At 62.9% G+C, this 41,966-nt stretch carries 43 protein-coding genes, 1 other RNA gene and 10 pseudogenes; 20 read left to right on the top strand and 34 right to left on the bottom strand.

What is annotated here, in order from left to right:
* Window positions 1–1,350, top strand: a 1,350-nt coding sequence (locus QNJ43_RS25845) for an ABC transporter ATP-binding protein (protein WP_300474736.1), incomplete at its 5' end; no start/stop codon positions are given.
* Window positions 1,351–1,359: 9 nt separating this feature from the next.
* Here the strand turns inward: QNJ43_RS25845 and QNJ43_RS25840 are convergent.
* The 9 genes from QNJ43_RS25840 to ffs form a co-directional block, all read right to left on the bottom strand.
* Window positions 1,360–2,160 (bottom strand): response regulator, encoded by an 801-nt coding sequence (locus tag QNJ43_RS25840; protein WP_300474733.1) that lies wholly within the window; start codon window positions 2,158–2,160, stop codon window positions 1,360–1,362.
* Window positions 2,161–2,348: 188 nt separating this feature from the next.
* On the bottom strand, window positions 2,349–2,495 hold the full coding sequence (locus QNJ43_RS25835; RefSeq protein WP_300474731.1) for a hypothetical protein: 147 nt from the start codon (window positions 2,493–2,495) through the stop codon (window positions 2,349–2,351).
* 31 nt (window positions 2,496–2,526) lie between these two features.
* Window positions 2,527–3,189, bottom strand: a complete 663-nt coding sequence (locus tag QNJ43_RS25830) for a methyl-accepting chemotaxis protein (protein WP_300474728.1) — start codon at window positions 3,187–3,189, stop codon at window positions 2,527–2,529.
* Window positions 3,190–3,192: 3 nt separating this feature from the next.
* Complete coding sequence (locus QNJ43_RS25825) at window positions 3,193–3,561, bottom strand: FIST C-terminal domain-containing protein (RefSeq protein WP_300474725.1); 369 nt, start codon at window positions 3,559–3,561, stop codon at window positions 3,193–3,195.
* Between the two features lie 76 nt (window positions 3,562–3,637).
* Window positions 3,638–4,375 carry an FIST N-terminal domain-containing protein gene (locus QNJ43_RS25820; RefSeq protein WP_300474722.1) on the bottom strand — a complete coding sequence of 246 codons (738 nt, stop codon included), beginning with the start codon at window positions 4,373–4,375 and terminating at the stop codon, window positions 3,638–3,640.
* Window positions 4,376–4,588: 213 nt separating this feature from the next.
* Complete coding sequence (recR, locus tag QNJ43_RS25815; RefSeq protein ID WP_300474719.1) at window positions 4,589–5,197, bottom strand: recombination mediator RecR; 609 nt, start codon at window positions 5,195–5,197, stop codon at window positions 4,589–4,591.
* Window positions 5,198–5,246: 49 nt separating this feature from the next.
* Window positions 5,247–5,567, bottom strand: a complete 321-nt coding sequence (locus tag QNJ43_RS25810) for a YbaB/EbfC family nucleoid-associated protein (protein ID WP_300474717.1) — start codon at window positions 5,565–5,567, stop codon at window positions 5,247–5,249.
* A 48-nt stretch (window positions 5,568–5,615) separates the two neighbouring features.
* Window positions 5,616–7,475, bottom strand: a complete 1,860-nt coding sequence (locus QNJ43_RS25805; RefSeq protein WP_300474714.1) for a DNA polymerase III subunit gamma/tau — start codon at window positions 7,473–7,475, stop codon at window positions 5,616–5,618.
* A gap of 230 nt (window positions 7,476–7,705) precedes the next feature.
* Window positions 7,706–7,804: signal recognition particle sRNA small type (gene ffs / locus QNJ43_RS25800), an RNA gene on the bottom strand.
* Window positions 7,805–7,934: 130 nt separating this feature from the next.
* Here ffs and QNJ43_RS25795 point away from each other — a divergent pair.
* The 3 genes from QNJ43_RS25795 to QNJ43_RS25785 all read left to right on the top strand — a co-directional run bounded on the left by QNJ43_RS25795 (window position 7,935) and on the right by QNJ43_RS25785 (window position 10,307).
* Window positions 7,935–8,267, top strand: a complete 333-nt coding sequence (locus QNJ43_RS25795; protein WP_300474712.1) for an HIT family protein — start codon at window positions 7,935–7,937, stop codon at window positions 8,265–8,267.
* Window positions 8,268–8,753: 486 nt separating this feature from the next.
* Window positions 8,754–9,908, top strand: coding sequence for a peroxidase family protein (locus tag QNJ43_RS25790; RefSeq protein WP_300474710.1), 1,155 nt, complete (start codon window positions 8,754–8,756; stop codon window positions 9,906–9,908).
* 36 nt (window positions 9,909–9,944) lie between these two features.
* Window positions 9,945–10,307, top strand: a complete 363-nt coding sequence (locus QNJ43_RS25785) for a hypothetical protein (RefSeq protein ID WP_300474708.1) — start codon at window positions 9,945–9,947, stop codon at window positions 10,305–10,307.
* A 67-nt stretch (window positions 10,308–10,374) separates the two neighbouring features.
* Here the strand turns inward: QNJ43_RS25785 and QNJ43_RS25780 are convergent, their stop codons facing one another.
* Window positions 10,375–10,995: a 2,3-bisphosphoglycerate-dependent phosphoglycerate mutase gene (locus QNJ43_RS25780; RefSeq protein ID WP_300474705.1), complete on the bottom strand. Its 621-nt coding sequence runs from the start codon at window positions 10,993–10,995 to the stop codon at window positions 10,375–10,377.
* Between the two features lie 32 nt (window positions 10,996–11,027).
* Window positions 11,028–11,834, bottom strand: a complete 807-nt coding sequence (gene dapB / locus QNJ43_RS25775) for a 4-hydroxy-tetrahydrodipicolinate reductase (RefSeq protein WP_300474702.1) — start codon at window positions 11,832–11,834, stop codon at window positions 11,028–11,030.
* A gap of 213 nt (window positions 11,835–12,047) precedes the next feature.
* Between dapB and recF the strand changes: the two genes are divergently transcribed.
* Window positions 12,048–13,193, top strand: coding sequence for a DNA replication/repair protein RecF (recF, locus tag QNJ43_RS25770; protein WP_300474700.1), 1,146 nt, complete (start codon window positions 12,048–12,050; stop codon window positions 13,191–13,193).
* 180 nt (window positions 13,194–13,373) lie between these two features.
* Here recF and QNJ43_RS25765 read toward each other — a convergent pair.
* From QNJ43_RS25765 to QNJ43_RS25720, 10 genes and pseudogenes are all read right to left on the bottom strand, one after another.
* Window positions 13,374–14,378, bottom strand: a pseudogene (locus QNJ43_RS25765) (oligopeptide/dipeptide ABC transporter ATP-binding protein).
* A 139-nt stretch (window positions 14,379–14,517) separates the two neighbouring features.
* Window positions 14,518–15,417: pseudogene (locus tag QNJ43_RS25760) on the bottom strand (ABC transporter ATP-binding protein); the annotation flags it as partial.
* A 5-nt stretch (window positions 15,418–15,422) separates the two neighbouring features.
* A pseudogene (locus tag QNJ43_RS25755) lies at window positions 15,423–16,364 on the bottom strand (ABC transporter permease).
* Window positions 16,365–16,375: 11 nt separating this feature from the next.
* Window positions 16,376–16,864 (bottom strand): GNAT family N-acetyltransferase, encoded by a 489-nt coding sequence (locus QNJ43_RS25750; protein ID WP_300474698.1) that lies wholly within the window; start codon window positions 16,862–16,864, stop codon window positions 16,376–16,378.
* 2 nt (window positions 16,865–16,866) lie between these two features.
* Window positions 16,867–17,852: pseudogene (locus tag QNJ43_RS25745) on the bottom strand (ABC transporter permease).
* 239 nt (window positions 17,853–18,091) lie between these two features.
* A pseudogene (locus QNJ43_RS25740) lies at window positions 18,092–19,677 on the bottom strand (ABC transporter substrate-binding protein).
* Between the two features lie 284 nt (window positions 19,678–19,961).
* Window positions 19,962–20,117, bottom strand: a complete 156-nt coding sequence (locus QNJ43_RS25735) for a hypothetical protein (protein WP_300474695.1) — start codon at window positions 20,115–20,117, stop codon at window positions 19,962–19,964.
* A 36-nt stretch (window positions 20,118–20,153) separates the two neighbouring features.
* Window positions 20,154–20,618, bottom strand: a complete 465-nt coding sequence (locus QNJ43_RS25730) for an adenylate/guanylate cyclase domain-containing protein (protein WP_300474693.1) — start codon at window positions 20,616–20,618, stop codon at window positions 20,154–20,156.
* Complete coding sequence (locus QNJ43_RS25725) at window positions 20,596–21,228, bottom strand: 2Fe-2S iron-sulfur cluster-binding protein (RefSeq protein WP_300474691.1); 633 nt, start codon at window positions 21,226–21,228, stop codon at window positions 20,596–20,598. The genes QNJ43_RS25730 and QNJ43_RS25725 overlap by 23 nt, the downstream gene beginning before the upstream one ends.
* Window positions 21,229–21,318: 90 nt before the next feature.
* On the bottom strand, window positions 21,319–21,870 hold the full coding sequence (locus QNJ43_RS25720; RefSeq protein WP_300474688.1) for a hypothetical protein: 552 nt from the start codon (window positions 21,868–21,870) through the stop codon (window positions 21,319–21,321).
* 226 nt (window positions 21,871–22,096) lie between these two features.
* Between QNJ43_RS25720 and QNJ43_RS25715 the strand changes: the two genes are divergently transcribed.
* From QNJ43_RS25715 to QNJ43_RS25695, 5 genes are all read left to right on the top strand, one after another.
* Window positions 22,097–22,480, top strand: a complete 384-nt coding sequence (locus tag QNJ43_RS25715) for an FAD-binding protein (RefSeq protein WP_300474685.1) — start codon at window positions 22,097–22,099, stop codon at window positions 22,478–22,480.
* Window positions 22,481–22,600: 120 nt separating this feature from the next.
* Entirely contained in the window at window positions 22,601–23,179 is a 579-nt protein-coding gene (locus tag QNJ43_RS25710) for a hypothetical protein (protein WP_300474682.1), read from the top strand.
* 3 nt (window positions 23,180–23,182) lie between these two features.
* Entirely contained in the window at window positions 23,183–23,482 is a 300-nt protein-coding gene (locus QNJ43_RS25705) for a hypothetical protein (protein WP_300474679.1), read from the top strand.
* Between the two features lie 115 nt (window positions 23,483–23,597).
* The gene (locus tag QNJ43_RS25700) at window positions 23,598–24,143 is read left to right on the top strand and encodes a hypothetical protein (protein WP_300474677.1); all 546 of its coding nucleotides are present in this window, start codon (window positions 23,598–23,600) and stop codon (window positions 24,141–24,143) included.
* Entirely contained in the window at window positions 24,144–24,440 is a 297-nt protein-coding gene (locus QNJ43_RS25695) for an ion channel (protein WP_300474674.1), read from the top strand. It begins immediately after the preceding gene.
* 98 nt (window positions 24,441–24,538) lie between these two features.
* On the opposite strand, the pseudogene QNJ43_RS25690 reads toward QNJ43_RS25695, so the two are convergent.
* Window positions 24,539–25,769 (bottom strand): annotated as a pseudogene (locus QNJ43_RS25690) (TIGR03862 family flavoprotein).
* 139 nt (window positions 25,770–25,908) lie between these two features.
* A complete protein-coding gene (locus QNJ43_RS25685; protein WP_300474672.1) occupies window positions 25,909–26,268 on the bottom strand; it encodes an ArsC family reductase in 360 nt (119 codons plus the stop codon).
* A 304-nt stretch (window positions 26,269–26,572) separates the two neighbouring features.
* Between QNJ43_RS25685 and QNJ43_RS25680 the strand changes: the two are divergent.
* Window positions 26,573–27,058: pseudogene (locus tag QNJ43_RS25680) on the top strand (glyoxalase superfamily protein).
* 66 nt (window positions 27,059–27,124) lie between these two features.
* On the opposite strand, the gene QNJ43_RS25675 reads toward QNJ43_RS25680, so the two are convergent.
* The 6 genes and pseudogenes from QNJ43_RS25675 to QNJ43_RS25650 all read right to left on the bottom strand — a co-directional run.
* Complete coding sequence (locus tag QNJ43_RS25675) at window positions 27,125–27,253, bottom strand: hypothetical protein (protein ID WP_300474670.1); 129 nt, start codon at window positions 27,251–27,253, stop codon at window positions 27,125–27,127.
* A gap of 42 nt (window positions 27,254–27,295) precedes the next feature.
* Entirely contained in the window at window positions 27,296–27,505 is a 210-nt protein-coding gene (locus QNJ43_RS25670; protein ID WP_300474667.1) for a substrate-binding domain-containing protein, read from the bottom strand.
* Window positions 27,502–28,140, bottom strand: a complete 639-nt coding sequence (locus QNJ43_RS25665) for a LacI family DNA-binding transcriptional regulator (RefSeq protein WP_300474665.1) — start codon at window positions 28,138–28,140, stop codon at window positions 27,502–27,504. The genes QNJ43_RS25670 and QNJ43_RS25665 overlap by 4 nt, the downstream gene beginning before the upstream one ends.
* A gap of 170 nt (window positions 28,141–28,310) precedes the next feature.
* Entirely contained in the window at window positions 28,311–28,565 is a 255-nt protein-coding gene (locus QNJ43_RS25660; RefSeq protein ID WP_300474741.1) for a hypothetical protein, read from the bottom strand.
* Window positions 28,566–28,589: 24 nt separating this feature from the next.
* The gene (locus QNJ43_RS25655) at window positions 28,590–28,784 is read right to left on the bottom strand and encodes a hypothetical protein (RefSeq protein ID WP_300474739.1); all 195 of its coding nucleotides are present in this window, start codon (window positions 28,782–28,784) and stop codon (window positions 28,590–28,592) included.
* 115 nt (window positions 28,785–28,899) lie between these two features.
* A pseudogene (locus QNJ43_RS25650) lies at window positions 28,900–29,148 on the bottom strand (EamA/RhaT family transporter); the annotation flags it as partial.
* 497 nt (window positions 29,149–29,645) lie between these two features.
* Here QNJ43_RS25650 and QNJ43_RS25645 point away from each other — a divergent pair.
* From QNJ43_RS25645 to QNJ43_RS25625, 5 genes are all read left to right on the top strand, one after another.
* Complete coding sequence (locus tag QNJ43_RS25645; RefSeq protein WP_300474663.1) at window positions 29,646–30,323, top strand: inorganic diphosphatase; 678 nt, start codon at window positions 29,646–29,648, stop codon at window positions 30,321–30,323.
* Complete coding sequence (locus QNJ43_RS25640) at window positions 30,289–30,528, top strand: hypothetical protein (RefSeq protein ID WP_300474661.1); 240 nt, start codon at window positions 30,289–30,291, stop codon at window positions 30,526–30,528. The genes QNJ43_RS25645 and QNJ43_RS25640 overlap by 35 nt, the downstream gene beginning before the upstream one ends.
* 27 nt (window positions 30,529–30,555) lie before the next feature.
* A complete protein-coding gene (locus tag QNJ43_RS25635; protein WP_300474659.1) occupies window positions 30,556–30,702 on the top strand; it encodes a hypothetical protein in 147 nt (48 codons plus the stop codon).
* Window positions 30,703–31,123: 421 nt separating this feature from the next.
* The gene (locus QNJ43_RS25630) at window positions 31,124–31,357 is read left to right on the top strand and encodes a hypothetical protein (protein WP_300474657.1); all 234 of its coding nucleotides are present in this window, start codon (window positions 31,124–31,126) and stop codon (window positions 31,355–31,357) included.
* Window positions 31,358–31,386: 29 nt separating this feature from the next.
* Window positions 31,387–31,980, top strand: a complete 594-nt coding sequence (locus QNJ43_RS25625; protein ID WP_300474655.1) for an HAD hydrolase-like protein — start codon at window positions 31,387–31,389, stop codon at window positions 31,978–31,980.
* A 337-nt stretch (window positions 31,981–32,317) separates the two neighbouring features.
* Here the strand turns inward: QNJ43_RS25625 and QNJ43_RS25620 are convergent, their stop codons facing one another.
* The 4 genes from QNJ43_RS25620 to QNJ43_RS25605 all read right to left on the bottom strand — a co-directional run bounded on the left by QNJ43_RS25620 (window position 32,318) and on the right by QNJ43_RS25605 (window position 35,486).
* On the bottom strand, window positions 32,318–32,689 hold the full coding sequence (locus QNJ43_RS25620; protein ID WP_300474653.1) for a helix-turn-helix transcriptional regulator: 372 nt from the start codon (window positions 32,687–32,689) through the stop codon (window positions 32,318–32,320).
* Window positions 32,690–32,711: 22 nt separating this feature from the next.
* Complete coding sequence (locus tag QNJ43_RS25615) at window positions 32,712–33,317, bottom strand: Smr/MutS family protein (RefSeq protein WP_300474651.1); 606 nt, start codon at window positions 33,315–33,317, stop codon at window positions 32,712–32,714.
* Window positions 33,314–34,615 carry an MltA domain-containing protein gene (locus tag QNJ43_RS25610; RefSeq protein ID WP_300474649.1) on the bottom strand — a complete coding sequence of 434 codons (1,302 nt, stop codon included), beginning with the start codon at window positions 34,613–34,615 and terminating at the stop codon, window positions 33,314–33,316. Before QNJ43_RS25610 ends, QNJ43_RS25615 begins: the two co-directional genes overlap by 4 nt.
* A 133-nt stretch (window positions 34,616–34,748) precedes the next feature.
* Complete coding sequence (locus QNJ43_RS25605) at window positions 34,749–35,486, bottom strand: Tim44/TimA family putative adaptor protein (protein ID WP_300474647.1); 738 nt, start codon at window positions 35,484–35,486, stop codon at window positions 34,749–34,751.
* Between the two features lie 284 nt (window positions 35,487–35,770).
* Here QNJ43_RS25605 and QNJ43_RS25600 point away from each other — a divergent pair, with 284 nt between their 5' ends.
* The gene (locus QNJ43_RS25600) at window positions 35,771–36,271 is read left to right on the top strand and encodes an FxsA family protein (RefSeq protein ID WP_300474644.1); all 501 of its coding nucleotides are present in this window, start codon (window positions 35,771–35,773) and stop codon (window positions 36,269–36,271) included.
* A 130-nt stretch (window positions 36,272–36,401) separates the two neighbouring features.
* Here QNJ43_RS25600 and QNJ43_RS25595 read toward each other — a convergent pair.
* Window positions 36,402–37,458, bottom strand: a pseudogene (locus tag QNJ43_RS25595) (MaoC family dehydratase).
* Between the two features lie 187 nt (window positions 37,459–37,645).
* On the opposite strand from QNJ43_RS25595, the pseudogene QNJ43_RS25590 reads away from it, so the two are divergent.
* The 3 genes and pseudogenes from QNJ43_RS25590 to gyrB form a co-directional block, all read left to right on the top strand.
* Window positions 37,646–38,621: pseudogene (locus QNJ43_RS25590) on the top strand (2-hydroxyacid dehydrogenase).
* A gap of 140 nt (window positions 38,622–38,761) precedes the next feature.
* Window positions 38,762–39,373 carry a LysE family translocator gene (locus QNJ43_RS25585; RefSeq protein WP_300474641.1) on the top strand — a complete coding sequence of 204 codons (612 nt, stop codon included), beginning with the start codon at window positions 38,762–38,764 and terminating at the stop codon, window positions 39,371–39,373.
* A 224-nt stretch (window positions 39,374–39,597) separates the two neighbouring features.
* On the top strand, window positions 39,598–41,966 hold a 2,369-nt coding region (gene gyrB / locus QNJ43_RS25580), incomplete at its 3' end, for a DNA topoisomerase (ATP-hydrolyzing) subunit B (protein WP_300474639.1).

Here is a 41,966-nt window from a genome sequence, read left to right as displayed (position 1 = left end):
ATCGCGATGATCTTTCAGGAGCCGATGACCTCGCTCAATCCTCTGCATCAGGTGGAACGCCAGATCATGGAGGTTCTGAAACTGCATCGCGGCATGGGCGATGCCCGCGCCCGCAAGCGCACGATCGAGTTGCTCGATCAGGTCGGCATCCGCGATCCGGAAAGCCGCCTGAAAAGCTATCCGCACCAGCTTTCCGGCGGTCAACGCCAGCGCGTGATGATCGCCATGGCGCTCGCCAACGAATCCGATCTGCTGATCGCCGACGAGCCGACCACCGCGCTCGACGTGACCGTCCAGGCGCAGATCCTGAAGCTCCTGAAAGAGCTTCAGAACAGCCAGGGCATGGCGATGCTTTTCATCACCCATGACCTCGGCATCGTTCGCAAGATCGCCGATCGCGTCTGTGTCATGACGCAAGGCGAAATCGTCGAGCATGGGAAGACGGAGCGCATATTCACCGCGCCCGAACACACCTACACGAAGCATCTGCTGGCGGCCGAACCCGAGGGCACCCCGCCCGCGCGCGATCTCGACAAGCCCATCGTCGCCGCCGCCGATGATCTGAAAGTCTGGTTCCCCATCAAGCGTGGCTTCCTGCGCCGGACCGTCGGCCACATCAAGGCGGTGGACGGCATCGACATCGCGGTGCGCGAAGGTCAGACGCTCGGTGTGGTGGGGGAATCCGGGTCCGGCAAGACGACGCTCGGCCTGGCGCTCCTGCGCATGATCTCGTCCGAGGGCCGCATCGCGTTTCTCGGCAAGGATATCCAGGAGCGATCCTGGAAGGAGATGCGGCCGCTTCGCCGCGACATGCAGATCGTCTTTCAGGATCCCTTTGGCTCGCTGAGCCCGCGCATTTCGGTCGCTGATATCGTCGGTGAAGGGTTGCTGGTGCACTTCCCCGGCATTTCCGCAGCCGAGCGGGACCAGCGGGTCTGCAAGGCGCTGGAGGAAGTGGGCATCGATCCGGCCGTGCGCCATCGCTATCCGCACGAGTTTTCCGGCGGTCAGCGCCAGCGCATCTCGGTTGCTCGCGCCATGGTGCTGGAACCGAAATTCGTCATGCTCGACGAGCCGACCTCCGCCCTCGACATGAGCATGCAGGCGCAGGTCGTAGATCTCCTGCGCGAGCTGCAGAAGAAGCACGATCTGGCCTATCTCTTCATCAGCCACGATCTGAAGGTGGTGCGTGCGCTGGCCAACGATGTCATCGTCATGCGCAAGGGCAAGGTGGTGGAGGCGGGCACGGCGGAAGAGATCTTCGATCATCCGCGGACGGATTACACCCGCGCCCTGATGGTCGCCGCCTTCCGCATTGAGACCGCGCCGGAAGGCATCGTCAGCGAATAGGCCGCGCGCCTATTCCTTCAACAGTGTGACGTTCGGCGTTTTTTCCAGCGACTGCGGTATGTTCAGGCCGTAGAGGTGGTGGAGGACGAAATCGACCTCGTTGGCGAAGAAGGGCTTTTTCAAAAGCGCGAAGATCCCGGCCTTGCGGCAGGCTTCCCGGTGGCCGGAAAGGTCCTGCGAGGAAATCATCACCAGTTTGATCCCCGGGTTTTCCGCTCTGAGGCGCTGGGCTGCCTGAATGCCGTCGAGGCCCGGCATATTGTAGTCGAAGAAGATGATGTCGGGGTGTGTGCCGCGCAGCAGCTCCAGCGCCTCCTTGCCGCTGTCGACCTCGCTGATCAGCATGTCGAACCGGCAATTGGCCAGCACACGGTAGATGATTTTGCGAACGGTGGCGGAATCGTCGACGATCAGCACCTTCTTGCGGTCCGACAGATGCTGATAGGCGCGCAGGATCTGACGGACGCGCTCGGGAGAGAAGGGCTTCTTGAGAAAGTCGTAGGAGCCCAGCTTGTTGCCCGCCTTGATCAGCGTCTCGTCGGCGGCCCCCGACATCAGCACCACAAAAATGCTGTCGCCCTTCTTCTTGAGAAGATGAAGCGCATGCAGATTGGAGAGCTCCGGCATGTTGATGTCGAGAAAGACGACGTCGATATGCAGGTCGACGATCGCCTTCAATGCGGAATCTCTGGTGTCGGCTTCCACGATCTCTACATTCGGTGCGATTTGGCCGAGGTATTCGCGCAATTTCATCCGCAGGACCGTGGAGTCGTCCGCGATGAGAATTGTCAGCTTTTGATCCACACTCATATTTCGCGCACTCTCGTGAAGCGTTTTTGGACGCACTTGAACTAATACCTGCGGCCTGTCAGATGACTCAGTTACCCGAGCAAAAATTCATATTGTGTAAACACCGGATATTATTGAAAAGAGAATTCATGAAGGCCGCAGATTAAATTGTTCGGGAATGCATATTAAGTATAATTATATATGTTTACCTATGCGGCTGCGTTCGCATCGAGGCGTTTCAACAGGTCGATCTGGACCATGACGTCATCCACACCGGCACGATGGGTGGCGAGGATCTGGGTCAGATCATTGAGTGAGCGTTCGATATTGCCGGTCTGGGCGAAGATCCCCTCCACCTGGACGACGACATCCTTGTAGCGGTCGCCCTCATGGGCGATCTGCGCCTTGGTCGCCTCGATGATAGGCGAGCTGCTCGAGCGATGTTTCGATCTCGCCCACGGCCGCCTGGGTGTGGCTGAGCGAGGATTTCGCGTCGTTGGCGAGCTTCTTCACTTCGCCCGCAACGACGCTGAAGCCCTTCCCTGCCTCGCCGGCACGGGCCGCCTCGATCGTGGCATTGAGCGCCAGCAGGTTTGTCTGACTGGTGATGTTGTCGATGATCGACAACACCTGACGAAGCGCCTGCAGCGACCCGCTCAGGCTCTGGAACTGGCCGGCGAGCTGTTCGGTATTGGTGTTGCCGCCGTCCTTGCCGGCATTGGCCCCCTTGCCCATGGCGCTGCGGATGCCGTCGATGACGGTGCCGATTTCCGACACTTCGCCGAGCACGCCCTCGACTTTGGAGGCGACGGACAGATGGTCGACGATATCGGTGATGATCGCGCTGCGCAGCGTATTGAGCATCTGGAGCTGATTGAGTTTCCGGCGCGTGAAATATTCTACGAACCGGGCATAGTAGTTCGCGAAATTATCAATAAATTCATTGCGATAATCGTTCTCCACATCGGCAAAGGAGATGAGCGCAACAAGTGTCTGGTTGATGTTGATGCCGAACAGCTCGCCGAAGGTGGAGAACCCGGCAGCCTGCACCGGCTAGAGATCCTTGGCCTGGCCGAGAGCATTCGCATTCGATAGGTGCCGCAGGATGCAGTCGTTCATCAGTACCGCGACCGGCTTCGGCTTGCCCTTGAGATAGGCGGCAATGTCGCGGCGCGTCTGGTCGAGGAAGTCGATCGGCTCCAGCATGACCAGTTCATCGCCGGGGCCGACATCGCAATAGAAGCTTACCTTGCCGTTTTCCGCATCGATCGCGGCGACCGAGCGGACGAAGATCTCTCCCTGCAGATCGATCCCGAAGGCGCGCCCGCCGAGCACGTTCGCCACATTGTCCGACGTCGTCGCAAAGGTTGCGGCAAGGGCCTCGACCAGCGAAATGACCTTACCGGTCTGCGCATCGAGCACGGAACTGACAGTGCGATGGTCTACATCGGCTCGACGACGACGAAGGTCGGGCCGGTCTTCTTGAAGTTCTGGCTCTTCATGATGCCATAGCGGCAGCCTTCCGCCAGGCGGACGAAGACCAGAACCACATGGTTTTCCAGCGCCTGCTTGCCGTCATGCAGCTGCGTCTGCTGGAAATCGAGCTTGTGCCGCCCGCCGATCCGACCACGAACACGCACGGAGAACGCGCCACGCGATAGACGGCTTCCATGAAATAGTTCTCGGAATTGGAAAGACCGTCGATGGAGGTCAGGGCAAAGCTGTTGTGGGGATCGAGCGAAAAGGACGGTTTCACGTTGTCCAGGGCCCGGCGGATCTTGTCGATCCGCATCTCGCGATCCATCGACGTTCCGCCGGAGCGGATATCCTGACAGTGAAGCGGGACGGCGAAGACCTCTGCCTTGTCGATCAGGCGCCGAGAGAAGATCTGAAGAACGACACTGCGCCAGGTTTTCGCCGTGCCGCAATAGACGCTCTCCGAGCCGCTTGAACAGAGTTCCCCGGCCGTTGTCGTGGCGACGACGCGGGCGGATCCGGCGAGCTTCTGGATCTGGCGAACGGTTTCGGCAAAGCCGATGTGGGGAGAAATATAGGCAACGACGAGGGCGGCTTTGGCGCCGTCAAATCTGAAATTGTCCGCACTTACGCCCGATAGGCGATCATCGGAAAGCAGGGTTTTGACGTGGGGAGCAGCGTCGCTCTGCGGTGCCGGGGGCTCGAACTCCGCCATTTCGGGCATCGGCACTTCAGATTTCTTTTCCTTACGCTTGATCATTCCGCTTTTCGCCTCGCATATCGCCAAGTATAGAGAAATTACGAGCGCGATGATTGCCGGATAATTCTAATATCCGACTAATAGTTTTTTAGATGTAAATTATTTTTTAAGAAGTAATACGATTTATACGTAATATGTATTACGCTGCATATAAGATGAGAAAATAGATCGGGAGCGGACTGGGGAGGTTGCTGCAGTTGGCGGCGGCAGGCCTCAAAACGGCGTGCGCGCCTTCAGGGCCTGGGCAAGCGTGCCCTCATCGAGATAGTCGAGTTCACCGCCCACCGGCACGCCGTGGGCCAGCCGAGAAATCTTGACGTCGAGGCCCGCGAGCTGATCGGTCACGTAATGGGCGGTGGTCTGGCCTTCGACCGTGGCGTTGACCGCCAGGATCACCTCTGTGACCGCGCCCTGGCGCACCCGCTCCACAAGCCTGGCAATATTGAGATCTTCCGGCGTCACTTCATCGAGCGGCGACAGTGTGCCGCCGAGCACGTGATAGCGGGCATTGACCGCCGAGACTCGCTCCAGCGCCCACAGGTCGGACACATCCTCCACCACGACGATGGTGCTGTCGTCTCGGCGCGGATCGGAGCAGGTGGTGCAAGGGTCGGACGTATCGATATTGCCGCAGATCGAACAGACCTTGACCTCGTCCAGCGCTACCTCCATCGCCTTTGTCAGCGGGGCGAAGAGCTGGTCCTTCTTCTGGATAAGGTGAAGCGTGGCGCGCTTGGCCGAGCGGGGGCCGAGCCCCGGCAACTTGGCAAGCAACTGGATCAGGGTCTCGATTTCCGGACCGGCAACCTTGCGACTGCTCATTGTGCGCGCGCACCCATCGCCATCGTTCGCCCTACTTCCCCCAAGCGCCTCAGAACGGCAGCTTCATTCCGGCGGGCAGGCCCATGCTGGACATCAGGTCCTGGGTCTTTTCCTGCATGGCGGCTTCCGCCTTGGCCTTGGCGTCGTTGTGGGCGGCGAGGATCAGGTCTTCCAGGATCTCCACCTCGTCTTCCTTGGCGAGCGAGGGATTGATCTTCAGGCTCTTCATCTCGCCCTTGCCGCTCATCACCGCCGTGACGAGCCCGGCACCCGCCGTGCCCGTGACCTCGATCGTGCCGATCTCTTCCTGCAGGTTGCCCATCTGCTCCTGGAGCTGCTTGGCCTGCTTCATCATCTTTAGGAAATCCATGGTCCCAAACCTTTTCGTATCATTGACCGGCCTGTTCCTCCGGCGGGATCAAGCGTCGTTATTCGTGTCGTCGTCCGCATCGGGGTCTTCAAGGGTCTCGTCGGGATGCGGCGCGGCTTCGTCGACCGCCGCGTCCTCCGCCACCCGGACGTCGACGATCTTGGCGCCGGGAAAGGTATCCAGCACTACATGCACGGCCGGATCGGCCATGGCATCGGAAACGATCTTGGCCTGAGTGGCCTGGCGGCGCTCGTAGATGGTCGAGTCCGCTTCGCCGCGCACCACGACCACGATCCAGCGCTCGCCCGTCCACTCGCCAAGCTTGTGGCCGAGCTGACCGGCGAGATCGGACGGTGCGCCCTGATCGATCACCACCTCGATACGGCCGCGTTCGAACCGTACCAGCCGCATCTGCCGTTCCACGGCAAATTTCAGCGTCAGGTCGCGGTGCTGAACGCAAAGGGTGGCGACGTCCTCAAGGCTTCGCGGGCCGTCTTCGGCCTCTGCCTCTCCGTGCGCGGCCGGTCGCGCTTCCGGAGCGCGTTCGGGCGCTTTCGCCAGCCCGTGTTCCTGAGGCTCCGCCTCCACTGCCGCTCGACCGCCTGCCACCGCGTGCAGCCGGGGCCCGGAATTGGGCATCGGCGCGGACCCCGGCATGGACTGTCCGCCCTGCGCGGAAACCGATCCGCCGGCCTGCGCGCCCATATTGCCGCCGCCGGAAGGGCCTGTGGATCCGCCACCGCCGGTGGCCGGGCCACCCTGATGGTTTCCATCGTCTTCCGCCAGCCGCCGCAGCGCCTCGTCGGGCGTCGGCAGATCGGCGGCATAGCACAGCCGCACCAGCGCCATGTCGGCGGCTGCCAGCGGCTTGGGCGCGTTCTGCACCTCCGGTATGGCCTTCAGCAGCATCTGCCAGGCGCGGTTCAGCACCCGCATGGAAAGCTCGTTGGCGAATGTCTGGCCGCGCTGGCGCTCCATCTCGGTGACGGAAACATCGTCGCCCGCATCGGGCACGATCTTCAGCCGGGTGACCAGATGCACGAAATCGGCGAGATCGGTCATCACCACGCCCGGATCCGCGCCAATATCATACTGCGCGCGCAGTTCCGAAAGCGCTCCGGCCGCATCGCCCTTCATCGTGTGTTCGAACAGGTCGATGACACGGGCGTGATCGGCGAGCCCCAGCATGGAGCACAGATCTTCCGCCGTGATCTTGCCGTTGCCGTGCGCCATGGCCTGATCGAGCAGCGAGAGCGCATCACGCACCGAGCCCTCGGCCGCGCGCGCCACCAGCGCCAGCGCCTCGTCCTCGATCTCGATCTTTTCCGCGTCCGCGATCCGCTTCATGTGGGCGACCAGCGTGCCCGCCTCCACCCGGCGCAGATCGAAGCGCTGGCAGCGCGACAGCACCGTCACCGGTACCTTGCGGATTTCGGTGGTCGCGAAAATGAACTTCACATGCTCCGGCGGCTCTTCGAGCGTCTTCAGCAGCCCGTTGAAGGCTGCGTTCGACAGCATGTGTACCTCATCGATGATGTAGACCTTGTAGCGCGCCGAAACCGGGCGGTAGCGCGCCGCATCCGTTATCTCCCGGATATCGTTGATGCCGGTGTGCGAGGCGGCATCCATCTCGATCACGTCGACATGGCGGCCTTCCATGATCGCGCGGCAGCGGGTGCCTTCGCGGTCGAGATGGATGGTCGGCTTGTCGATCTCTCCGGGGATCTCGTAATTGAGCGCGCGCGCCATAATGCGGGCCGTCGTGGTCTTGCCCACCCCGCGCACGCCGGTCAGAATCCAGCCTTGCGCGATACGCCCCGTCTCGAAGGCGTTCGACAGCGTGCGGACCATCGGCTTCTGGCCGATCAGATCGTCGAAATTGTTGGGGCGGTACTTGCGCGCGAGCACGCGATAAGCGCCGCTCTCCCGGGTTTCGCCCGAAGCGTCAGAAGGACCCGAAGCGCCGGGTTTCTCGTTATCGCTGGTGAGAGTGCCGTCCACCTGGCCGTCACGCCTTTGTCCGGGCCGCGTGGCTGCCGCGGCCGGCTTTGCAAGCGATCGCGTGCCGTGCGGGAAAAACGCAAAACCCGTATGCTCTGCCCGACCGGTAATCCGCGAGGCCCCTGCGGGGTGATAGGGTGGGAGGCTGGACACGGTGACCCGCGCCGAAACTCGTTGGGGTTGCTTCCTTCCGGACCTGACCCGGTTGGCGAGTGGCCCGTCCACTGCCAACCTCCCGAGGCCCTTATATCAGGAGGAGGGTGGGGATTGGCAAGAGGGAAGGAAGGGATAAGAACATCATTGACCGTTCGCAGCCGGATTCTCATCCCGTCCGCGGCATTCATCGACTGACAACAGGATCCGAACATGAGCGACGCCTTCACCCTCGATCCCCGGCTTGAGGCCGACAGCATTCCCCTGCTCGACATGCGGCTCTCCACCGTCCGGTTGATGAACGACGTCCGGTTTTCCTGGCTCCTGATGGTGCCGCGCAAGGCCGGGCTTAGCGAGATCATCGATCTGGACGTAGAAGAACGCGCGCTGCTGATGGAGGAGATTTCGCTCGCTTGCCGCGCGCTGAAAGCGGTGACGGGTTGCGACAAGCTCAATGTCGGGGCGCTCGGCAACGTTGTGCGCCAGCTTCACGTTCACGTGGTCGCGCGGTTCGAAGGCGATGCAGCTTGGGACGGCCCCGTCTGAGGATCGGGCGCGGCGGAAGCCTATGACAAGACGGCGCGCGAGCAACTCGTCGCAGACTTGCTGGAACAATTGCACCATGATCGGGGCTGAATGCAACGCGGGATCTAAGTTATTGTTTTAATTGACATAGATTAGAAATCTCGCATAGCTTCCATATCTTGAACTTAGAATATTCAGACGCGATTTAAACCGAGCGCCCGTACCCTTTTTGTCATGCGTTGGCGACTAGATGCGCGATGCGCATTTGGCCGTTCGCGTGCGCCCTTTCCTGTGCCTTTATCATGATATTAGAATGGGAGAGACATATGGCAGGACATGGTGGGCCGTTCTGCAATCCAGAGTTGGCGCGCGCTTTCAGACCTGTACCGAGCGAAAGGGGGGCGGGAACAGCGCGAAGGGCGGTTTGGTCGCCTGTTTGCGCTTGGCCAGAAGGTGAGTGAGACCTCAGGGGAAATTCTTTCTCCTCATCCGAGCTCCGTTGACGACTTGCGCAAGTTGGGCGCGTTGGATGTCAACGGCAAGCCGGGGCCGATGGTCGAGACGAAAAGTACCCCGTCCGGCGACAGCAACACCCCTTCCGGCTTCACCTTTCTCGGGCAGTTCATCGATCACGACATCACGCTCGACACACCTGCCATGGGTGACCAGATTCCGAACGGTCGAACCCCCAATCTCGATCTTGATTGCGTCTACGGCGGTGGCCGCGATGCCAGCCCCCATCTCTATCAGCGGCGCGCCAAGAAGGTGAAAATGGTAATCAACGGCGTGGAGAAGGAGGTTGATGCGAGCAATCGCGGGCTCCAGCCTGCCGAAGGAACGCGCTATTCGGATACGCGCTGCGACCTTCAGCACTCTAGGACGTATCAGCAGGATGCCGGTACCGCGATCATCGGCAATCCGCGCAACGACGAGAACGCAATCGTCTCTCAGATCCAGTTCTCGATGATCAAGTTTCACAATTCTCTGGTCGATCACTACATCGAGGTCCACGGCAAGAAGCTCAACAAGCTCGCGCCGGCGGAAGCCGAAGAAATCTTCGAAAAGGTGCGTGACCACGTCACCCATTACTATCACAAGGAGATCCTGGAGGAATTTCTACCCGGTCTGATCGGCAAGCACATGGTGGTGAAGATCGCGACGGAAGGGCGTCGTTACTATTACAAGGGAGGCTTCTTCGACCACCCGAACGCCTGCATCCTGGCGTCCTTCATGCCGGTGGAGTTTTCCGTCGCTGCCTATCGTTTCGGCCACAGCCAGGTGCGCCAGTCCTACCAGATGCGGGGCGGCTATTTTGCGGTGGATCTGTTCGATCCCGGCAACATGAAAGGCGGATTACGCGGTTTTCAGCCGATTAGTCAGGGAGCACCTGATCGACTGCCGCTATTTCTTCGATTTCTCCAAGACGCAGAAGCCGACCATCACCGAAAGACGCAGAAGCCGACCATCACCGACGGCCAGCGTCACAATTACGGTCCGGTCAAGACGCCCTTCGCCTGGCAGCCGGCGCGCAAGATCGACACGCGACTGACTGAGCACCTTTTCGTGCTGCATCAGGTCGGTGTGGTCGATGTGGACGGCCTGGGATCTCTCGCCTCGCGCAACCTCAATCGTGGTCGCGTCTTTCGCTTGCCGTCGGGATAGGATATCGCGAGCTTTATCGGGCTCACGGCCAAGGAGATGCTCGTCCGCAACAACAAGTCAGACCACGAGGCGAAGATCAACCAGATCCTCGATGAGGCGGCCGCCATCCTGCACACGGACGAACTGCCGCTGTGGTACTACATCCTGGCGGAAGCGGAAGTGTTCAAGGAGGGGAACGAACTGGGCGAGGTCGGCGGCCGTATTGTGGGTGAGGTGCTGTTGGGCCTGATAGATCACTATCGCGAGCGCACCGGCAAGGGCCTCGATCTGATCGTCGATCCGGTTCTTGCCATTCCCGGCGAGAAGGTTGGGGACAGCGAGCACTTTACGTTCGCCAGCATCCTCGCTTATTGCGGGCTGGCGGACGATCCGCTGCCGACGCCTAAGCCAAAGCCCTGATAGAAGCGATCTCGCGTCATCGCCCGGAAGTTGCTCCCGGGCGTTTCTTTTTCTGGCGCAAGCGGGTTTAGTCGGCCAGGTCCTTGATGCTGGCGACCGAGCCATCCTCGTTGAAGCGGTAGATGATCGGCACGCCCGTGCTCACTTCGCGCTTCAGGATTTCTTCCGGCGACAAGCCTTCCAGCTTCATGATCAGCGAGCGCAGCGAATTGCCGTGGGCGGTGACCAGCACGCGCTGCCCCTTCATCACCTCTGGCATGATCTTCGCCTCGAAATAGGGAAGCACGCGCTCCGCCGTCATCTTCAGACTTTCGCCGCCCGGAGGCGGCATGTCGTAGGAGCGGCGCCAGATATGGACCTGCTCGTCGCCCCATTTCTTGCGCGTATCGTCCTTGTTGAGGCCGGTGAGATCGCCGTAGTCGCGCTCGTTGAGCGCCTGATCGCGAATGCTTGTAAGCCCCGTCTGGCCGAGTTGTTCCAGGATCTGCGCCTTGGTGTGGTGAGCGCGCGTCAGGGCGGAGGTGAACGCGAGGTCGAAGGTGAGCCCCATCTCCTTCAGCCGCTTGCCGGCCTTGACCGCCTCTTCCACGCCCTGCTCCGTCAAGTCCGGATCCTTCCAGCCGGTGAAGAGGTTCTTCAGGTTCCATTCGCTCTGGCCGTGACGGACCAGCACCAAGAGACGTTCCATCGTTCGCTCCGAAATGATCAGGTGGGTGTCGTTCAAAGACCGAGAACGTCAGCCATGGAGTAGAGACCGGGCTTCTGCCCGCGCACCCACAGCGCGGCTTTCACCGCGCCGCGCGCGAAGATGGCGCGGTCCTGGGCCCGGTGGGTCAGTTCGATACGCTCGCCCTCGCCGGCAAGGATCACCGTGTGATCGCCCACGATCGAGCCGCCGCGCAGCGTCGCAAAGCCGATATCGCCAGCCCGTCGCTCGCCCGTAACCCCGTCGCGCGACCGCACCGAACGGTCTTTCAGCGAGATCTCGCGGCCTGCTGCGGCCACTTCGCCGAGCAGCAGCGCAGTGCCCGACGGCGCATCCACCTTGTGCCGGTGATGCATTTCCATGATCTCGATATCGAAATCCTCATCGAGCGCGCGTGCCGCGCTGCGCACCAGCTCCGCCAGCAGATTGACGCCGAGGCTCATGTTGCCCGACTTGACGATCGTCGCATGGCGTGCAGCGGCCTCGATCTTTGCCAGATGATCGTCCTCGAACCCGGTCGTGCCGATCACATGGACGATGCGCGCCTGTGCGGTGAGTTCGGCAAACCCGACGGTCGCTTCCGGTCGGGTGAAGTCCAGCACGCCGTCTGCCTTGACGAAGGTGGCCAGCGGATCGTCGGTGAGCGGAATGCCCAGCTCGCCGATTTCGGCCAGCACGCCCGCATCTTTTCCAAGCAGGTCCGAGCCCTTGTGCTCGATGGCCCCACTTACCGTGACACCTGGCATTTCGGTGACGGCCCGCACGAGCTGGCGACCCATCCGGCCCCCAGCTCCGACGACGACTAGACGCATATCAGACATAGCGGCTCCATAGGCTTCTCATTGTTGCGCGATATAGCAGGTGGGGCGGAGCTGGCAAAGCGGAAGCATCGTCTTTTTGCCCAGAAACCGCCCTGCCGCCTCAACTGAACAGGTGACGGCGACGCGCCGCTTGCCCATTATCGGCGCCATGCGACGAAGCGACTCCACGACATCCCGCCAAGCCCAGCCCTCTCAGGTGAGGTCGGTTTCGTGATGCCCGATCCCGTTCGTCTAACACGCCTGTCGCTGACCGATTTCAGAAACTACACCGCCGCCACGCTCGATATCGAGGCCCGGCTGGTGGCGCTGACCGGAAACAACGGCGCGGGCAAGACCAACCTTCTCGAAGCCGTTTCTCTGCTCACTCCTGGCCGGGGCTTGCGTCGTGCCGCCTTTGCCGATCTTGTGCGAAAGGTCGATCCGCAGTCGCTGCCGCCCGACGGCTGGAGCGTTGCCGCCCGTCTTGACGGGCCTGTCGGAGAAACCCGGATTGGCATCGGTTTCTCGTCCGACACGGCGTCCCGCCGGATCCGCATCGATGCGGAGGATGCGCGCACGGCCGATGAGCTTTCCCAGTATTTGCGCGTTTTCTGGCTGGTGCCGTCCATGGACGGGCTTTTTACGGGCCCTGCGGGCGATCGCCGCCGCTTTCTCGACCGGTTGGTGCTGGCGGTGGACCCCGGCCACGGCCGACGCGTCGCGGATTTCGAAAAGGCCATGCGGAGCCGTAACCGGCTTCTGGAGACGGGCGGCGAGGTGGCCTGGCTTGATGCGGTGGAGGTGCAGCTCGCCTCCCTCGGCATCGCGGTTGCCTATGCCCGGCGCGAAACGGTCACCCTGCTTGCCGGTCTTCTCAATGATCAGGGTGGATCGGAGCCCGATACGTTTCCGCGCGCAGGGCTCGCGCTGGAAGGCCCGTTCGAGGATCTGGCGGCCACGACGCCCGCCGCCGATCTGGAAGACACCTTTGCGGAGGTGATGGCGCGCGGCCGCACTCGGGACAGGGCTGCGGGTCGCACGCTCGACGGCCCGCATCGCACAGATCTCACCGTCACCCATCTTGCCAAGCAGATGCCCGCTGGTCTGGCGTCGACCGGCGAACAGAAGGCGCTGCTGATCGGGCTGGTCCTCGCCCATGCGGAACTAACCGCACGGGTTTCCAACATGACCCCGGTTCTGTTGCTCGATGAGGTTGCCACCCATCTCGATCCCACGCGCCGCGCCGCCCTCTTTGCTCGGCTCGATGTACTGGGTGGTCAGGTTTTCATGACTGGCACGGATGTCGGTCTGTCTGAGGCCCTGCCGGAGGGCGCGCAACGGTTCGCGGTCAGCGACGCGATGGTGCATTTGATCGAGTAAGGCGCGGTGGGTGAGACGGTGTCGCTTAGAATCCCTCCCGGAAACGGGGAAAAGGCTCCCCTCGCCACTCTCTCCCCGCCTGCGTGGGGATGACAGTCTGGAGCAAAACGTGCCTGTTTCGCCCATCCTTCGAGACGGGCTACACACTCCAAACCAGTCAATTCTCGCAAATCCGCCCCTTCAGCTCCGCCCTTCCTCCACCGCATGACAGCGCATGAGTGCACCGTCGGCGGGCAGCGCGGCCGGTTGCTCGGCCTGGAACCGCTCATTGGCGAGCGGACAACGCGGATGAAAGGCGCAGCCCGATGGCGGGGAGATCGGGTTCGGGATTTCGCCCTCCACCTGCTTGCGGCGTGCACCCGTCATTGTCAGGTCCAGCACGGCATCGAGCAGCATGCGCGTGTAGGGGTGTCGGGGCGTGGCGAAAAGTGCTTTTGCATCCGCCACCTCCACCAGGCGGCCCAGATACATCACCCTGATCCGGCTCGCCATGTGGCGCACCACGGCCAGATCGTGGCTGATGAAGAGATAGGTCAGCGCGAACTCGTCCTGGAGATCGCGCATCAGGTTCAGGATCTGCGCCTGAACGGAGACATCGAGCGCCGAGGTCGGTTCGTCGCTAACCAGGAATTCCGGCTTTGAGGCAAGTGCGCGGGTAATGCAGATGCGCTGGCGCTGGCCGCCGGAAAATTTGTGCGGATATTTCTTCGCATCGCGCGGATCGAGGTCGACGAGGCTCAAAAGCTCGCCGATGTGGGCCTCCAGCGCACGCGCGTCGGGCTCCAGATCGAAGGCGCGGATCGGTTCGGCGATGATCCGCCCGACCCGTCAGCGCGGGTTGAGGCTGGCGAACGAGTCCTGAAAGATCATCTGGATACGGCGGCGGAGATCGCGCATGACATGGGCCTGTTGCACCCCCTGCATGTCCAGTCCGTCGATCCGGATCGAGCCGCGCGAGGGCGGCAGCAGACCCACCACCAGCTTCGCGACCGTCGATTTGCCCGATCCGCTCTCACCGACAAGCGCGAAGGTCTCGTCGCGAGCGATCTCGAAGGAAACCTCCTGAACGGCGCGCAAGAAATGGCGCGTCCCGCCATCCAATACCCTGTTGAGCCAGGGCCGCGAAACATCGAAGGTGCGGGAAAGATCGCGCACATCCACCACGGCCTCGGCGGATTTTTCCATCGTCGCCTGTGCCGGTATCTCGTTCATCGCGCACCTCCGGCACTCTGGACGGGAAGGGAGGGCTCATCGCACGCGCTCCCTGAGCCCCGCTCCTCATGAAGCCAGCAGGCGACGCTTGCGTCGTCCGTTGCCGTCGGTTCCGGCAGCGCGCAAAGGCATGCGGACAGCGCGGATGAAAGACACAGCCTGAGGGGATCGCATCGAGACGCGGCATGGCGCCGGGGATCTGCACGAGCCGCTCCACCTCGCCGGTGAGCGAGGGGATTGAAGCCATCAGCCCGCTCGTATAGGGGTGATGCGGGGTCTGGATGACATGGGCGACGGGCCCGATTTCCGCGATCCGTCCGGAATACATCACCGCCACACGGTCGGCGGCCTCCGCGATCATGCCCATGTCGTGCGTGATCAGGATGACGGAGGCCCCGCGCACGCGGCAGAGGTCCTTTAGAACGTCGATGATCTGCGCCTGCACGGAAACATCGAGCGCCATCGTCGGCTCGTCCGCGATGACCAGTTCCGGCTCCGCGCACAGGGCAAGTGCGATCACCACGCGTTGCCGCATGCCGCCGGAAAACTGATGCGGATAGGCGTCCAATCGCTTGGCGGCCGCCGGAATGCGACCGCCTCCAGAAGCGCCACCGTCTTGTCGCGCGCCTGCCGGGCGGACAGCGGCAGATGGGTCATGATCGTCTCGATGAGCTAATCGCCGACGGTGAAGAGCGGATTGAGGCTTGTCAGCGGATCCTGAAAGACCATGCCGATCCGCCGCCCGCGGATTTTCCGCATGGCCTTTTTCGGCAGGTTGTCGATGCGCTCGCCATTTAGTTGGATCTCGCCGCCCACAACGCGTCCCAGCGGCTCCAGAAGGCCGATGACGGCGACCCCGGTCAGCGACTTTTCTGCCCGACTCTCGCCCACCATGCCCAAGCACCTCGCCCGGTGCAAGATCGAAGGAGATGCCGTCGATCGCCGTCAGAATGCCGCGCCGTGTAGGGAATTCGACGCGCAGATCGCGCACGGAAAGAAGCGGCTCGCTCATCGGGCTCACCTCAGCTTCGGGTTGAGGGCGTCTCGTAGCCAGTCGCCAATCAGGTTGATCGCGAGCACGAGTACCGCAAGCGCGATGCCGTGGAAGATCGCGATCCACCATTCGCCGGAGAACAGGAAATCGTTGCCGATCCTGATCAGCGTGCCGAGCGAGGGCTGGGTAGGCGGCACGCCGACGCCGAGATAAGAAAGCGTTGCCTCGGTAATGACCGCGAGCGTTAGATTGATCGTGGCAATCACCAGAACCGGGCTCATCACGTTAGGCAGCACGTGGCGCAGCATGATCAGGCCCGGCCGGATGCCGATGAGCCGAGCTGCCTGCACATATTCCTTGTTGCGCTCCACCATGGTGGAGCCACTCACTGTGCGCGCATATTGCACCCAGAAATTCAACCCGATGGAGAAGACCAGGATTCAGAAGGCCGAGTGCTCTCGGTTGGGATTGCCGAAAATCCCGCGCGCCGCGCAATCGACCAGCAGTGCGATCAGGATCGCCGGGAAGGTGAGCTGAACTTCAGCGACCCGCATTATGAAGGCATCAATCCGCCCTCCCGCATAGCCCGCGATCAACCCCAGCGCGATGCCGAGCGTCGCGGCGAAGGCGACGGAGACGACACCCACCCCGATGGAAATGCGCGCGCCATAAAGGATGGTGGAGAAGATATCGCGGCCGAGATCGCCGGTGCCGAGCAGGAACCGGCTGTTGCCGTCGGGCGCCCATGCAGGCGGCAGCAGGGAATCGAGCAGATCGATGCTGGCGAGATCGAATGGGTTGTGCGGGGCAATGAGGGGGGCAAAGGCTGCGCCGATGAAGAAGGTCAGCGCCACCAGTGCCGCCAGCACCGTGACCTTGGAGGCGAGAAACGAATGCAGGATGTCGCTGTCGGCGGCACGCGTCAGCCATCCGTCCGGTTTCGAGGAAGGCGTCGTTTCGGTCATCGGGGGGCAAGCTACTTGACGAAACGGTGGCAGTCGATGAATAGCCGGCCGCCTACCCCGTCGGAGACCGGCGAACTCTCCAAACCGGCGTTGCGCCAGCCGAGCTTTTCGTAAAAGCGGTAGGCGCGGGAATTGCCGTCGGCGCAGAAGAGAAAGGCGGACGCGATACCCTCCCCGGCCATGGCGCTTTCTGCCTCAGTCATCAGCTTTTGGGCAAGGCCGGTGCCGCGCGCCTTCGCGCCGACATGAAACTGGTCGAGTTCCGCCCCGTTCCAATAGGCAAAGCCCATGATTTCACTGGTGATCTCGGCAATAAGCCCCTTGCCCGCAAAGGGCTGCAACCGTGCCAGAAAACGTTCCGGCGTGCGCACCGCGGTCAGCTCAGGCCCCGCGAAGGCCGCATGACCGGAAGCCCACACCTCGTGCCAAAGGTCGGCGAGAGCGGGAAGATCGGCCGCCGCGATGGGGCGGAAGGTCAGGGCGACAAGGGAAACGGCCATGGTCATGCCTCCACCGTTCTTTCCACGCGAAGGCGCGGGTCGACCACGAAATAGAGAATGTCGACGATGAGATTGATGAAGACAAAGACGAAGGTGATCAGCATCAGGTAGGCCGCCATGATCGGGATATCGACGTTCTGCACCGCCTGCAGGAACAAAAGCCCCATGCCCGGCCACTGGAACACCGTCTCGGTGATGATCGCGAAGGCGATGATGGAGGCGAGTTGCAATCCCGTGATGGTGATGACGGGAACCAGCATGTTCTTCAACGCATGGCGGAAATGGACGATCCGATCCGGTAGCCCGCACGCACGGGCGAACTTGATGTAGTCGGCCCGGATCACCTCCAGCATTTCGGACCGCACCAGCCGCATGATTAGCGTCATCTGGAAGAGCTCCAGCGTGATCGACGGCATGATCAGCGCCTGGATGCCGGAGACGGTCAGGAATCCGGTCGTCTAGAAGCCGAGATCCACCACCTTGCCACGCCCGAAACTCGGCAGCCATTGCAGGGTCACGGAGAAGACGAAGATCAGCAGGATGCCGATGAAGAAGGTCGGCAGTGAAATGCCGATCAGCGAGATCGTCTGGAAGAGCTTGGAGAGGATTGAGGTCCGGTTGAGCCCGGTATAAACGCCCATCCCATCGGAATCCCGACGAGCAGCGCAAAAAGGGCTGAGGTGATGGAAAGCTCGAAGGTCGCGGGCAGGCGCGAGCCGATGAGCCCGGAGACCGGCTGCTTGAACTGATAGGAATTGCCGAAATCGAAGTGTGCGGCATGGACGACGAAGCGGCCGGACTGCACCAGCACCGTATCATGCAGCCCCAGCCTCTCGCGTAACGTCTCGCGCTGGGCGGGCGTGGTGTCCTGTCCCACCATCTGATTGACCGGATCGCCGACGAAGCGAAACAGCGTGAAGGCGATCAGCGCCACGGCGAGCATGACGATGACGGCCTGCACGAGACGCCGGATGATGAAGGTGAGCATGGACGTGTCCTATCAGGGGTGTCCGGAAGTCGTAGTCAAAGACAGATGTTTATCCGTGGGCGCCGGTCTTGCTCCGCTCTCCCCCCTTGAGGGGGAGATGTCACGCGGATCGCGGGACAGAGGGGTGAAGCCGCTTGCTCCGGACCTGCCGCTTGCCCCCCTCTGTCGACCCGAGCCGACATCTCCCCCTCAAGGGGGGAGACGGGAACAGGCGGCAAGGCCTCGGACAATGAGGCTCGTTACTCCTTCACCTCCACGTAGCGGAATTTCAGGATGTTGTCGGCGCGCTGGGCGACTTCGACGCCGTCGGCCAAACCCCAGGCGAGTCCCTGCTGGTGGAGCGGGATGTAGTAGACGTTGTCACGCCTTCTTGAAGGCTTCGTAGATCATCCCGTTGCACTTCTCCTGGTCGTTTTCGACCAGAACCTTGGCGGTCAGCTCGTCGATCTCCTCGTCGCACCAGCCGCCATTGTTGAAGGGCGAACCGGCGCCGGAATCGTCGCGGCAATTCATCAGCGAGGGCAGGACGTTGTAGGCGTCGAAAGAATTCGGCGTCCAACCGAGTAGGTAGAACGAGGTGTCGTAATCGCCGGAAGCCAGGATCTTGGCGAAGTACTTCGCCTTCGGCTGGGCGTTCAGATCGACCTTGATGCCGACGCGTGCGAGATAGGCGGAAACCGCCTGACAGATCGCCTCGTCGTTCACGTAGCGATCTTCGGGCATTCCATGCCCACCTCGAAGCCGTCCGGATATCCGGCCTCCGCCAGAAGCGCCTTGGGGGCTTCCGGGTCATAGGCGTAGCACTCGAATTCGTCCCCCCGGTCGAACATGAAGGGCGAGATCATCAGGCCGACGGCGTGGCGAGCCCGCGCATCACCTTCTTGACGATCGCGTTCTCGTCGATCGCCTGATAGAAGGCCTTGCGCACCCGGATATCCTTGAAGGGATTTTTCCCCTTCACGTCGGAATAGAGCAGCTCATCGCGGCGCTGGTCCATGCCGAGGAAGATCGTGCGGAGTTCCGGACCTGTCAGCGCACGGGTGCCCTCGTTGCCGTCGACGCGGGGAATATCCTGCACCGGGATCGGATAGACGAGATCCATCTCGCCCGACAGAAGGGCGGCAACGCGGGTCGCATCCTGCGAGATCGGCGTGAACTCAACCCTGTCCACATTGCCCTCGATATCGCCCCAGTAGTCTTCGTCCTTTTCGAAAACCGTCTTCACCCCGGCCTCTTGGGAAACCACCTTGTAGGGGCCGGTGCCGTTGGCGTTGAGGGCCGCGAAACTCGGGTTGGTGTCGGAGGCTGAGGTCACGGAGACGGCGTCGTGCTCCTCCGTCCATTCCTTGTCGAGGATGTACCAGTCTTCCCATTCGTAGTTCAGGATGGGATTGGGACCGGGCAGCTCGAAATCGACCGTGTAGTCGTCCACCTTGACGACCTTCACGTCCGCGCCCACGCGGGTGGTGAGATCGGAGCCCTTGGAGCGCACGCGCTTGGCGGAGAAGACCATGTCGTCGGCGATGAAATCGCTTCCGTTGTGGAACTTGACGCTCTTGCGCAGGTGGAAACGCCATTTCGTCGGCGAGGTCACCTCCCAGCTTTCCGCCAGCGCGGGCTGGATCTTCAGCTCCTTGTCGCGGTTGATCAGTCCCTCGTAGACATTGCCGAGCGTGCCCAGTGTGAAGGCCTCGTTCAGTGCGTAGGGCTCAAGCGTGTTCAGCACGCCCTGGAAGGCGTACTTGAAGGTCTTGGCGCTGGCAGGCGCGGTGGCAAGCAAAATTGCGGCGAGGTCCGTTGCAAGAGCTGCGTCTTGAATTCGCATATCCCGATGCTCCCTGGCTGGATGGTGTCAGTCGTTTTTGTCGCGGCTTTTCTGGCAATCTCGGAGGTCGTTCCCTTGAACCTCCCGCACGAGCATTCTCCATTCTGATCCGGTCCGTCGTTCCGTCCTTGTCGTCTGTGGCTTGTTCTTCCGGACGAGGAACGGACGTAGCGGATTACGCGGTTTCCCAAGGGTATCTTGGAGCTTTCGTTTCGACAGGTCCACCCTCAACCCGGTCGTCAGCGAAAATTGAGGTATCAAGTTTGCCGCTGATGCGCAAACGGTCATTTGTGTGCGAGCGTCGGCGCGACCGTGTGCCCTTCTCCGCCACTGTCTTTTTGCCTGTCCCCCCGATCCGGTCCAAGCGCATCGAGCGCGGCAGCGAGAGCGGCCGGATCGTGCAGCGACCACACTTCCAGCGCCTCCGTCCGTCCGCGCACGGCCACCGCATGCGGTGAAGCAGGAACCGGATCCTCCTAGTTGCCCGCAATCGCCAGGCTCTCGATACCGGCGGCAGCAAGCGTCGCATTGGAGAGAACGGCAAAGTCGCCCAGTTCTTTCGACGCCCCTTCCAGTCGGCTTGCCACGTTGACCGTGTCGCCCAATGCGGTGAACTGGGCGGCGGCCCCCGCATCGCCCTGAAGCCCGATCCGGCCGAGAATGGCTGGCCCGGTGTGAATGCCGATGCCGAGCCTGAGCGGGGCTTCCAGTTGTGCGACAAGGTCGGCATTGGCTTGTTCCAGCGCATCTGCCAGCGCCAGAACGGCAGAGAGCGCATCGCGCGCGCCCTGCTCGCGGCTCGTTTCAACGCCGAACAACGCCATGATGCCGTCGCCCATCACCTTGTCGATCATGACGCCGGAGGCGCGGATGGCTGCCGCCGTCCCGTCCAGGTAACGGTTGAGGATGAAGACGACGTCAGAGGATGAAGACGACGTCATAGGGAAGTCGCCCTTCGGAAAGCGCCGTGAACCCGCGCAGATCGACGAACATCACGGTCACCGGCCGTTCCACGCCCCAGCGATAGGCGTCATCGCCCGGCGTCTGCCGGATCGTGGTGTGTCCGGCTTCCAGAAGCGGCTTGACCACGAGATCGGCGCCCGGCCGGATCTGGCAGGCAAGACGCACGTCCGATCCCGCCCCGACCCGCGCCAGAACCGTGCTTTCCGCCGCGCCCGGAGGTGCCAGCGTGGCGAGACCGGAAAGAACCTGCGTGCGGCAGGTGAAGCACCGCATCCGCCCGCCGCAAATGGAAATGTGGGGCACGCCATAGGCCCGGCTGATTTCCAGAAGTGTGGCTTCGGGGCGGCCGCGCACGCGGCGGCCGTTGGCATAGGTGACCGTGAACCCTGCCGCGACGCGATCCGAGACCCGGCGCAGTAGAACGGCGAGAACGACCGCCACCAGGACGGCAATGAGCCCCAAGCGGCCCAGATGGGTCCATTCGCCGAGCACGACCTTTTGCGCAAGCGTGGTGTTGATTTTCAGCCCGCCGGTTTCCTCCAGAAGCCGGGCCGCGTTGAACCATCCGGTCAGCGCTAGTGTCGGCACCAGTACCGCGCCGATCGCCAGCCACGGACGGATGCGGGCATATCGGCGTTTCAGCCGCAGCCAGTAGTGTAGGCCGAGGGCCGCATGGGCTCAGACGATCAGCAGCAGCACCGATTGCCAGAAGGCATAGCCCGTCCAGAGCGCGGTCAGTTTGTGGCGATAGTCGATCGAGGCGTGGAACCCGGTCATCGCCCCGCGCGTGGCCACGATATGCTTGATTAGAATGCAGGTGATGGCCAGTCCGAGGGCGATCTGCACCGCTTTCCATGTGGGCATGCGCCAGGTGCGCCGCCCGGCCAGCTTGACGAGCGCCAGTGTCACATGAACTGTCAGCGCGCCGTATAGAAGGATCTGTCCCGGCACCGAGGACCAGACGAGATAGCGCAGATCCTGCCCCGCCTGCATGGCGGCAAGTGACACGTTGCCGAGTGCACGATTGAGGAAATGGGAGAGCACGAAGGTAAACAGCACCAGCCCCGCGCCAAGCCGCAACCGCTGCCCGAGCGGCCCCGCACCCGGCGTGCGCAACGCGCCCGTCTGGGCGATTCCGGCCTTGTCTTGCCCGCTCTTATCGCGGTCGCGACCCGCATCACCAGGCCCCGTCCTGCCGGCCGCGGCTCTTTGCGCCCCGTTCGTGCCCACCGTCTTCCTCCCCTGGCTCGCGCGCACTTTGTGTCTCGCGCCTGTGGCCTTTGCGCTTGGTGCCAAGGCCTCCCTTCCTCGCGCCTGCGGTCAGGCCCGGAAGCCTACGGTAAGGGAGGCGCAGGATTTCTAAATGGCGGAAACGACTTCAACAAGAAAACCGGCATCAGCCTTTCTTTATAAGCATATCAAACTTTGGCTTCAATGGTCCGAACGGGGGCTTGCCATGGACAATCTTGCAGAATTTCGCGCGAAGGTGGAAGGAACTCCGCTCATCGACAATGCGCCGACCTTGCGTATGAAGAGCCGGAATTTCTTCTGGTTCTCGCCGATACTGCGCAAGGAGCCGGAAGGCCACATGGCCGATCTCGTATTGCAGCCGCGCGACAAGCAGGAGCTGTTGCGCGTGGCCGCCGCAGCCCGTGTGCCGATCGCCCTGTGCGGCGGGAGTACCGGGAATTACGGCCAGGCGGTGCCGCTGGCAGGCGGCGTAGTGCTCGACATGACCCGCCGCAACCGGCTCGTTCGCGCCGCACCGGGGGCGGCCCGCATTGAGGCGGGCGCGACGCTTCTGGAAATCGACCGCTCCTTCAAGTCGACCGGCTGGTAAATACGCCTTCACCCCTCAACCCGCAAGAGCGCCACTGTCGGCGGCTTTCTGGCGGGTGGTGCGGGCGGCATCGGCAGCTGCACCTGGGGCCAGATCTCGGACCGCGGCGCGGTCCTGTCGGTGGAGGTGGTTACGCTGGAGGAGGAGCCGCGCATTCTGGAGCTTTCCGGCGACGACGTCATGCGCGTCATCCGTACCTACGGCGTCAACGGCATCATCACGGAAGTGGAAATGGCGCTGGCCCCCATCCAGCCCTGGGCGGAGCGGGTCTATGCCTTTCCCTCGCTGGCAAAGGCGGCGTCCTTCGGCATGGCGCTGACATCCGCCGATGCCGTCGCCAAGAAGCTCGTTTCCATCCACGATGCGCGGATCCCACCGCTCATCAAGCGCCTCTCGCCGCTGGTGCCCGCAGGCTCGGCGATGGCGATCACGATGGTCAGCGAACCGCAGATCGCCTCTGCCGACCGACTGGCGAAACTGGAGGGCGGGGCGTGTGTCTTTGCGCGCAACGCCGAGGAAACGGATGCCGCGGCCTTCTCCGATATTGGCACCATGCCGCCGCTTTACGAATACACCTGGAACCACACCACGCTGCACGCCATGCGGCTCGATCCCGCCTTCACCTATCTGCAGGTGCGCTATTCGCCCGACGATGCGCTGGAGACGGTTAGCCGCGTAGCGCGGGCCTTTCCCGACTAGATCGTGCTCCATCTGGAATTCCAGCGCTGGTTCGGCCGGGTGACCTGTTCGTCCCTGCCGCTGGTCCGCTATACTGGGCGCGACCGTCTCTACGAGATCATCGACAAGCTGAATGCCATGGGCGCTCAGGTCGCCGACCCGCATACCTGGCGGCTCGACAATGCCGGATGCAAACGGATCGATGCGCCCCAACCCGATTTCAAGACCGTGGCCGATCCCTTCGGACTGATGAAGCCGGGCAAGCTCGTCGACTGGCCCGCACCCGAAACCGCGCTCAGTTTCCCGATCAAACGCCCCGCCTGAGACATTGCCCGCAATTCCGCCCGCAAGCCGGATGGCTTACAATGACGGGCTGAGGAGCGGTGGAATTCGTGGATCGCGGATCTGCCGGAAGATGGGCCGGCTCAGGGAGGGCTACGTGAACGATCAGAAGATCGAAAAGCACGACGATTCAGACGGTTCAAACCACTATCCGCGCCATCGCGGCCGCTTCGACCCGACCCGCATGGCATTGCGGCGGCTCTATTTCGGCGAAGGCAGGGGACCACAGCTGTTCCGCGGTCTGCTGATCACCTTCGACATTGGGACCGTGATCTATTTCGTAGGCTCTTCGGTGCTCGATCCGCACCCCACGCTGCACCTGACCGACTACATCATCGCATTGATATTGATGGCCGATTACGTCGCGCGGCTGGCGATTGCCGTGCGTCCGGTGAAGACCGCGCTGGAATTCACCGCGCTTGCCGATCTCGTGGTCATCGCCTCGCTGCTGGCGGCCGCCTTCATCGAGAATCTCGGTTTCCTAAGAATTCTCAGGATGTTGCGTCTTCTGCGCTCCTACCACGTGCTACGCGATCTGCGGCGCGGCTGGCCCTGGTTCAAGCGCAACGAGGAAGTCATCCAGTCGGCGGTCAATCTGCTCGTTTTCGTCTTTATCGTCACAGCCGTCGTCTTTGTCGCGTAATTGCATATCGACGAGAACATCAATACCTATGTCGATGCGCTATATTTCACGGTCACAACGCTGACGACTACCGGTTTCGACGACATCACCATAACCGATACATTCGGGCGACTGCTGACGGTGGAGATCATGTTGATCGACGTGGCGCTGTTCTTGCGGCTAGTGCAGACGATCTTCCGGCCGAGCAAGTATCCCTTCACCTGCCCCGATTGCGGTCTGAACCGGCACGATCCGGATGCGATCCACTGCAAGCATTGCGGTCGGCTTCTGAAAATCCCGATCGAAGGGGAGTGGTGATCGCCCCGCGCGCGCCGTTCAAACGTCCGTTTTGCGGGCGTTTTAATATTCTCTCGAATCCGGTTCGAATTTCCCTCGCGGATCTCGAACGTTCAAATTCACGCCGACCGCAGCCAGTCGATCATGCCGTGAGCGGCGACGACCCCGGTCGCGAAACTCGCCTGGAGAAGATATCCAACCGTCGGGGCCTCCCAGTCGATCATCTCGCCAGCCAGAAATATCCCCGATCTCGATCGCAGCATCCAGCTCTCGTCGATGGCCTCCAGCGCGACCCCGCCTGCACCCGATAGGCGCGCGCTCCAGTCCGGCTGTGGCGGTGAGCGTCACGGGGCAGGCGCGGATCCTGCGGGCAAGATCGTCGGGGGCATCGGGCAACGGTCCGGCTTCGCGCAAGAGACCGATGCCGAGCGGCGTGAGCCCCGCTGCCTTTCGCAGGAAATTGGAGATCGACTGCTTTCCGCGCGGTCTGGCAAGCCGGGCGGAAAGTGCGTCCTCGGGGCTGTCGGGGCGAAGGTTCACGAGGAGATTGACCGGTCCGTTCGCCTCGATTGCCTCGCGCAAGGGGTGAGACAGCGCATAGACCGGCCCGCCCTCGACGCCGGTCGCGGCGATCATCAGATCGCCGCGCGCGGTGTGATCGTCGAAGGTGAGTTCCACGGTCTTCAGGGGCTGTCCGGCAAAACGGTCGGCAAAAACCGGTGTCCAGTCGACGCGAAAGTCGCAATTGGCCGGTTTCAGTTCCTAGACTTCGATCACGGCTCCGCGCAACCGATCCGGCCAGGCGGGATCGGCGCCGAGCTTCGACCAGCTCAAACCGCCGAGCGCCAGAAGGGTCGCGGCGGGGCGGACCTTTTTCGGACCCTCCGGCGTCTCGAAGGATAGCGCGCCGTCCTCCTCCCAGCCCGTCCAGCGGTGGCGGGGCAGGATCGTCACGCCGAGATCGGTGAGACGGGAAAGCCAGGCGCGCAGTAGCGGCGATCCCTTCATCGCCTTGGGAAAGACATGGTGGCTGGAGCCGACGAAGGTCTCCGTCCCGAGCCCGTCGACCCAAGCGCGCAATGCTTCGGGCGGGAAGGTGCGGATCGCCGGTTCCAGCCGAATTCTCGCCGCGCCGTAGCGGGTGAGGAAGGTGTCGAGCTCTTCGGCATGGATCAGGTTCAACCCGCCGCGCCCTGCCATCAGAAAGCGGCGGGCAGGAGAGGTGAGCTGGTCGTAGACGGTGACTCGGTATCCGCCATGGCCGAGCGTTCCGGCCGCAATCAGGCCCGCCGGACCGGCGCCGATGACGGCGATGTCGGAGGTATTTGAAGGGGCAGAAGTTTCGGTCATGGTGCGGCTCTCGATATGGGGGGACCCACTATAGCACGAAGGGAGTGCGTCGGAACCTCGAACCGCCTCGAAATCGACGCAACCACCGTGCGCTCGTCGCTATTCCCAATATCCATCCGGTGCCGCCGCGCCGGATGCCCTATTTCAGTTCGCCGGTCGCCAGTGCGATTTCCCAGGCGGTCGGGTCGAAGCCCAGCAGGCGATGGTCGTCGCTTTCGGCGATCGGGCGCTTGATGATCGAGGGCTCGCGCAGCATCAGCTCGATCGCGGCGGCCTCGTTGGTGGTGGCGTCTTTCACCTCGTCGGGCTGCTTGCGCCAGGTGGTGCCGCGGGTGTTCAGGATCTTTTCCCAGCCGAATTCCGCCACCTGGGCGCGCAGCGCCGCTTCGTCGACGCCCTTCTTCTTGTAATCGTGGAACTCGTAATCTACCCCGGCCTCCGCCAGAAAGCGCCGGGCCTTCTTCACCGTGTCGCAGTTGGCGATGCCGTAGAGCTTCATGACGTGTCCTTTCGCGTGTCGGTTTGAGGCCGCCAGATAGATAAAGACGAATCGCAGCCTCGAGGCAAGTCGTGGGCGGCAGATCTCCCGGCGCGTGACCTGCAGAGATTGACATTCGTCGTGCGCATCCCTATCTGGGCGCTCGGGTGTAAGGCTCCGGCCGCTCGCAAGACCCCGCTAGGTCATGGTGAAGCCCTTCCCGTTCTCAAACGAAGTCTTGAACGTCCGACGTCGCGGTGCGACGGCAATGAGAGCCCCGTCTCTTCCTGCCGCATTGCTCGGACCTTTTTGATTGAGGCTTGCGATGAACGGAAACCTGCAAACCCTGCCCACACTCGACGAGGCCAAACGCCAGGCAAAGCGCCTGCACGGCGAACTGGTCGATTTCTGCACCGAGATCCCGCATGGCCGGGCGCTCGAACTTCTCGCCCACCAGCACGGCTACCGCGACTGGAACACTTTTCACGCGGTGATCGGCAACGGTCCGCCCGCAGATGAGAACCGGCCGCCGCGGGTGGGCAGCCCGGTGCAGATCGGCGAGACCGCGCGCGGCACCTATCTTGGCCAGCCGTGTACCGGTCAGGTCGTGTCGGTGAACGTGCTCGGTCGCAATGGCGATGCAACCGCGCGCTAACGGGTCGAGATCGATTTCGAGGAGGTCGTCGACGTGGTCACCTTCGATAGCTTCTCGTTCTTCCGCAAACGGGTGACGGCGACGCTCGACAGCAGCGGCGTCACCGCGGCCAGGACCTCCAACGGCGAACCGCACATGCGGTTGCTGCTCGGCTAGGGGCGGTCGCAGATCCCCTCTCCCCATGGGAGAGGGGACGGATACGGCAAACTTTCAACTTGCCGATCAGGACAATGTGAGAGAGCTGTTTCCCAGCAGATGACGGGGCCCGGCGCTCTCTCGCTCCACGAGATGCGGGGCAACGACCACGCGGCGGGCCTCCATCGGATCTCCGTCGATCTGGGCGAGGATCATCGAGGTGGCCTTCGCCCCGATTTCCGCTGCGCCGTTGTTGACCTAGGTCAGCGACGGCGTGACGGTGGCTGCGTCGAGCGCATCGTCATAGCCCACCACCGCGATGTCGCGTCCCGCTTCCACCCCGTGGCGGCGCAACGCCTCGATCAGGCCGCGCCCGACCATGTTGCTGAAGCACACCACAGCCGTGGGGCGCGGGTCGAAGGCGAGCAGGTTTTCCGCCCCCAGAAACCCTTCGGCCCGGGTCATCATTTCAGGCAGATAAACCTGTGTGTGCCCGGATCAATCCCGGCCTCGCGCAAGGCGGAAACCCAGCCGTCGTGTCGGTCGCGGATCTGCGCCGCCCGCCGAGAAAGGCGATATGGCGATGCCCGGCGGCGATCAGGTGACGCACCGCATTGCGCGTACCCATGATGTCGTCGCCGCGAATGACCGGCGCGCGTGCCTTCCACGTCGCGGCAGATCAGCGTGACGAGGAAATCGGCATCCACCAGATGGTTGATTTCGGCCGGGTCCGTGCCGACCCAGGGACACAGCACCAACCCGTCGGCGCGGTGTTGCAGCAGGGCCTGAACGAAGGTGCGCTGACGTTCCACGTCGTCACGATGATTGCAGATGAAGACGATCTGGTCGTTTTCGCCCAGCGTGTTTTCAAGCGCGCCGAAGATCTCGGCGAAATAGGGATTGAGAATGTCGTGAACGGCGACGCCGACCACGTTGGAGCGCGCCGTCCTCAGCGCCGCAGCGGACCGGTTGTAGATATAGCCAGCGGCTTCCGCCTCGCGTTTCACGCGTTCGTGGGTCGCATCCGCCACAAGCGGGGAGTTGCGCAAGGCGAGCGAGAGCGTCGCCTTGGAAACGCCCAGCCGCTCGGCCAGATGGCTCAAGGTCAGGCGCTTGCGTCGGCTCGGTGCGGCAGGTGCCGCGGGGCGTCCTCCGGATCTCGGTCCGTGTCCGTCCATGATCGCTCATATCGTTATTGACGAATACAAATCCAAGCGCTGCGGGCCCACTAATTCAATGACAATTGTCCTGTCGCGGCGCAGTAAGTGCGTTGTTACGCCTGCGGGACCGGCGTCGCCGTCTTGCTGATCTGACGTTCGCAGTAGAGCAGATAGAGCCCGGAACTGACGATGACCGAGGCTCCCAGAACGGTGGTAAAGCCCGGAATATCGGCAAAGACGATGTAGCCGAGGCCGACCATCCACACGATCTGGCTGTAGAAAAAGGGCGCAAGCACGGGGGCGGGCACGATTGCGTGCGCCTTGGTGAGCAACCAGTGGCCGGCACCGCCGAAAAGACCGGTGGCCATCAGCAGCACCCACAGGCCGGGGCTCTACGGTGTCTCCCAGACGGTGATCACCGAGGGCGTCATGGTGAGCATGGCGACGGCGGCGGAAATGATCAGCATCCCGTCGACTGATTCGGTCTCGGTGAGGATCCGCGTCAGCAAGGCGTAGATCGCATAGGAGGCCATCGCCGCCAGGGAAAAGCCGACTGCCCAGTGCAGCCCGCCCAGGCCCAACCGCATGACCACGAGGACGCCGCAGAACCCGATGATGATCGCCACCCATCGTCTGCGGCCCGGCCAGCGCCGTGATCAGCAACGGCCCGGCGAACATGATCGAGACCGTTTCGGAAAGCTGGAGATATTGCAGTGCCTGAAAGTTGAAGATCGTGGAGCTCAGAAGCGCGAAGGAACGCAGGATCTGCAGCACCGATCGGCGCGTGCGCACGATGTGGCGGCGCTTCCACAGCCGGAAGGCGAAGATCGCCAGGATCAGGTGGGAGACGAAGCGGAACCACACGATTTCCAGTGGCGGCACATGCTGGCCGAGATACTTGGCCGTGGTGTCGAGGCAGGAAAACAGCGCCACCGCGCCCACGATCAGCATGATCCCGGCAAGCCGTGCCTTCAGCTTTTCGGCCGTGAAGGCTTGAGCGTGATCGACGTCGATGCCTGAATGGGCCGGTCTTCGGGGCTCACCCATCATGGAAGTCCGTCATTGCTGGAGGTGGGCCGTATCGGTTGCGGCTGTCGTGCGGTGCGGCTCTGAGGACGCTTGAGGCAGACACTAAAGCAGCGGCGAGGGTTCAGCCATTGCATATAACGCATGACTGAAAGAATTAGCTATGCACCATAAATGACGCAAGGGAATTAAGGGGTTCAGCGTCCAGCGCAGCCGGGGTTTCCGGTCCCTTTCGTCCAATCATCACTTTGCGTCATCCGGTTTTGCGGGCAGGATCGTGCGTGCGGTCCCGCATTGAAGCGGGGATTTTCTGCGCACTCGCAAAAAGCGGGGCGACAAGTTCATTTTTCCGGTGCCGCAGGACGGCGCCGTCCGGCATCGTTTTTCAAGCTGGCATGAGCGGATACGGGCGGAACGAAGCCATGATGGAGCATGTCTTTTCGATCGGGGATCGGGCCCCCGATCTCGTGAACGCGATTATCGAGATCCCGCAAACCTCAGCCATGTCGCGCAAGCTCGAAATCGACCTTGCGACTGGGCGGCTCACCAATGCGGGCGATGTCGATCCGCCCGTTCCGACCTATTGGCATTATGGCTGCCTTCCCCAGACGCTCGGCGACGAGGGGGAGGCGCTGGACGTCATGCTGGTGGTGGATTCTCGCGTCCGGGAACCGGGCGAAGAGGTCGCCGTGCGTCCCATCGGCGTGTTCATCGCCATCGACGGCTGGGAGAGCAACGACGACAAGATCATCGCCGTGCCCGAGACCCCGGCCCATGCCCATATCCGCGAAATCGGCGATCTCGCGCCCATCCGGACCCTGGAGGGGGAGGACCTGCCGCTTGCCGCGGCCATGAACGCCTTCCTGGCGCGCTACTGGCCGGGCGATGCCATCATTTTCGATGGCTGGGGCAACAGCTGCGATGCGCTGCGGATCATCCGCATCGGCATGAACAGATATCGCTGCGCGCCGCTGGCCGGAAGCACGCACGAGGCCAGCACCTTATCCGCTCCACCAGCATCTCTTCATTCCACCACCGCCGAGCCACTACGGCGAGACGCAGTTCGTGGAGGATATCGAACCGGTGCGCGCGCTGTTTGACCGTAAACCCGGCGATCCGGATTGCGGCCATATCGTCTCTGGCGCCGAGCTGAAGCGCAGGTTGCGGGCCTCGGGCCGCGCGATCGGCCGCTCGCGTCTGTGTGGACATTGCCGCGACCGGCTGATCGCGGAGCGGTTGCGTATGGCCGATGTGCTGGCGGGCTACGGCGCCAAGGTCTTCACCGCCTCCAACGACACCGACTAGCTGAAACAGGCGCGGGCCCACGGGGTGGTGACCACCCATGTCGACCACGAGGATTACGAGATGGAGAACGTTGCAGGGATCAGCGCGATGGATCTCAGAACGATCCAGTACCGGCGCGCCGACGAAGCCCATGTGGCGGTGGTCGAACACGGGGTCGACCGGGGGACGCGCTGAAGGATCGGCTCGTACGCATCGGCGTCGCCAAGGCGCATGAGGCGTGTCAGGTCTTCAACGTGCCGGATCGGCTGGTGCCTGCGGGCGGCGGGCGCCAGATTACCCAGCTCACCAACTGGGTGGATTATGGCTTCAACATCTGGCCCGACCGGCGCAACCGGCCGTATCTGGTGACCGGTGAGGCGGTGTGCCGGATTGCCGAAGCGCGTGGGCGGATGGCTGAGCTAGAGACCTTCATGGAAGATTGCGCGGCCGCATTCGAAGGCGTTCACGTCCTGAAATTCGCCGAGGACCGGCCTTTCGGGGCGCCGACCAACAGCATCAATATCGGCACTGCGATCATCGCCAATACCAGCCTTGCCGATGACTGTCGCCGTGAGATGGAGGAGATCTCGATCGCCCCGTCGACAACTCCCTGCACATGGATGAATGCGCGCCGGACCTGCGTTGCGCGGTGTTTCCGTTGGACAAGTCCGCCTATTCGCTGCTGCTGGAAGGCGACCCACTGCACCATGCCTCCGTGGATCGCGCTTGCATCGACCCGCTCGATCCGATGGACTCCTTTTTCGACGTGCTCGTGCAGAATGCCGTCACCGTGCGCCGCCGACGGCCGAGCCGTGTTGCGAAGGCCCCCGATGACGATAGCGGGCATTGATCCCGCGAGGCCCAACCTGGAAAACTCGGATGGACGCGAAACCCGCCGCTCTCATCTTCGACTGGGACAACGCGATGATCGACGGCACGGCCTATTTCGCCGCCGTCGATGCTGCCGTATTCGAGCGGATCCGGCGCGAGGACGGGGTGGAGGCGAGCTCGCCGCACGAGGCTCTTCCCGGCGAAAGCGATCTCGCTTTCTTCACCCGGCTGCCGGGGCGCGAAGATCTAGCGCGCAAGGCGATGGCGCTGTTTGAGGCGTGCACCCGTGGCGTCGAGATGCCGGTCGACCTGCTGTCCGGTGCCGCCGAACTGCTGCGGTTTGCCGAAGATCACGGCATTCCGCATGCCGTTCACAGCAATTCCGAGGATGCCTATCTGCGTGATTTCGTGCGCGTGGTCTGCACCCATGCCGATCTGCATGTACCTCTGACGGTCGGCATCCAATCTGGCCGGGTCGGCAAGAAGCCCGATCCCGGCGGGATCCACGAGGTACTGCGGCTGCTCTCGCTCTCAGACGCCCCGATCGATGCGGACAGGCGGGTTTGGATCGTCGGCGATTCCGCAAAGACCGACGGTCAGGCGGGATGCAACGCCGGGACCAGCGTCGCGCTGGTGCCCTAAAAGGGCGCCGTGCCGGACGTGCTGCACGAAAGCTGGCGGGTGTTTGCGGATCTCGATGCGCTCAGGTCGGCGCTTGAAGCTGTGTGCGAGAGGTGAGGGAGTGTTTGGGGCATTGAGGGGCTGAGGCCCATCCTTCGAGACGGCGTCTGCGACGCCTCCTCAGGATGACGTTATCGCGTTGTTATATTGAAAGAAGTTCGCACCACTGACAATGTCATCCCCGCCTACGCGGGGTAGACAGTCAGGAGCAAAACGTGCGCATCTTGGGCCAGATTTTGTGGAGGCCCGAAGGGCCGTCTCGAAGGATGGGCCACGGGTACTCGCGCCTCTCCCGCCCTCAAATCCCATCCTTGGCAGCGACGACGCGCAATTGATGGATAAGGTGGTTGAGCGAGTCCTTCGACAGGCCGCCGATCTTGGTCGACAGCAGGTTGGCGAGTTCGGTCGCCTCCGGTTCCAGTCCGGCCGTGTCCACCGTGATGCGGGGATCGGAGACCTCCGCCAGGCGCTGCAATTCCTCCGCCTCGTCCCAGATCACGTTGAAAAAGGTGATGATGCGCTGGACCATGAACCAGGTCGGGCGTCCCCGGCGGCCGTGTTCGAGGGCGGAGAGATAGGCGCTGGAAACCTGCAACGTTTCCGCCATTTCCTTCAGCGTAATGCCGCGCTTGCGGCGCATTTCGCGCAATTTCGCGCCGAACGGCGTCATTATTCCCTTCTCCTCATTGCCCTCATCTCTTCTTCGTCCGCCGGACGCGGACATAAAGCGCGCCCGCTCCGCCGTGACCGATATCCGCCTCGTCGAAGTCGATGACCAGCGCGCGGAATTCCGGCCGCGACAGCCACATCGGCACCATACGCCGCAACACGCCCTCACCCGACCCCGACCGTCCGCCCTTGCCGGTGATCACCAGAACCAGCCGGTGCCCCTTGACCTGCGCGGTGGAGAGAAAGCGTCGGAGGCGGCCATGGGCCTCGTCCTGCGTCATGCCGTGCAGGTCGATGCGGGCATCGATACCGGTCTTGCCGCGCGCCACCTTCTGCCGCATGCGGCGGTCGAGCGGGGCGAGCGCGGGAACCTTCGGCGCAGGAAGCGGGCCGGATTTGCGCGAGGGGGCCGAGGTTGAAGAGCGCGGGCGCAAGGCGCTGGGCGCGATCTGCGTGCGCTTGGGCGAGGGCGGGACCTCGCCGTTGAGATCGGCAGGCGGGGTTTCCGGCTCTTCGGCGTGAAAGCTCTTGCCGGGAAGCGGCGTCAGGGCTTTGACGACCTGCTGCCAGAGCTGCTTTTCTTCCGGGCTCAGCGGGCCCCGTCCGCGTTTCTTGCCGCCGTGGCTCACCGGTGCTCTCCCTGGGCGGAGGCTCGGGCAAGGCGCGAACCGCGCGGTGCCAGAACGGTGAATCGGGCGCCATGCTTGATCTCGCCCGCCAGGCGCCCTGCTTGCACACCCGTACCGACGAAAATGTTGCCGCGCGCAGGCCCCACGATCGCCGAGCCGGTATCCTGCGCGATCATCAGCTGGGCGAAATGCCCACCGGCGGTTTTGGGAAGGTCGGCCTCCACATAGATCGGCGTGCCGAAGGCATGGAGTTTGCGGTCAACGGCCAATGAGCGGCCCGGCGTCAGCGGCACGCCCGCCGCGCCCTCCGGCCCCGCATCGGCGTCCCCCTCCATCTCGCGAAAGAAGATGAAGGAGCGATTGTAATCGATCAGCGCGCGGGCCTCGTTCCGGTGGGCCTCAAGCCAGGCGCGCAGGGTCTCCATGGTCATGTCCTGGCGCGCGATCTCTCCGCGCGCGATCAGGATCCGGCCGATGGCCGTATAGGGCTGGCCACTCTTGGCCGCATAGGCGAGCCGCATGACGGAGCCGTCGGCAAGCTGCAACCGGGCGGAACCCTGAACATGGATGAAGAACGCATCGATCGGGTCCTCCACCCAGGCGATCTCCAGCCCCCGGCAGGAAAGGGCGCCGGCCTCGATGGCCGGGCGGTCGGGATACTCGGTCAGCCCGCCAGTCGCGGTGCGTGGGGCAAAGACATATTCCGGATCGATACCGGCCGCAGTCGCCGTGCGGCGCTCGGCGGCGGTGATCTTCACCAGATCGTCCAGTTTTCGATAAAGCGGAACGGTGAACCGGTCGGTGCGCACGCGACTGCCGGGGATCGCGGGTTCGAAATATCCGGTGACGAACCCGGCAAGCGGCGCGCCCTTGTCGAAAAGCCACACGGGCACGAATTCGCGCTCGAAAAAGGCCCGCGCCGCTGCACGCGAGCCTTTCGCCTTGTTCACCTTGCCGCAAAGGGCAGCCAGATCGCGGCCGGAAACGCCGAGCCCCGCGAAACGGTCGCGGAGCTTTTCGCATCCCACAAGAAAGGCATGAAGCGCGGCGCGCTGATCGTCGCCGGCCCAGCCGGGCATGTCGGAAAAGGAAATCGCTTCGATGCTGATACCCGGCACAACGGTGCGAACGCCGTCGGCCGCGGCAACGCGCATCTCCGCCGCGAGGCCGGAGATCCCGGTGGAGGGCGCCCCTTTGTCGGGCGAGGTCGGATCGTTCGAAGCGTTCAAGGTCGCCGTCTCGTTCATTGGCGTTTCGCCGCCTGCGCGCACGCTTGCCTCGGCCGCAGCCGCGACCACGCCACCGGCGATGAGCAATGTTGCGGCGAACGCGCTCCGTGTGCGGAAAAACGCCTGCGACCTGGCCCTGTTCGCGCGGCCGCGATCCGGGCTGGGCGACGGAGGAGGGAGCCTCCGCGCAGCTTTCAGCATGTCAGTCCGCCGTTTCGGTGGCTACCAGCTTCCAGTTCGGATCGCGGGAAGTGACGTCGCGCGCAAACGTCCAGATGTCGGTGACGTCGACGACCTGGTTGGGATCGCCCTCGATGATGGCGCCGTCCTCGTTGCGCGTGGCGGAAATCAGCTTGGAGCGGAAACGCACCGTCACCTGGGCGATGTTTTCCTTCAGCGTGGCTTCCACGATTTCCGCCTTGTCGATGCCGACGAAGGTGGAGAAAACCGTCTCCTTGCGCGACTCGCGATCGGCGATCGCGGCGACGAAGCCATCGTAGACTTCCTTCGACAACAGGGTATTCAGCGTCTTGCGATCGCCGCCGGCGAAGGCCGTGATGATCATCTCGTAGGCGGCCTTGGCGCCTTCCACGAAATTGCGCGGGTCGAAGGACCTGTCGGAGGAAATGATGGAGCGGAGCGCCTCGTTGAGCGCGCTGCCCGCAGGTGCGACCTTCTCAAGCCGTTGCTCCGCGATCTCCTCATGGCGCGCGTCGGCCTCCTCGCCGCGCGAGGGCAGCGGCAACACGTTGTCGTTGGTATCGCGCGCCTCTCCTGCCTCGTGGGATGCGTCGCCATTGTCGCGTCCGCGTTGCGAATAGGGATCGAAGGGCGGACGCTCACTGCCCGTGCGCCGACCGAGAACGCTGCGCAATTTGAACAGGATCACGACGGCCAGTACGAGGAATATGATGCTGTAGACGTCAAGAAAACCACTCATGTCCCGTTACCGGCTGTGCTGTCTTCAGGTGATGACGGTGCCCCTCCCAGCGGCACACCGGCGGCATTGTTACCGGTTCCGTCACCGTTTTCTTCCATTTATGTAAGTCCTCTTGAACCAGCATCCAACGCCCAGCACAAGCCCCGCGTGCCGTTTGATGCAAAAAGGTGGCGAAACCATCGGGAAATTTTCCATTTTGTTTTTAAAAGTAAGCGTTTCGCCGACCTTGGCTGGCGTCGCGGCGCTTGCACACCTATGTAACGCGGGAACACTTGAGAGGCACGATGAGACCGGGACTGCTACTGCCAATCGCCCTTCTGGGCATTCCAATCCTCGAGATCGCCGTCTTCATTCAGGTCGGCAGTCTTATCGGGCTCTTTCCGACGCTGGCGATGATCTTTGTGACCGCCGTCATCGGCACCTCACTGCTGCGCTATCAGGGCTTTTCGCTTCTTGCGCGCATTCGCGCGGAAACGGAGGCCCGGCGCATTCCCGGTGCCGAACTCGGCCACGGCGCGATGATTCTGGTCGCGGGCGTCCTGCTGCTGACACCCGGTTTCGTGACCGACACGATCGGCTTTCTACTGTTCGTGCCCGCCATCCGCTCCGCGCTGTGGCGCTTCATCGCCCGCCATGTCGTGGTGATGGAAATGGGCCGCGGCGGTCCGCACGGTCCGGGGCGGCGTGGACCGGGAGATCCGGTTGTCGATCTTGATGAAGAGGAATGGAGCCGCAAGTCCGGCGATTCCGAAACCCTGTTGAACAACAATCGGCGGCTGAACTGAGCGGCTGGAATGCGTCGCCCGTACTTCGGGATGACAGGTGTGCGGGTGCCGATTTGTCGAACCGCACACGAATATCGCTCGGAAGCGGCGTTTGGATGCCGCTCCTGAGGCGATCCCCGCCCCTCTCCCTCTATCGCGGCAGCAACTGCCAGGTGTCGAGATCGAGAATGACGGACGGGTCGTAGCGCCCTTCCGCGTCGCGGTCGGGGAAATCGGCGCAGGGGTGGTCGACGGTGGCGACCGTGCGGATCCGTAGCGCTCCGATATCCTCGCGCCCGGCGATCGGCGCCTTGTCGAGCACCTCCGATCACGCGAAGACCGTGCCGTCCGCAAAAAGCGGTGCCACGTGGCGTCCGCCGTTGATGCCCGCCACGTGGAAGGCGGGGGCCAAGCCCGTTGAAGGACAGCGCGCGGGCCAGGCTGGTGACATGACCTCCGTAGATCAGCCGCCGTCCGAACCGCCCCTGGTCCTCGGTGAACTGGTTGAAGTGCACCTTGGCAGTGTTCTGGTAGAGGCGGGTGGCCAGCATGTGGTCACTTTCCTCCACCGTCATGCCGTCGACGTGGTCGATCTTCTTGCCCACCGCATAGTCGTCGAAACGGTGCGGGCTGCCGACGAGCGTTCCGTCCCATTCGGCCGTATCGAGAAGCGGCACCGCATCGCCCAGCGCATCGGGCTCAAGGGCCGTGGGCAGCTCCGGCACGGTCAATTCAGGAGCGGGCGAGGCTTCGTCGCGCTTCCTCACCATCACCCAGCGCACGTAATCGAGCACCTGCGTGCCGTCGGCCTTGTAGCCGGTGGAGCGCACATAGACAACGCTGGTCTTGCCCGAGGAGGTTTCCTTCAGGCCGATCACCTCGGAGACGGATGACAGCTTGTCGCCGGGATAGACCGAGGCCAGGAACCACCCGCCCGCATAGCCCAGATTGGCCACCGCATTGAGCAAGATGTCCGGCACGGTCTTTCCGAAGACGATGTGGAAGACGAGCATGTCGTCGATCGGCGCGCCATCATAGCCGAGACTTTCGGCAAACGCGTCGGAGGACTGGACAGCGAAGCGGGGGCCGTAGACCGCGGTATAGAGGACGACATCGCCCTCCGTCACCGTGCGCGGCGTGGCATGGCGCAAAATCTGGCCGAGCTGAAAATCTTCAAAGAAATTACCCGCATTCGTCTTGTCCGACATGTCTCACTCCCACCAGCCGGTTTCCGTAGGGGCGATTTAGAGCCTTGCCGCAGTGCAACGCAAGAGGATTTCTGTCGGGCCTCGCAATCGGGCGCGAAACAGGGCGCATGCGCCCCTTTGTATGCCTTTCGCTCGACCGTGAAACGATCTAGCCTTCAAAGGCTTTAGAGAGATTTGTGAGGGGAACATGAGCCGTCAGGAAGTGCTCGTCATCGGGCGGATGATGCCGTTTGTCGTCAAGACGCTAAAGGAGCGTTACGACGTTGTGGAGCTTGAACAGGAGGCCGATCGCGCCGGGTTCTTAGTTGCCGAGGGCGGCCGGTTCAAGGCTGCGGCCTGCGGTCTTGCGGGCGTGGACCGGGAGACGATCAAGGCTCTGCCGAACCTTCAGATCATCGCTGCCTTCGGCGTCGGCTATGACGGCGTGGACGTGAAGGCGGTGGCCGAAGCCGGTGTCGTGGTCACCAACACGCCGGACGTCTTGACCGAAGAGGTCGTCGATATCGCGCTGGCGCTGATGATCATGGCGGTGCGCGAATTGAACGTCGCAGAACACCACCTGTGCGAAGGCCGCTGGACGAGCGAGGGGCTCTATCCGCTCGCCCGCGGATCGTTGCAGGGCGCAACGCTGGGCATTTTCGGGCTCGGTCGCATCGGCAAGGCGATTGCGCGCCGGGTGGAAGCTTGCGGCATGGAAATCCGCTATCACGGGCGCCATGAACAGGCGGGCGTGCCCTTATACCTATCACGCAGATCTGAAGAGCCTGGCGGAGGCCAGCGACGTGCTGATGGTGGTTGCGCCGGGCGGGGCGGCAACCCATCACATGGTCGATGCGGGTATTCTGGAAGCGCTGGGGAGCGACGGATATCTGATCAATCAATGTCGGCCGCGCGGTCCGGTGGTCGATGAGGCCGCGCTGATCGAGGCTCTTGGGCGTGGCACGATCGCAGGTGCTGGGCTTGATGTCTTCGAGACCGAACCGAACGTGCCGCAGGCGCTGATCGACTTGCCCAACACGGTGCTGCTGCCGCATGTGGCCTCCGCCTCGATCTGCACGAGGGAGGCGATGGGGCAGCTCGTCGTCGACAACATCTCAGCCTGGCTGAAAGAGGGGCGTGTGCTCACGCCAGTGCCCGAGACGCCCGTTCCCGCCGTATCCTGAGGCGGGTTCGCGCGTGGTCCTGCGCGAGGGAATGGTCAAGGGCGGGGAAAATGGGGTAAACCCGCTGAACTCCGCCCCGAGACGAGCTTCGGGCCAACCGGCGGATAGCCGGGCCCTGTCGGCCCCGATGAATTATTCCGATGAACTGGATAGATCTCGCAATCTTCGCCGCTGCGCTCTTCGTCGCCGCGGTCGCGCCCGGACCAGGCATTGCGGCCATTGTCGGGCGCGTGCTGGTATGCGAGCGAAAGGGTGCGGTCGCCCTGTGTTGCGGCATGATGCTGGGGGATGCGGTGTGGCTGTCGATCGCGGTGTTCGGCCTTGCCGTCATCGCGCACACCTTCGCGTCGATCTTCCTGGTCGTGCGCTATGCGGGCGCGCTTTATCTGCTCTATCTGGCGTGGAAGATGTGGACGACCCCGGCGGGCGCCATCTACATGCCGACCCCGTCGGCGGAGAGCCCGAGTCGCCTGTTCATTGGCGGGATCGCGGTGACGCTTGGCAATCCGAAAGCCATTGTCTTCTACCTGGCGCTTATGCCCAACCTGTTCGACCTGAAGCGGATCACGCCGCTCGCCTATACCGAACTCGTCGTCACCATCTTTGTGGTCCTGAGCGTGGTCTTCAGCGGCTATGTGTTGCTGGCGCACTGGGCGCGCAGGTTGTTCTCCATGCCGAAGGCGGTGCGTCGGCTCAACCGGAGAGTGGGGGCGGTCATGGCGGGGGCTGCGGCGGTGATCGCGGCCCGTTGAAACGCCGCAACAATGCCGATTTTCCGCGCCATGAAGGGCCATCGGGCGGGGCTCGCAGGAAGGGGCTGAACTTCCTTCTCCCGACAGCCGTGTTCGGCATTGTCCCTGTGCTCGGTGTCTTGCGTGTTCACATGGATATTTCCACGGGTTCTCCTCATGTTGAACCCGCGCGCGAAGCCCTTATAACCTAACCATCACATTCAGATTGCAGGTCGCTGATTCGCATGAACGATACTCCGAAGAACGGCAATGGCGCGGACGACTATGGCGCAGATTCCATCAAGATCCTCAAGGGCCTGGATGCCGTACGCAAGCGTCCTGGCATGTACATCGGCGATACCGACGATGGCTCCGGCCTGCACCACATGGTCTACGAGGTGGTCGACAACGCCATCGACGAGGCGCTCGCGGGCTGGGCGGACCTGGTTTCGGTCACCCTGAATGCCGACGGATCGGTCTCCGTGAAGGACAACGGCCGCGGTATTCCGACCGAGATGCACGAGGAAGGCGTGTCGGCGGCCGAGGTCATCATGACCCAGCTTCATGCCGGCGGTAAGTTCGACCAGAATTCCTACAAGGTCTCCGGCGGTCTGCACGGCGTCGGCGTTTCTGTGGTGAACGCGCTGTCGACCTCGCTGAAGCTCGTCATTGCGCGCAATGGCCACATCCACGAGATGAGCTTCACGCACGGCGTCGCCGATGCGCCGCTCAAGGTGATTGGCGATGCGGGCGATGCGACCGGCACCGAGGTGACCTTCCATCCCTCGTCGGAAACCTTCACCAAGCTCGACTTCGATTTCGACACGCTGGAACACCGCCTGCGCGAGCTGGCCTTCCTGAATTCCGGCGTGCGCATCCGCCTGACCGACAATCGCGGTGTGGAGCCGCGCTCCGAGGAACTGCATTACGAGGGTGGGCTGGAAGCTTTCGTGCGCTACATCGACCGCGCCAAGCATCCGCTGATCGAGGATCCAATCGTCATCAGTGCGGAGAAGGACGGCATCACGGTGGAAGCCGCGCTGTGGTGGAACGACAACTACCACGAGCAGGTGCTGTGCTTCACCAACAATACTCCGCAGCGCGATGGCGGCACCCATCTGGCGGGCTTCCGCGGTGCCCTGACGCGTCAGGTGACCGTCTATGCCGATCACTCGGGCCTGACCAAGAAGGAAAAGGTCGGCCTGTCCGGCGACGACTGCCGCGAGGGACTTACCTGCGTCCTGTCGGTCAAGGTGCCGGATCCGAAATTCTCGTCGCAAACCAAAGACAAGCTCGTTTCCTCCGAGGTTCGCCCGGTCGTCGAAAACGCCATCAACCAGGCCATGTCTGACTGGTTCGAGGAGCATCCCGCCCCCGCCAAGATCATTGTCGGAAAGGTGGTGGAGGCCGCTGCCGCCCGTGAGGCGGCGCGCAAGGCGCGCGATCTGACACGGCGCAAGGGCGCGCTCGACGTCGCTTCGCTGCCCGGTAAGCTCGCCGACTGTCAGGAGCGCGATCCGACGAAGGCCGAATTGTTCCTCGTCGAGGGTGACTCGGCAGGTGGCTCCGCCAAGCAGGGCCGCCACCGCGAAAACCAGGCCGTGCTGCCGCTCAGAGGTAAGATCCTCAACGTGGAGCGCGCGCGCTTCGACAAGATGCTGTCGTCGAACGAAATCGGCACGATGATCACCGCGCTCGGCACGGGCATCGGCAAGGAAGAGTTCACGCCGGAAAAGCTGCGCTACCACAAGATCATCATCATGACCGATGCTGACGTGGACGGCGCGCATATCCGCACGCTGCTACTCACCTTCTTCTTCCGTCAGATGCCGGAACTGGTGGAGCGCGGGCACATCTATATCGCCCAGCCGCCGCTCTACAAGGTCAAGCGCGGCAACTCCGAACAGTACCTGAAGGACGAGGCCGCGCTGGAGAACTTCCTGATCTCCACCGGTCTTGAAGAAACCAGCCTGACGCTGAACAATGGCGAAGTGCGCTCCGGCGAGAACCTGCGCGCCGTCGTGGAGAAGTCGCGGATCATCGCATCGGTTCTGGACGGCCTGCATTCGCGTTACGATCGCCGCGTGGTCGAGCAGGCGGCGATTGCCGGTGCCTTGTCGCCGGTCATTCTGGATGACCGGGAAAAGGCAAAGGAAGCGGCCGCCTACATCGCCCGTCGCCTCGACATTCTGGCCGAGGAATTCGAAAAGGGCTGGGAAGGCGAGGCGCGCGACGACGGATCGCTCGTCTTCACCTGCACGCTGCGCGGCGTGAAAGAGGCCGCGGTCATCGATGCCGCGCTGCTCGATTCCGCCGATGCCCGCAAGCTCAACAGCTATCACGAGCACCTGTTCGAGATTTACGCCAAGGCGGCGACGCTGAAGCGCAAGGACACGGCGACCCTCATTCGCGGTTCCCGCGCGCTGCATGATGCGGTGCTCAGCTTCGGCCGCAAGGGCCTGTCGCTGCAGCGCTACAAGGGCCTGGGCGAGATGAACCCCGACCAGCTGTGGGAAACCACGCTCGACCCGGATGCGCGCACGTTGTTGCAGGTGCGGGTCGAGGACATGGCCGAGGCCGATGACCTCTTCACCAAGCTGATGGGCGACGTGGT

The sequence above is a fragment of the Breoghania sp. genome (genome assembly GCF_030066895.1).
GTDB lineage: Bacteria > Pseudomonadota > Alphaproteobacteria > Rhizobiales > Stappiaceae > Breoghania.
Note: the sequence above shows the minus strand (reverse complement) of the source record. Positions and strands in the feature narration are given on the sequence as shown.

Bases quoted from the DNA above. Each gene is read 5' to 3' on its own strand.
- QNJ43_RS25840 (WP_300474733.1), bottom strand. From the start codon at position 2,160: ATGAGTGTGGATCAAAAGCTGACAATTCTCATCGCGGACGACTCCACG.
- QNJ43_RS25820 (WP_300474722.1), bottom strand. From the start codon at position 4,375: ATGATCAAGCGTAAGGAAAAGAAATCTGAAGTGCCGATGCCCGAAATG.
- recR (WP_300474719.1), bottom strand. From the start codon at position 5,197: ATGAGCAGTCGCAAGGTTGCCGGTCCGGAAATCGAGACCCTGATCCAG.
- QNJ43_RS25810 (WP_300474717.1), bottom strand. From the start codon at position 5,567: ATGGATTTCCTAAAGATGATGAAGCAGGCCAAGCAGCTCCAGGAGCAG.
- QNJ43_RS25795 (WP_300474712.1), top strand. From the start codon at position 7,935: ATGAGCGACGCCTTCACCCTCGATCCCCGGCTTGAGGCCGACAGCATT.
- QNJ43_RS25785 (WP_300474708.1), top strand. From the start codon at position 9,945: ATGCTCGTCCGCAACAACAAGTCAGACCACGAGGCGAAGATCAACCAG.
- QNJ43_RS25780 (WP_300474705.1), bottom strand. From the start codon at position 10,995: ATGGAACGTCTCTTGGTGCTGGTCCGTCACGGCCAGAGCGAATGGAAC.
- dapB (WP_300474702.1), bottom strand. From the start codon at position 11,834: ATGTCTGATATGCGTCTAGTCGTCGTCGGAGCTGGGGGCCGGATGGGT.
- recF (WP_300474700.1), top strand. From the start codon at position 12,048: ATGCCCGATCCCGTTCGTCTAACACGCCTGTCGCTGACCGATTTCAGA.
- QNJ43_RS25750 (WP_300474698.1), bottom strand. From the start codon at position 16,864: ATGGCCGTTTCCCTTGTCGCCCTGACCTTCCGCCCCATCGCGGCGGCC.
- QNJ43_RS25730 (WP_300474693.1), bottom strand. From the start codon at position 20,618: ATGACGTCGTCTTCATCCTCTGACGTCGTCTTCATCCTCAACCGTTAC.
- QNJ43_RS25715 (WP_300474685.1), top strand. From the start codon at position 22,097: ATGGACAATCTTGCAGAATTTCGCGCGAAGGTGGAAGGAACTCCGCTC.
- QNJ43_RS25685 (WP_300474672.1), bottom strand. From the start codon at position 26,268: ATGAAGCTCTACGGCATCGCCAACTGCGACACGGTGAAGAAGGCCCGG.
- QNJ43_RS25675 (WP_300474670.1), bottom strand. From the start codon at position 27,253: ATGATCCTCGCCCAGATCGACGGAGATCCGATGGAGGCCCGCCGCGTG.
- QNJ43_RS25670 (WP_300474667.1), bottom strand. From the start codon at position 27,505: ATGATGACCCGGGCCGAAGGGTTTCTGGGGGCGGAAAACCTGCTCGCC.
- QNJ43_RS25660 (WP_300474741.1), bottom strand. From the start codon at position 28,565: ATGGCCACCGGTCTTTTCGGCGGTGCCGGCCACTGGTTGCTCACCAAG.
- QNJ43_RS25655 (WP_300474739.1), bottom strand. From the start codon at position 28,784: ATGCGGTTGGGCCTGGGCGGGCTGCACTGGGCAGTCGGCTTTTCCCTG.
- QNJ43_RS25645 (WP_300474663.1), top strand. From the start codon at position 29,646: ATGATGGAGCATGTCTTTTCGATCGGGGATCGGGCCCCCGATCTCGTG.
- QNJ43_RS25630 (WP_300474657.1), top strand. From the start codon at position 31,124: ATGGATGAATGCGCGCCGGACCTGCGTTGCGCGGTGTTTCCGTTGGAC.
- QNJ43_RS25625 (WP_300474655.1), top strand. From the start codon at position 31,387: ATGGACGCGAAACCCGCCGCTCTCATCTTCGACTGGGACAACGCGATG.
- QNJ43_RS25620 (WP_300474653.1), bottom strand. From the start codon at position 32,689: ATGACGCCGTTCGGCGCGAAATTGCGCGAAATGCGCCGCAAGCGCGGC.
- QNJ43_RS25605 (WP_300474647.1), bottom strand. From the start codon at position 35,486: ATGAGTGGTTTTCTTGACGTCTACAGCATCATATTCCTCGTACTGGCC.
- QNJ43_RS25600 (WP_300474644.1), top strand. From the start codon at position 35,771: ATGAGACCGGGACTGCTACTGCCAATCGCCCTTCTGGGCATTCCAATC.
- QNJ43_RS25585 (WP_300474641.1), top strand. From the start codon at position 38,762: ATGAACTGGATAGATCTCGCAATCTTCGCCGCTGCGCTCTTCGTCGCC.